The 56,326-nt window shown below is 68.4% G+C and carries 58 protein-coding genes (1 of these 58 cut by a window edge); 28 read left to right on the top strand and 30 right to left on the bottom strand.

All coding sequences use genetic code 11. The features are described 5' to 3' along the window. Positions 1-133, top strand: the final stretch of a protein-coding gene (locus ACT86A_RS00290; protein WP_445089915.1) for a cutinase family protein. 776 nt of this gene lie to the left of the window's left edge; only the last 133 of its 909 coding nucleotides appear in the window; the start codon falls outside the window, past its left edge; its stop codon occupies positions 131-133. Position 134: 1 nt separating this feature from the next. Here the strand turns inward: ACT86A_RS00290 and ACT86A_RS00285 are convergent, their stop codons facing one another. Continuing rightward, positions 135-584 carry a MarR family winged helix-turn-helix transcriptional regulator gene (locus ACT86A_RS00285; RefSeq protein ID WP_445089914.1) on the bottom strand — a complete coding sequence of 150 codons (450 nt, stop codon included), beginning with the start codon at positions 582-584 and terminating at the stop codon, positions 135-137. A gap of 94 nt (positions 585-678) precedes the next feature. Here ACT86A_RS00285 and ACT86A_RS00280 point away from each other — a divergent pair, with 94 nt between their 5' ends. Continuing rightward, on the top strand, positions 679-1,455 hold the full coding sequence (locus ACT86A_RS00280) for a dioxygenase family protein (protein ID WP_445089913.1): 777 nt from the start codon (positions 679-681) through the stop codon (positions 1,453-1,455). 7 nt (positions 1,456-1,462) lie between these two features. Here ACT86A_RS00280 and ACT86A_RS00275 read toward each other — a convergent pair whose 3' ends face one another. Beyond that, positions 1,463-1,951: an Rv3235 family protein gene (locus ACT86A_RS00275; RefSeq protein ID WP_445089912.1), complete on the bottom strand. Its 489-nt coding sequence runs from the start codon at positions 1,949-1,951 to the stop codon at positions 1,463-1,465. 230 nt (positions 1,952-2,181) lie between these two features. Here ACT86A_RS00275 and ACT86A_RS00270 point away from each other — a divergent pair, with 230 nt between their 5' ends. The 3 genes from ACT86A_RS00270 (at position 2,182) to ACT86A_RS00260 (ending at position 5,240) form a co-directional block, all read left to right on the top strand. Next, entirely contained in the window at positions 2,182-3,429 is a 1,248-nt protein-coding gene (locus ACT86A_RS00270) for an alpha/beta hydrolase (RefSeq protein WP_445089911.1), read from the top strand. 100 nt (positions 3,430-3,529) lie between these two features. Further along, entirely contained in the window at positions 3,530-4,624 is a 1,095-nt protein-coding gene (locus ACT86A_RS00265) for an LLM class flavin-dependent oxidoreductase (RefSeq protein WP_445089910.1), read from the top strand. A 67-nt stretch (positions 4,625-4,691) separates the two neighbouring features. Then, the gene (locus ACT86A_RS00260; protein ID WP_445089909.1) at positions 4,692-5,240 is read left to right on the top strand and encodes a YceI family protein; all 549 of its coding nucleotides are present in this window, start codon (positions 4,692-4,694) and stop codon (positions 5,238-5,240) included. A gap of 57 nt (positions 5,241-5,297) precedes the next feature. Here ACT86A_RS00260 and ACT86A_RS00255 read toward each other — a convergent pair whose 3' ends face one another. Continuing rightward, entirely contained in the window at positions 5,298-6,137 is an 840-nt protein-coding gene (locus tag ACT86A_RS00255) for a DUF72 domain-containing protein (protein WP_445089908.1), read from the bottom strand. Between the two features lie 469 nt (positions 6,138-6,606). Between ACT86A_RS00255 and ACT86A_RS00250 the strand changes: the two genes are divergently transcribed. After that, entirely contained in the window at positions 6,607-7,281 is a 675-nt protein-coding gene (locus tag ACT86A_RS00250; protein ID WP_445089907.1) for a class I SAM-dependent methyltransferase, read from the top strand. A 614-nt stretch (positions 7,282-7,895) separates the two neighbouring features. Further along, the gene (locus ACT86A_RS00245; RefSeq protein ID WP_445089906.1) at positions 7,896-9,311 is read left to right on the top strand and encodes an amidase; all 1,416 of its coding nucleotides are present in this window, start codon (positions 7,896-7,898) and stop codon (positions 9,309-9,311) included. Positions 9,312-9,335: 24 nt separating this feature from the next. On the opposite strand, the gene ACT86A_RS00240 is transcribed toward ACT86A_RS00245, so the two are convergent. From ACT86A_RS00240 to ACT86A_RS00230, 3 genes are all read right to left on the bottom strand, one after another. Then, the gene (locus tag ACT86A_RS00240; RefSeq protein ID WP_445089905.1) at positions 9,336-10,355 is read right to left on the bottom strand and encodes a cation diffusion facilitator family transporter; all 1,020 of its coding nucleotides are present in this window, start codon (positions 10,353-10,355) and stop codon (positions 9,336-9,338) included. Between the two features lie 252 nt (positions 10,356-10,607). After that, entirely contained in the window at positions 10,608-10,976 is a 369-nt protein-coding gene (crcB, locus tag ACT86A_RS00235; RefSeq protein ID WP_445089904.1) for a fluoride efflux transporter CrcB, read from the bottom strand. Next, positions 10,973-11,464 (bottom strand): fluoride efflux transporter FluC, encoded by a 492-nt coding sequence (locus ACT86A_RS00230; RefSeq protein WP_445089903.1) that lies wholly within the window; start codon positions 11,462-11,464, stop codon positions 10,973-10,975. The genes crcB and ACT86A_RS00230 overlap by 4 nt, the downstream gene beginning before the upstream one ends. A gap of 497 nt (positions 11,465-11,961) precedes the next feature. Between ACT86A_RS00230 and ACT86A_RS00225 the strand changes: the two genes are divergently transcribed. Beyond that, positions 11,962-13,200 carry a phthiocerol/phthiodiolone dimycocerosyl transferase family protein gene (locus tag ACT86A_RS00225; protein ID WP_445089902.1) on the top strand — a complete coding sequence of 413 codons (1,239 nt, stop codon included), beginning with the start codon at positions 11,962-11,964 and terminating at the stop codon, positions 13,198-13,200. Between the two features lie 57 nt (positions 13,201-13,257). Here the strand turns inward: ACT86A_RS00225 and ACT86A_RS00220 are convergent, their stop codons facing one another. Beyond that, complete coding sequence (locus ACT86A_RS00220; RefSeq protein ID WP_445089901.1) at positions 13,258-14,463, bottom strand: ROK family protein; 1,206 nt, start codon at positions 14,461-14,463, stop codon at positions 13,258-13,260. A gap of 607 nt (positions 14,464-15,070) precedes the next feature. Here ACT86A_RS00220 and ACT86A_RS00215 point away from each other — a divergent pair. From ACT86A_RS00215 to ACT86A_RS00195, 5 genes are all read left to right on the top strand, one after another. Beyond that, a complete protein-coding gene (locus tag ACT86A_RS00215) occupies positions 15,071-15,394 on the top strand; it encodes a hypothetical protein (RefSeq protein WP_445089900.1) in 324 nt (107 codons plus the stop codon). After that, positions 15,391-16,671: a hypothetical protein gene (locus ACT86A_RS00210; protein WP_445089899.1), complete on the top strand. Its 1,281-nt coding sequence runs from the start codon at positions 15,391-15,393 to the stop codon at positions 16,669-16,671. Before ACT86A_RS00215 ends, ACT86A_RS00210 begins: the two co-directional genes overlap by 4 nt. Then, positions 16,658-17,632 (top strand): DUF8176 domain-containing protein, encoded by a 975-nt coding sequence (locus ACT86A_RS00205; protein ID WP_445089898.1) that lies wholly within the window; start codon positions 16,658-16,660, stop codon positions 17,630-17,632. Before ACT86A_RS00210 ends, ACT86A_RS00205 begins: the two co-directional genes overlap by 14 nt. 238 nt (positions 17,633-17,870) lie before the next feature. Continuing rightward, positions 17,871-18,254 carry a hypothetical protein gene (locus ACT86A_RS00200; protein WP_445089897.1) on the top strand — a complete coding sequence of 128 codons (384 nt, stop codon included), beginning with the start codon at positions 17,871-17,873 and terminating at the stop codon, positions 18,252-18,254. 56 nt (positions 18,255-18,310) lie between these two features. After that, complete coding sequence (locus ACT86A_RS00195; RefSeq protein WP_445089896.1) at positions 18,311-19,039, top strand: VIT1/CCC1 transporter family protein; 729 nt, start codon at positions 18,311-18,313, stop codon at positions 19,037-19,039. 190 nt (positions 19,040-19,229) lie between these two features. On the opposite strand, the gene ACT86A_RS00190 is transcribed toward ACT86A_RS00195, so the two are convergent. The 3 genes from ACT86A_RS00190 to ACT86A_RS00180 form a co-directional block, all read right to left on the bottom strand. Next, entirely contained in the window at positions 19,230-19,385 is a 156-nt protein-coding gene (locus ACT86A_RS00190) for a DUF6131 family protein (protein ID WP_445089895.1), read from the bottom strand. Positions 19,386-20,075: 690 nt separating this feature from the next. Continuing rightward, on the bottom strand, positions 20,076-21,077 hold the full coding sequence (locus tag ACT86A_RS00185; RefSeq protein WP_445089894.1) for a DUF418 domain-containing protein: 1,002 nt from the start codon (positions 21,075-21,077) through the stop codon (positions 20,076-20,078). Between the two features lie 67 nt (positions 21,078-21,144). Further along, complete coding sequence (locus ACT86A_RS00180; protein WP_445089893.1) at positions 21,145-22,236, bottom strand: calcium:cation antiporter; 1,092 nt, start codon at positions 22,234-22,236, stop codon at positions 21,145-21,147. A 337-nt stretch (positions 22,237-22,573) separates the two neighbouring features. On the opposite strand from ACT86A_RS00180, the gene ACT86A_RS00175 reads away from it, so the two are divergent. The 3 genes from ACT86A_RS00175 to ACT86A_RS00165 all read left to right on the top strand — a co-directional run bounded on the left by ACT86A_RS00175 (position 22,574) and on the right by ACT86A_RS00165 (position 25,285). Continuing rightward, entirely contained in the window at positions 22,574-23,233 is a 660-nt protein-coding gene (locus tag ACT86A_RS00175) for a phosphate signaling complex PhoU family protein (RefSeq protein WP_445089892.1), read from the top strand. A gap of 22 nt (positions 23,234-23,255) precedes the next feature. Beyond that, entirely contained in the window at positions 23,256-24,188 is a 933-nt protein-coding gene (gene mmuM, locus ACT86A_RS00170) for a homocysteine S-methyltransferase (protein WP_445089891.1), read from the top strand. A 380-nt stretch (positions 24,189-24,568) separates the two neighbouring features. Continuing rightward, on the top strand, positions 24,569-25,285 hold the full coding sequence (locus ACT86A_RS00165) for an HNH endonuclease family protein (RefSeq protein ID WP_445089890.1): 717 nt from the start codon (positions 24,569-24,571) through the stop codon (positions 25,283-25,285). A gap of 303 nt (positions 25,286-25,588) precedes the next feature. Here the strand turns inward: ACT86A_RS00165 and ACT86A_RS00160 are convergent, their stop codons facing one another. After that, positions 25,589-25,864 carry a hypothetical protein gene (locus ACT86A_RS00160; RefSeq protein ID WP_445089889.1) on the bottom strand — a complete coding sequence of 92 codons (276 nt, stop codon included), beginning with the start codon at positions 25,862-25,864 and terminating at the stop codon, positions 25,589-25,591. Positions 25,865-25,941: 77 nt separating this feature from the next. Between ACT86A_RS00160 and ACT86A_RS00155 the strand changes: the two genes are divergently transcribed. The 3 genes from ACT86A_RS00155 to ACT86A_RS00145 all read left to right on the top strand — a co-directional run bounded on the left by ACT86A_RS00155 (position 25,942) and on the right by ACT86A_RS00145 (position 27,777). After that, a complete protein-coding gene (locus tag ACT86A_RS00155; protein WP_445089888.1) occupies positions 25,942-26,826 on the top strand; it encodes an oxidoreductase in 885 nt (294 codons plus the stop codon). A gap of 76 nt (positions 26,827-26,902) precedes the next feature. Beyond that, positions 26,903-27,385, top strand: coding sequence for a transcriptional regulator (locus ACT86A_RS00150; protein ID WP_445090299.1), 483 nt, complete (start codon positions 26,903-26,905; stop codon positions 27,383-27,385). A gap of 77 nt (positions 27,386-27,462) precedes the next feature. Then, positions 27,463-27,777 (top strand): DUF3817 domain-containing protein, encoded by a 315-nt coding sequence (locus ACT86A_RS00145; protein WP_445090298.1) that lies wholly within the window; start codon positions 27,463-27,465, stop codon positions 27,775-27,777. A 21-nt stretch (positions 27,778-27,798) separates the two neighbouring features. Here the strand turns inward: ACT86A_RS00145 and ACT86A_RS00140 are convergent, their stop codons facing one another. The 10 genes from ACT86A_RS00140 to clpS all read right to left on the bottom strand — a co-directional run bounded on the left by ACT86A_RS00140 (position 27,799) and on the right by clpS (position 35,066). Further along, entirely contained in the window at positions 27,799-28,407 is a 609-nt protein-coding gene (locus ACT86A_RS00140) for a non-canonical purine NTP pyrophosphatase (RefSeq protein WP_445089887.1), read from the bottom strand. After that, a complete protein-coding gene (gene rph / locus ACT86A_RS00135) occupies positions 28,407-29,177 on the bottom strand; it encodes a ribonuclease PH (RefSeq protein WP_445089886.1) in 771 nt (256 codons plus the stop codon). Before rph ends, ACT86A_RS00140 begins: the two co-directional genes overlap by 1 nt. A 312-nt stretch (positions 29,178-29,489) precedes the next feature. Then, on the bottom strand, positions 29,490-30,254 hold the full coding sequence (locus ACT86A_RS00130) for a cyclic nucleotide-degrading phosphodiesterase (protein WP_445089885.1): 765 nt from the start codon (positions 30,252-30,254) through the stop codon (positions 29,490-29,492). Between the two features lie 69 nt (positions 30,255-30,323). Further along, positions 30,324-31,058, bottom strand: coding sequence for a rhomboid family intramembrane serine protease (locus ACT86A_RS00125; protein WP_445089884.1), 735 nt, complete (start codon positions 31,056-31,058; stop codon positions 30,324-30,326). Between the two features lie 67 nt (positions 31,059-31,125). After that, on the bottom strand, positions 31,126-32,088 hold the full coding sequence (locus ACT86A_RS00120; protein WP_445089883.1) for a PLP-dependent cysteine synthase family protein: 963 nt from the start codon (positions 32,086-32,088) through the stop codon (positions 31,126-31,128). A gap of 8 nt (positions 32,089-32,096) precedes the next feature. After that, positions 32,097-32,369 carry a MoaD/ThiS family protein gene (locus tag ACT86A_RS00115; RefSeq protein WP_445089882.1) on the bottom strand — a complete coding sequence of 91 codons (273 nt, stop codon included), beginning with the start codon at positions 32,367-32,369 and terminating at the stop codon, positions 32,097-32,099. Between the two features lie 54 nt (positions 32,370-32,423). After that, complete coding sequence (locus ACT86A_RS00110) at positions 32,424-32,843, bottom strand: M67 family metallopeptidase (RefSeq protein ID WP_445089881.1); 420 nt, start codon at positions 32,841-32,843, stop codon at positions 32,424-32,426. Between the two features lie 140 nt (positions 32,844-32,983). Beyond that, positions 32,984-34,066 (bottom strand): P1 family peptidase, encoded by a 1,083-nt coding sequence (locus tag ACT86A_RS00105; RefSeq protein ID WP_445089880.1) that lies wholly within the window; start codon positions 34,064-34,066, stop codon positions 32,984-32,986. Positions 34,067-34,124: 58 nt separating this feature from the next. Further along, the gene (gene aosR, locus ACT86A_RS00100) at positions 34,125-34,694 is read right to left on the bottom strand and encodes an oxidative stress transcriptional regulator AosR (protein ID WP_445089879.1); all 570 of its coding nucleotides are present in this window, start codon (positions 34,692-34,694) and stop codon (positions 34,125-34,127) included. 21 nt (positions 34,695-34,715) lie between these two features. Next, entirely contained in the window at positions 34,716-35,066 is a 351-nt protein-coding gene (gene clpS, locus ACT86A_RS00095; RefSeq protein WP_445089878.1) for an ATP-dependent Clp protease adapter ClpS, read from the bottom strand. Positions 35,067-35,188: 122 nt separating this feature from the next. Here clpS and ACT86A_RS00090 point away from each other — a divergent pair, with 122 nt between their 5' ends. Next, a complete protein-coding gene (locus tag ACT86A_RS00090) occupies positions 35,189-36,499 on the top strand; it encodes a nicotinate phosphoribosyltransferase (protein ID WP_445089877.1) in 1,311 nt (436 codons plus the stop codon). Between the two features lie 2 nt (positions 36,500-36,501). Here the strand turns inward: ACT86A_RS00090 and ACT86A_RS00085 are convergent, their stop codons facing one another. Further along, positions 36,502-36,693 carry a hypothetical protein gene (locus tag ACT86A_RS00085; RefSeq protein WP_445089876.1) on the bottom strand — a complete coding sequence of 64 codons (192 nt, stop codon included), beginning with the start codon at positions 36,691-36,693 and terminating at the stop codon, positions 36,502-36,504. Positions 36,694-36,874: 181 nt separating this feature from the next. Here ACT86A_RS00085 and ACT86A_RS00080 point away from each other — a divergent pair, with 181 nt between their 5' ends. Together ACT86A_RS00080 and ACT86A_RS00075 are read left to right on the top strand one after the other, a co-directional pair. Then, on the top strand, positions 36,875-37,441 hold the full coding sequence (locus ACT86A_RS00080) for an isochorismatase family protein (protein WP_445089875.1): 567 nt from the start codon (positions 36,875-36,877) through the stop codon (positions 37,439-37,441). A gap of 57 nt (positions 37,442-37,498) precedes the next feature. Then, positions 37,499-39,547, top strand: a complete 2,049-nt coding sequence (locus tag ACT86A_RS00075) for an ATP-dependent DNA helicase (RefSeq protein ID WP_445089874.1) — start codon at positions 37,499-37,501, stop codon at positions 39,545-39,547. Between the two features lie 90 nt (positions 39,548-39,637). On the opposite strand, the gene ACT86A_RS00070 is transcribed toward ACT86A_RS00075, so the two are convergent. Together ACT86A_RS00070 and glgP are read right to left on the bottom strand one after the other, a co-directional pair. After that, the gene (locus ACT86A_RS00070; RefSeq protein WP_445089873.1) at positions 39,638-40,177 is read right to left on the bottom strand and encodes a DoxX family protein; all 540 of its coding nucleotides are present in this window, start codon (positions 40,175-40,177) and stop codon (positions 39,638-39,640) included. Between the two features lie 491 nt (positions 40,178-40,668). Continuing rightward, on the bottom strand, positions 40,669-43,239 hold the full coding sequence (gene glgP / locus ACT86A_RS00065; RefSeq protein ID WP_445089872.1) for an alpha-glucan family phosphorylase: 2,571 nt from the start codon (positions 43,237-43,239) through the stop codon (positions 40,669-40,671). A 372-nt stretch (positions 43,240-43,611) separates the two neighbouring features. On the opposite strand from glgP, the gene ACT86A_RS00060 reads away from it, so the two are divergent. From ACT86A_RS00060 to glgB, 3 genes are all read left to right on the top strand, one after another. Then, entirely contained in the window at positions 43,612-44,115 is a 504-nt protein-coding gene (locus tag ACT86A_RS00060; RefSeq protein WP_445089871.1) for a hypothetical protein, read from the top strand. A gap of 464 nt (positions 44,116-44,579) precedes the next feature. Beyond that, positions 44,580-46,583, top strand: a complete 2,004-nt coding sequence (locus ACT86A_RS00055; protein WP_445089870.1) for an alpha-1,4-glucan--maltose-1-phosphate maltosyltransferase — start codon at positions 44,580-44,582, stop codon at positions 46,581-46,583. After that, complete coding sequence (gene glgB, locus ACT86A_RS00050) at positions 46,580-48,733, top strand: 1,4-alpha-glucan branching protein GlgB (protein WP_445089869.1); 2,154 nt, start codon at positions 46,580-46,582, stop codon at positions 48,731-48,733. Before ACT86A_RS00055 ends, glgB begins: the two co-directional genes overlap by 4 nt. 211 nt (positions 48,734-48,944) lie before the next feature. Here glgB and ACT86A_RS00045 read toward each other — a convergent pair whose 3' ends face one another. From ACT86A_RS00045 to ACT86A_RS00035, 3 genes are all read right to left on the bottom strand, one after another. Then, positions 48,945-49,793: a tetratricopeptide repeat protein gene (locus ACT86A_RS00045; RefSeq protein WP_445090297.1), complete on the bottom strand. Its 849-nt coding sequence runs from the start codon at positions 49,791-49,793 to the stop codon at positions 48,945-48,947. 61 nt (positions 49,794-49,854) lie between these two features. Continuing rightward, positions 49,855-50,223, bottom strand: a complete 369-nt coding sequence (locus tag ACT86A_RS00040) for a DUF3817 domain-containing protein (protein ID WP_445089868.1) — start codon at positions 50,221-50,223, stop codon at positions 49,855-49,857. Between the two features lie 190 nt (positions 50,224-50,413). Further along, positions 50,414-51,592, bottom strand: a complete 1,179-nt coding sequence (locus ACT86A_RS00035; RefSeq protein ID WP_445089867.1) for an acetyl-CoA C-acetyltransferase — start codon at positions 51,590-51,592, stop codon at positions 50,414-50,416. Between the two features lie 119 nt (positions 51,593-51,711). On the opposite strand from ACT86A_RS00035, the gene mce reads away from it, so the two are divergent. From mce to ACT86A_RS00020, 3 genes are all read left to right on the top strand, one after another. After that, positions 51,712-52,185: a methylmalonyl-CoA epimerase gene (mce, locus tag ACT86A_RS00030; RefSeq protein WP_445089866.1), complete on the top strand. Its 474-nt coding sequence runs from the start codon at positions 51,712-51,714 to the stop codon at positions 52,183-52,185. Positions 52,186-52,271: 86 nt separating this feature from the next. Next, on the top strand, positions 52,272-53,264 hold the full coding sequence (locus tag ACT86A_RS00025; protein WP_445089865.1) for a coiled-coil domain-containing protein: 993 nt from the start codon (positions 52,272-52,274) through the stop codon (positions 53,262-53,264). 230 nt (positions 53,265-53,494) lie between these two features. Then, positions 53,495-54,319, top strand: a complete 825-nt coding sequence (locus ACT86A_RS00020) for an alpha/beta fold hydrolase (RefSeq protein WP_445089864.1) — start codon at positions 53,495-53,497, stop codon at positions 54,317-54,319. 65 nt (positions 54,320-54,384) lie between these two features. Here the strand turns inward: ACT86A_RS00020 and ACT86A_RS00015 are convergent, their stop codons facing one another. The 3 genes from ACT86A_RS00015 to ACT86A_RS00005 are packed head-to-tail and all read right to left on the bottom strand — an operon-like array spanning position 54,385 to position 56,191. Then, entirely contained in the window at positions 54,385-54,690 is a 306-nt protein-coding gene (locus ACT86A_RS00015; RefSeq protein WP_445089863.1) for an Rv1322 family protein, read from the bottom strand. 48 nt (positions 54,691-54,738) lie between these two features. Beyond that, positions 54,739-55,428: an endonuclease NucS gene (gene nucS / locus ACT86A_RS00010; RefSeq protein WP_445089862.1), complete on the bottom strand. Its 690-nt coding sequence runs from the start codon at positions 55,426-55,428 to the stop codon at positions 54,739-54,741. A 37-nt stretch (positions 55,429-55,465) separates the two neighbouring features. Next, complete coding sequence (locus tag ACT86A_RS00005) at positions 55,466-56,191, bottom strand: rhomboid-like protein (RefSeq protein WP_445089861.1); 726 nt, start codon at positions 56,189-56,191, stop codon at positions 55,466-55,468. Positions 56,192-56,326 lie beyond the last annotated feature (135 nt).

Below are 56,326 nucleotides of genomic sequence, written 5' to 3'. Positions count from 1 at the left end.
GAACCAGGAACGGGCCCGCTTGCTGGACGAGTTCTACCGCTCCCAGGCGCACACCGTCTACGGCAGCTATCGCGTCGACAGCGGAGCGACCGCGCTGTCCTGGATGCACGACTGGCTGGCCTCGCTGGCCTGAGTCACGGGGCGAGCCGCCGCGCGACCTCGCCCAGACCTTCCGCTACGGCGCTCTGCTGGGCGGCGCTGAGCACGTCGACGAGGACGCGGCGAACGGTCGCGACGTGGCCCGGCGCGATCTGCGCCAACCTTTCCCGGCCCGCGGCGGTGAGTACGGCGATGACCCCGCGCACGTCGGTCGGGCAGGTCTCGCGTACCAGCAGCCCGGCCTTCTCCAGCTGCGTCACCTGGTAGGTCAGACCGCTCTTGGAGGCGTAGAGCGCGTCGGCGAGTTCGGTCATCCGCAGGCGGCCCTCGGGCGCGTCCGCGAGCCGCACCAGCACCTCGTACTGCGTGTGCGACAGCCCTTCGCGCTTGAGCTGCCGTTCCACCTCCCGGCCCACCAGGGCGCCCGCCGCGAGGAAGCTGTGCCACACCCGCATCTCGCGCACATTCAGCCAGGTGGTCTCCACGACTCCACCCTAAGCCTCTTGTTCAAATTTGAACAAGAGGCTACAGTTGAGTTCAAATTTGAACTACTTGGCTGATCCAGCGAAAAGGAGCGCCATGACCGACGAACGAATGCCGGTGCTGTATCTCTCGCACGGCGCCCCGCCGCTGGCCGATCACGTGAGCTGGCCCGCCGAGCTGGCGTCGTGGTCGCGCGCGTTACCGCGCCCCCGCGCGGTCCTGATCGTCTCCGCGCACTGGGAGGCCGCGCCGATCGCGCTCGGCGCCACCGAGACGGTGCCGCTGGTCTACGACTTCTGGGGCTTCCCCGACCGGTACTACCAGGTGCGGTATCCCGCGCCGGGCGCGCCCGAGCTGGCCGAGAAGGTGCGAAACCTGCTGCGCGGACCCGGCGTCGGCGTGGCAGACGTCCCGGACCGCGGGCTCGACCACGGCGCCTACGTGCCGCTGAAGGAGATGTACCCGGACGCCGACGTCCCGGTGTTGCAACTGTCCATGCCGACGCTGGACCCGCAGGTGCTGCTGGGGATCGGCCGCAAGCTCGCACCGCTGCGCGAGGAGGGCGTGCTGATCGTCGGCAGCGGTTTCTTCACCCACAACCTGCGCGGCATGACGGCCGACGACGAGCAGGTACCCTCCTTCAGCGCCGAATTCGACGCGTGGGGCCGCGAGGCGCTGGCCGCCCACGACCTGGACGCGCTCCTCGATTTCGAACGCAAAGCGCCCGCGGCGCACCTGGCCCATCCCCGCGCCGAGCACTTCGCGCCGCTGTTCGTGACACTCGGCGCGGGCGAGGACGACCTCGGTGCGCTGCGCACCGTCGTCGACGGCTACTGGTTCGGCATGGCTCGGCGATCGGTCCAGCTGGGCTGACCACGCGTCATCGGATGCGCAACGCGGTCAGCCGCCAGCCGGCCGAGCGGGTCCGGACGATGCGTGCCGCCAAGGCGAAACAGCGGCCGCCGCGGGCATAAGCGGCGAACACCTCGGCGGTTCTGGTGTCCACGAGGGCCACACTCACCCGGATGGGCACCGCGCCACCGAGACCGCGTCCCGGCACGAGACGGGCGTCGAGCAACGTGCGCACCGCGGCGACAACGGTGGCGTCGGCGACCACGGCCAGCTGCGGCACGGGTCTCCTGCGATCGAGCACCTCCAGGACGATGCGCACCGCCAACTCGGCGAATCGGCGTGCCGCCGAACGGGTTTCGTCCTCCCTCGGCGCCGCATGACTGCGCCGCACCGCGCTGCGCACCCCGGCACTCGACCGGCCGGACACGGCGTGCGGCCGCGTGCGGCAAGGCAGCGCCCGCGTGGATGCCGGTTCGCGCGCCGCACCCTGCGCGTCGGCGCGTCGGCGACTGTCCAAGGGCGGCTCCGGATTTGGAGCAGACGCCAACCAATCCTGATAACCGGCCATGCAAATCCCTTCGAAACCTGGTGTCGAAACCCTGTGGCGACCGATTCTGCGGACGAGCCACGGAAAATCGCGCGTAGTCGGCTACCTATTTCGCCCCGACGCGCCGCCACCCGGATTCGGCGCGCCCGAAGACCGACCTAAGTTGGGAGGAAACCCCGACCCGAAAGCGGTGACCCTGGATGACCGACGAGCAGGCAGCGGATGCGACCGTGCCGGACAAGGCCGCGACCCCGCGCCGCCTGGCCCGCCTCGCGCTCCTGGCGTTCGCCGGAGTGGTCGCCGGTTATCTCGTGCTCGGCCAAGCGATCGCGCTCGTGCCGGTCTCCTGGGAGATGCCGCTGCTGCACAACGCGATCGTCCAATCGGCCGTGCTCTTACTCGGCGCGGTCCGTGACGCGCTGGGCTCGTGGAACATGGTGCTGGCAGTGGTGGCGATCGGGCTCGGGCTGGCGGCGTTTCGCTCGGACGGACGGGGACGGCGGCCGGCGGGCGCGGTGACCGGCATCGCCGTCGTCGGCCTGGTGCTGTCCAGTGTGACCAGCGCCATGCTGGCGCTCGCGGCGCACGACGAGGCGGGCGTCTGGATTCCGTTCGCCCCGGCCGTCCCGTTCAGCACCGTGGGCGACGCGCCCGAGGAGACCGTCACCTACGCGACCGTCGACGGGCAGCCGATTCAGGCGGATCTGTACCTGCCCGAACCGGGACCGGCGCCGGCTGCGCTGGTCGTGAGTATCCACGGCGGCGCGTTCGTCGGGGGCAGCCGTGGCACCGACGCCTACACGAGCTGGCTGGCCGACAACGGATACGCCGTCCTCGACGTGGACTACCGCCTCTCCGGCGCCGCCGACCACCGCTGGGACACCGCGGACGCCGACGTCGCCTGCGCGCTGACCTGGGCCGCCGCGAACGCGCAGCGCTACCACTGGGACATGCGACGGGTCGCCACCTTCGGCGAGTCCGCGGGTGGCAACCTCGCCCTCAATGTCGCGAACAAGATCAACGCGAGCACCCTGCGGCCCAGTTGCGGCAGCGCCGCGGACCTGCCGAAAGTGCGCGCGGCGATCGCGCTGTACCCGGTGGTCGACCTCGCCGCGTCGGGCACCGAGACCGCGGTGGGCGTCGACACGGCCCGCCAATATCTCGGCGGAACGCCCGAGCAGTATCCCGACCGCTACGCCGCGACGAGTTCCGCTCCGCACGTCACCGCCGACTCCCCACCCACCTTGCTGATCCAGGGAGCCGACGACCACCTGGTGCTCGCCGAGCACACCGCGGCCTATGCCGCCACCCTCGAGTCCGCGGGCATCGCGCACCGCTACGTCGAGCTCCCGTTCCTGGACCACGCCTTCGGCACCACCGAACTCGACACGGGCGCGCAGGTCACCCGCCATCTCACGCGCACCTGGCTGGAGGAATACCTGACCTGAACGCGGCCACGCCGGCCGCGGGAATAGCCGCACGCATCCTGCCGTTCCATTGGTTGCCATATCTACCAAATTCGGCAGGATGCAGAACCAAGGAGGCGTCGTGCAGTTCGGAATTTTCACGGTCGGCGATGTGACGGCCGACCCGACCACCGGGCGGACGCCGAGTGAACACGAGCGCATCATGGCGATGGTGACGATCGCGCAGAAAGCCGAAGAGGTCGGGCTGGACGTCTTCGCCACCGGCGAGCACCACAATCGGCCATTCGTGCCGTCATCGCCGACGACGATGCTCGGCTACATCGCGGCGCGGACCGAGCGGCTCGTGCTCTCCACCGCGACGACGTTGATCACCACCAACGATCCGGTGAAGATCGCCGAGGACTTCGCCATGCTGCAGCACCTGGCCGGTGGCCGCGTCGACCTGATGCTCGGCCGCGGCAACACCGGACCGGTCTATCCCTGGTTCGGCAAGGACATTCGCGACGGCATCCCGCTGGCGATCGAGAATTACCACCTGCTGCACCGGCTGTGGCGCGAGGACGTGGTCGACTGGGAAGGCAAGTTCCGCACGCCGCTGCAGTCGTTCACCTCGACGCCGCGCCCGCTGGACGACGTGCCGCCATTCGTCTGGCACGGCTCGATCCGCAGCCCCGAAATCGCCGAGCAGGCAGCCTATTACGGTGACGGATTCTTCGCCAACAACATCTTCTGGCCGAAAGCGCACTTCCAGCGCCTGATCTCGCTGTATCGCCAGCGCTACGAGCACTACGGGCACGGCTCGGCGGACCAGGCGATCGTCGGGCTGGGCGGGCAGGTGTTCATGCGCAGGAACTCCCAGGACGCGGTGCGCGAGTTCCGGCCCTACTTCGACAACGCGCCGGTCTACGGACACGGCCCGTCGCTCGAGGAGTTCACCGAACAGACCCCGCTCACGGTGGGCAGCCCGCAAGAAGTCATCGACAAGACACTCACCTTCCGCGAATCGTTCGGCGACTACCAGCGCCAGCTGTTCCTGATGGACCATGCGGGCCTTCCGCTGAAAACCGTACTGGAGCAATTGGACCTGCTGGGCGAAGAAGTCGTGCCGGTGCTGCGCAAGGAATTCGACGCCATGCGCCCCGCACACGTGCCCGACGCTCCGACGCACGCGGGCCGGGTCGCTGCCCGCGACGGCGCAGTGGAGCAGACCCGATGACCCGCAGCGCCTCCCCGATTGTCGCCGCGTCCACCGAGTTCGAAGCTCAATCGATGAGGAGAAGACCATGACGTCCGGCGCCACCGAAGCCCTGACCGCCGGTACCTGGATCATCGATCCCGCCCACTCCACCCTCGACTTCTCCGTGCGCCACCTGATGGTCAGCAAGGTGCGCGGGCGGTTCACCGACTTCACCGGCAAGCTGGTCATCGGCGAGGACGGCAGCGCAGCGGCCGAGGCCGAAATCCGGGTCGACTCGGTCACCACCGACAACGCACAGCGTGACGCGCACCTGCGCGCCGCCGACTTCCTCCGGGCCGAGCAGTTCCCGGTGGCCACCTTCACGTCCACCGGGTTCCGCATCGCCGGAGCGGATTTCGTGGTGGACGGCGACTTCACCATTCGCGGCGTCACCAAGCCGGTGTCGCTCGACGTCGATTTCCTCGGCGTGCACCCCGGCATGGGTCCCCGGCCCGTCGCGGGCTTCGAAGCCAAAACCGTGCTCAATCGCCGCGATTTCGGCATCACCATCGACATGCCACTGCCCGGCGGCGGCGCGGTGATCGGCGACAAGATCACGCTCACGCTCACGCTCGAAGTCGGGCTGCGGTCCTGAATGATCGGGCGTTCCCGCAGCACCACGCGGGGACGCCCCCGCGGTCAGAACAGCATCTCAGAACAGCATCATCGGCTCGGTCGGCTCGGGCTCGGGCAGCGGGTCGAGCTCCGGCAGACGCGCACGGACCTCGCGGTGAAACCGGCGAGCCAGCTCCAGCGCGCCGGCGTTGTCCGGCGTGTGCAGGAATACCGTCGGCGACCTGCCTTCGCGCAACCATTCGGCGACCGTGTCGACCCACGGTTGCCAGCCCGCGACGGTCCGCTCGACGTCGTCGCGGCCGTGATAACGCACGATCGGATTCTCCGTCAGCGCGCGCATCCGGCGCGGCACCCGTGGCTTCTTCGCGGCGGCCTCCTGCTCCGCCGCGCTGGTGGCCGTATCCTCGAAAAGCACTGTGGTGTCGAACGGTATCCATTCGGCGCCGACGCGCGACAGCACATATTCCAGCCCGGCGGCAGCCTGCTCGTCGGCGAAGAACGCGGGATGCCGGACTTCGACGGCGACCCGGTGAGCGCGCGGTAGCAGACGCAGGAATCCGGCGAGCGCACCGAGGTCGGTCGGACCGAACGAGCCGGGCAGTTGCACCCACAGCGCATGGATACGTTCTCCCAAGGGTGCCATCGCGGTGAGAAACGACCCGAGTTCCGCCTCGACGCCGGTCAGCCTGCGCTCATGTGTGATCGGTTTGGGCAGCTTGAGCACGAACCGGAAATCCGGATCGCACTGACCCGCCCACGATTCCACGGTGCGCCGCGAGGGGGTGGCGTAGAACGTCGTATTGCCCTCGACCGCGTTGCACCACCTGGCGTACCAGCGCAACCGCTCCCCCGGCGCGAGCTGCCGTTCCTGCCATGCCGCGTGCGTCCACATCGCACATCCCACGTGAAGCCGCATGCCTGCGACGCTAACCCAGGCGCCCGACACGAGCACCGTCGCGGTGCCGCGCCCACGGTTTCGACGGCACCCGCGCCGAAGGTCGGCGTGACCGCGCCCCACCGATGGGTGCGTCTGGGGCGCGTCCTGCACCGAACACGCGGTCGCGGAGTACTCCTACCGCTACGAGCGGGCCCACGCGAATCACGCCCACAACACAACGCCGAGCACAGCCGGGTCGACTACGCCCCCGATCGCGGCTGTGGAACGCAGCCGCATCGCCACCGAGGTCGTCCCACGTATCTTCGGTGAGCGATACGCCCCCATCTCATCGACTCCGCCGCGTGGGATCGACAGTCGGGGTGCGCATAGCAGCGGCGTACCCGTGATGGGCTGCCGACGCAGGGACGGCCGTGGTCAGCGAACCCGGTGCCTGCGGCCCGATTTCCGATCTTGACCTCGAGCGGGGTTGAGGATGAACCATGGAGTCATGACTCGTCCCGCTGATTTCTGGAACTCTGTCTACGACCATGACACCGCCCCGTGGGTGATCGGCGAGCCGCAGCCCGCCGTCGTCGAGCTCGAACGCGAGGGCTGGATCACCGGACGTGTGCTCGATCCCGGCTGCGGTGCCGGCGAGCACACGATTCTGCTGACCGAACTCGGATACGACGTGCGCGGGATCGACATGTCGCCCAGCGCCGTGCAATATGCCCGCGCCAATGCGGCCGCACAGGGCGTGCCGAGCGCCGCGTTCGAGGTCGCCGACGCGCTCGCGCTCGGCGACCGGCCGGAATTCGCCGGCGACCCGCCCGGCTCCGCTCCCGCGTTCGACACCATCGTCGACAGCGCATTGTTCCATGTTTTCGGGACCGAGGACGCGGAGCGCGCCGCGTACGTCCGCAGCCTGCACGCCGTCTGCAAACCCGGCGGCATCCTGCATGTTCTCGCGCTCTCGGACACAGAGCCCGGGTTCGGGCCCCGGATCAGCGACACGCTGATCCGGGAGTCCTTCCGGGATGGCTGGACGGTGGCGGACCTGCGTCCGGCACGGTACCGGGGACGGGTGACCGAACTGGTGGCCCGGGACGCGGTGGGCCTGGAAATCTCCGAGTCCGGGAAGGTCGACGTCGCCGCGTGGCTTGCCAGGATCCGCCGCCAGTAGCGAGCGCGCCCGGGGCCTGGCGATACGCAACCGGTCTTGCCGAAATACGCTGCCCGCACTAACATCCTGCTCTCGCGAGACCGATCGGTCTCCAATCCCGGTACGACGTGCCAGCGGCACGGCGGGAGACCCGCGTTCATGATCGGAGCCGACCCTTTGGCGATGCTGCTGTATTACGTCCTGCTGCCGCTCTATCTGACCGAAGCGATATTCCGCCTGCTGGACTGACGGTATCGCCGCTGACACACTCGCTCCTCGGCGTCGTGGACATCCACCGCGGCCATCCGAAGCAGCCGCCGCGACCGACCTCCACGGCGTCGCATCCAGTGGAAGGTGCGCCGCTGCCGATGCTGCGCGACGCCGTACCCCGTCCGGTGCGACGAGCCGCGCGGGCGCGTTGCCGTCGGGTTGCCGAGGCGGCGATGGGGGTCGGCGACCGGGCAGGCGGGCCCCGGGCCGACGCGACACCGATCACGGGCTCCACCAGCCGATCCCGGATCAGCGGCCCGATCGGCCCGCCCGCGCGCGACGCCACCCGCGATCAGAGCGAACTAGGTGCGACGCCGGCCGGCGGATCTGGACGGATGGCCTGGTGCACCCACTAGATTCGAGGGATGACCACCGACGCTCACGTTCCGCTACCCACGCGCGTCCACGCGTTCGGGGACGACGCCCTCGGTGACCACGACGCGGTCGCCCTCGCCGCGTTGGTGCGCGACGGCGCGGTTTCGCCTCGTGAACTCGCCGCCGCCGCGGTGGCGCGAGCCGGCCAGGTCGAACAGCTGTCCGCCGTCGCCTACCCGAGCTACACGAAACCGCTGATCCCCGCCGAGCGGACCGGCATCTTCTACGGCGTGCCCACGTTCGTGAAAGACAACACGGACGTCGCGGGCATGCCTACCAACCAGGGCACGGCGGCCTTCCGCGCCACACCCGCCCGCGCGCACAGCGGCTACACCCGGCAGTTCCTCAGCACGGGCCTGACCGTCCTCGGTAAGAGCGCCATGCCCGAGTTCGGTTTCAACGCGAGCAACGAGCCGCCGCACGCCCCGCCCACGCGCAATCCGTGGCACACCGGGTTTTCCGTGGGCGGGTCGTCCGGCGGGGCGGCCGCACTGGTGGCGGCCGGGGTCGTTCCGATCGCCCACGGCAATGACGGCGGCGGGTCGATCCGCATTCCGGCCGCCTGTGCCGGATTGGTCGGTTTGAAGCCGAGCCGCGGACGGCATGTCGTATCGGGGCTGGCTCGCCGGTTGCCGATCAACATTGTCAGCGAGGGCGTGCTGACCAGAACGGTGCGCGACACGGCGGCGTATGCCGCGGCAGCCGAACGCTATTGGCGAAACCCCGCGCTGCGGCCCATCGGCCATGTCGAAGGGCCCGCGACCGGGCGGATGCGGATCGCACTCATGCTGGACAACATCGCGGGTCCGCTCGCGGCAGGTCCGACCCGGGATGCCGTCGAAAAGGTGGCCCGCATTCTCGAATCCAGCGGTCATTCGGTCGAGCCGGTGCCGCTGCCGTTCGACGCGGCGATCGAAAACGCCTTCCTGCACTACTGGGGAATGCTCGCCGCGGCAATCACCACGACCGGAAAGTTTCTCGCTCGAACGTTCGACGCGCGGCGCGTGGACGACCTGACCATCGGCCTGCGCGGCCTCTTCCTGCGCCGGGCGCTGCACGCGCCGCTGACGCTCTACCGGCTCCGCGCGGCGGCCGCGACGTACGAGCAGGCGCTCGGACCCTACGACGCGGTTCTGCTCCCAGCGCTCGGCCACGCCACTCCGAAACTCGGGTACCTCAGTCCGACCGTGCCATTCGACGAACTGATCGACCGGCTACGCGCCTACGTCTGTTTCACCCCGATCAACAACATCACCGGAACCCCCGCCATCGCGGTTCCGGCGGGCCTGACCGACGGGCTCCCCCTCGGCGTCCAGTTCGCCACCACCCGCGGCAACGAACGCACCTTGCTGGAATTGGCCTACCTGGTCGAATCCGAGCTGCCGTTCCCTCGCCCGGATCGCTGAACAGGCCGAATCAGGTGCCGTGCGTCACGGCGCGACGGCACTCGCCACGGACGGCGGGCTGTCGCGGTGCACCGGGCCGTGGGCACCATCGCAATGACCATCCAGCACCGGAAGCAGACGCCGCGCGTCCGCGGCCACGGACGCGGCGACACCGCGACTGTGGTCGACCTGCAGCGTGGTGTGGGTGATGCCGTAGTCGTAGTCGAGCAGCCGCTCGATCCGCTGACGCAGCCCGTGGCAGTCGGCACCCGGTCGCACCAGCACGTGCGCCGACAACGCGATGTCGCCGGAGGTGATCTGCCACACGTGCAGGTCGTGCACCTCGTCGACGCCGTCGATGGCGACGAGCCGGCGCCCGAGCACGTCCGGATCGACGCCCGCAGGCGCAGCCTCGAGGAAGATCCGGCTGGATTCGCGCACCAAACCGAGCCCCGCCTTGACCATCAGCGCGACAACGACCAGCGTGGCGATCGCATCCGCCCGAGCGAACCCGGTGATCAGCACGACGAGGCCGGCCACGGCGGTGGCGATGAATCCGTAGAGGTCGTTGAGCACATGCTGGAAGGCTCCCTCGACATTGAGACTGGACCGGTTGGCCTTGCTGATCGCCCAAGTGGCCGCGATATTCACCGCGACACCCGCCAACGCGGTCGCCAGCACGAGCCCGCCGGTCACTTCCGGCGGCTCCAGCAGACGCCGCACCGCCTCGTAGCTGAGCCAGCCCGCCAGCACGAGCAGCGTGACACCGTTGGCCTGCGCCGAGAGGATCTCGGCCCGCTTGTAGCCATAGGTGTACTTGCCGTTCGCGGGACGGGCGGCGAGCCGGATCGCGGCCAGCGCGAGCACGATGGCTGCCGCGTCGGTGAGCATGTGCGCCGCGTCCGACAGCAGTGCCAGTGAGTTCGCCAGCACACCGATCACGACCTCGATCGCCATGAACCCGGCGATCAGGGCGAGCGCGACGGTCAGCCATCTGCGGTCGGCGTCACGCGTCACCCCGTGTGCGTGCGCGTGGCCCTGCTCGTGCTCATGCTCGTGCCCCATCGACTCGACCCCTTCCCATCGCCGAAATCCTCGCCGAAATCCTCGCCGAAATCCCATCGCCGAAATGTATGCGCATATCTGCATTATTTTGGTCAGCATAACGCACGATGACCGGCTAGCGATAGAAGTACCCAGTGATGTGGATCACGGCACAGCCATCTTCATCGGCACGGCCGTCTTCATCGGCACACCTGGCCTGCGCGAGCACCCAACCGACCACAGCCGACCGAATGTCCGCGCGGTCGCTGCGCGTCAGCCGAGCACGGCGTGGATCAGGGCATAGGAGGAAATCACGGCGGCCAGCCCAGCGACCACGCTGACCACGACGTTCAGCGCCGCGTAGAAATAGGCGCCGGCCTCGGCCAGCCGCACGGTTTCGTAACTGAAAGTGCTGTAGGTGGTCAACGCTCCGCAGAATCCGGTGCCCAGCAAGACAAAAAACGGCGTCGCCAATGCCGTGCCCGCGCCGCTGAGCCCACCGAGCACGAAGCAGCCGATCACGTTGACCAGGAAGGTGCCCCACGGGAACAGGCTGTCGCGACGATCCTGCACGGCCCGGTCGATCAGGTACCGCAGCGGAGCCCCGATCGCGCCGCCCACGACAACGAGCAGCACATTCATGCCGACCGCACGCGCGCGCGGCGCAGCCGCTCATACCCGGCCCGGGTCAGCCACAACGCCGTCGCCGTTGCGACCAGAGCGCAGAGCAACGTGCCCGCCGCGTAGGCGAAGGCGAGCAGAACCGTCTCGGGCCGCAGCAGACCGCGAATCTCGTTGGTGTAGGTGGAGAACGTGGTGAATCCGCCGAGAATCCCCACGCCGAGGAAGGGGCGCAGCAATCGATGCGCCGCCCAGATCTCGAGGACCGCGACCATCAGCACCCCGATCAGAAAGCAACCGCCGACATTGGTGACGAACGTGGCCAACGGGAACCGGCCCGGCTGGACCGGCAACCACCGGGCGAGTCCATAACGAGCCAGCGCGCCGATTGCTCCGCCCGCTGCCACGACCAGCAGAACATCGCCGTGCGAGCGCCAGAGGTCTCGCCAGCGGGCGCGGGAACGCGCAAGGATATGAGCGTCGATGGGCTCTTCGGTCAGTTCGGGCATGTATGTCTCCTACACGAACGGTGCGGTGCTGTCCGGGCAGGGACTGTCGGCGGCGGCATGCCGCGGTTGTTCCGGGTGACCGGAGCGGCGAGCCCCACCGCCGCGCTGGCGCCAGGATAGTCACTCGGCGGCTCGACCCGCGCGACGGCACAGGTCACGACGCTGCGACAGCCGCACTCCGCAGCGCAGCGAGCGCGACGCGCAGATACCGAAGCCCTCCCGCGGCTCCGCGCCCGGCCGGGGATTCGGCGCCAACGAAGTCCCGAACAGGCCGCGCCGGATCGATTCCACCGGGCAGGCCTCTGCCGATTGCGAACACACCAGCTATTCGCGGGCGCCTGCATCGACGCATGGTCGCAAGCGGGTGTCGTTGTGGCAACGATACGAAACGGCGGCGCTGAATTCTTCGATAGTGGACACAGGCTATGGGGCCGAAAGAGCCTGGCGCATCCGGGCTTCGGGCGAGCCCCGGGACAGGTTCAGGTAGAGGAAGCGACATGACCACAGCAACCGTCATCCGTCCGCTAGCGCCGAGCGAGGAGATCTTCGCCAATAGCGAAGTCCTCGTCGGCTATTCGATCCGGGTGGCCGGTCGGTTGGATCTCACGGCGCTGTCGGCCGCGTTCGAGGCCGTGGTCCGTGCCCGACCGATCCTGGGCGCCCGCCTGGAATCGGACGGGCACGGCCGGCACCTACTGCTCGAATCAACCGGCGCGCCACCGGAAATCTCGGTCGCCGACGGCGACCCCGAGGAATTGCTCACCGGCGCGCGCTTGGATCAGCGCAGAGCACTCGCCGCGCTGTGCGTGGTGCGCGACGGCATCAACGCGGGCGTCACCTTGGTGACCCACCACAGCATCGCGGATGCCTATCATTCGCTGGCGGTATTCGCCGAGCTGTGGTCCTGCTATACCGAACTCACCCGAGGTCACCTACCCGACCTGCCCCAGCATGGATTCCCCAAGCCGGTGGAAGACCTGCTGCGCGAGCGCTGCGTCGAGAAGATCGACGCGCCGGCGCTGCCGCCCCGCCCGGTCGATGTCGCACAGATCAATTCCGGCCCGGACGATCCCGACTATCTGCTGCCCCACACCGCCCGCTGCAGGCTGACCCGGGATCAGACCGCGGCGCTGGTCGAGCTCGGACACCGCGAGAAGACCACGATCAACGGGCTCGTCTCCGCCGCGATCCTGCTCACCGAGGCCGAATTGCGCGGGCTACCACTGGCCGAACTGAGCTACACCTACTCGGTCGACCTGCGCAACCGGGTGCGGCCGCCGATCGGCATGACCGAGGGCACGAACGTCCTCGGCTTCGCGAATTTCGTTCCGTCGCCCGGCGCGACGATGATCGGACTGGCCCGCGGGATCAGTGATGCGTTGCGCGGCGGGCTCGACGCGGGCATCGTGCAACAGACCCCGCTGCACATCCCCGAGATCGCCGCGGGTCCGCCGCCACGCGCACTGGGAATCGTGCTCGCCACCAACTGGGGCCGGGTGCGCAGGCCCGAGGTGCCGGACGCGTTGCGGATCATCGACTTCCGCTCGATCATGCTCGGCAAGCCGGACAAGACCGGACGCCGGCTCCAGCAGCCGAGCGGCACCATCATCATCAGTACCTTCGACAACCGGTTGAGCATCGAGATCCACCATCCCGACGAGACCACCGCCGAACAGCGGTCGCGGGTGCGACTGCTCGCGGCACACCTGTCGGGGTCCGGCACAGGCGCCGCGTGAAACCATGATCGCGCGCCGGAGGCCGGAACGCGAGCCGGCTACGGTTCGTCAGGGACATCAGGCCCGAGTGGCGGTGCGGGCCAGCGTGTGCAACGGATCGGTCAGCACGTCGGTGAAAGCTAGTTCCGCGGCGCCGATCAAGGTCGCGTCGCCGCCCAGGGCACCGGTGCGCAACCGGACCCGTTCGCGGACGGCCCGCAGACTGTTCACCGCCACCCGCCTGCGCACCTGCGCCGCGGACGAGAGATAGATTTCGCGCAGTACACCGCCGAAGACCACCATCGACGGATTGAAGATGTTGACCAGGCTGGCGACACCGTAGCCGAGCCATTCACCGACCTGGTGTAGCGCGTCCCTGGCGGCCGAGTCACCGCGGGCGGCCGCCTCGACGATCGCGTCGACCGCCGCCTGTCCCGGCGGGTCGGTGCGTCCCGCCGCCGCGATCAGGCCGAGCTCGCCGGCCTCGGCCTCGAAACACCCCTGGGAACCGCAGGCGCAGGTCCGCCCGTGCGGGTTCAGGATCATGTGCCCGACCTCGCCGCCGTAGCCGCCTTCGCCGCCGAGCAGCTCGCCGTTCATGATGATGCCGCCGCCGATGCCGATGTCGCCGTGCAGGTAGATCAGGTTCGCCAAGCCCTCGCCCACCCCGCGTTCGCGTTCGGCCAGCGCGCCGAGATTGGCGTTGTTACCGACCGCGACGCGCAGCCCGAGGTCGAGTTCCGCGGTCATCTCAGCACCGAACGCGACGTCCATCCAGCCGACGTTGGGCCCGTATCGGACGACGCCGTCCTTCTCGCGGACCATGCCGCAGAACGCGACGCCGACGCCGACACAGACCGAACCCGACGCGGCCACACCGATCATCGAGCGAGCCATTGCGACCAGTGCGGCGATCACGTCCTCCGGGTCGAAGGCGCCGCTGGGCCAGGGGGTTTCGCTGCGATCGAGCACCGCACCGCCCAACCCGACCCGTGCGGCGGCGAGCCGGTCCCCGCCGACGTCGAGCGCGACGACGTAGACGTGTCGTTCCTGCGGCCGCACCATCAGCGACGGCCTGCCCGCCCGGCCGGTCTGACCGGGTAGCTCCTCGCTCACCAGACCGGCGGCGGCCAAGTCGGCGGTCAGAGCGCGGATGGTGCTGCGGTTCAACCCCATTCGCTCGGCGAGCGTCGCACGCGACACCGGGCCGTCGCGGTGGACATGCCGCAGCAGCGTGGCGAGATTGCGTGTGCGGATCTCCTCGAGGGAAGGTACTGCTCGCATTGACCGGGCCTTCGTCGCGGGACGGGATTCATCGATGCGGGGCTGTTCTCCACTTCCTGTCATTCGACGACCGGCGGTTCGAACATAGCTAGTGCCTCGAAAAGGTGGCGCCCTTTCCGCAGTCCCCTCATCGAACCGCGGAAGGGCGTTCGGTATCAGATCCCGTTATCTCAGCTGTTGCGCTTCTGTTTCTTCAGCACCGCAGAGTGAGCCTTTCCGCACCGGCCCGGAGGTGCGGCCGGCTCGACGTGGAGCGAATGTTGTTCACGGCAACATATCCGACTGTGACGCAGCGCACAACAGTCGATTCGTTCTTCGCCATAACGATCCCGGCACAGGCGCTTTCGCTGAGGTGGATACCGTTGTGTGTGCGCAGGCAGCGTGCAGCACCGTGATCCCGGAGCCCGTGAACAGCGGCCTCGGCCGACCACACCCGGTGCCGCCACAAGGTCGCATCGCGCTCGGCGATCGCGCCCTCGACATCCGGCCCGCGACCGCCGCGTCGAACCCGGCCACGCGGGATCGGGCGCGTAGTGGGGAGTCGGCGCAGTACGCTGGAGGCGAATCATGGCGCGGCAGCGACAGGCTGGGATCCGGGAGGGGAACAGTGAACACGCTCGAGCTCGATCCGGCGGCGGTGGCCGCCTACACCGCGATCGCGGACGCGGTGTCCGAACAATTGGCGTCGGCGGCCGCGGTCGCCTCCGGCGCGGTGAATCCGGCGCAGTTGGCCGCCGATCTCGGACTCGTGGGCGCCGAATTCGCCGCGCGGTTCTCCGCGGCAGTGTCCGAACACGCCGAGGCGTTGTCGACCGCCGGGCAACTGGTCGGCGCCTACGGCCGGGTCCTGCGCGATTATCGGGAGCAGGCACAGAGTGTCGACGCGGCCACGGCGGGCGCCATCACTCAGGCCGGGGAGGAACTGGCATGAGAAGCCTTATGGGACTGCGGAAACGGTCGCACGTCACCGAGCCGGCCCGGACACTGAGCACCGAACCAGGCGTCGACCCGCCCATCATCGCCGCGCTGGTAGGTCCGCTGCTGACCTTGCGTTCCTCGCTCGGCACCGGTGTCGGCGTTCCGAATGCGGCTGCGACCAGCGCGCTTTCGGCCGCCACCACGCAGGCGGCCGACACCGAGGGCCCGCACCGCGAAGGCCTGTACGCCCTGGAGTCCTCGTGGACCGCACGCAGCGCCGACGCCGCGGTGCCCGCGCTGCGCACGACGCAGACCCAGATCGGTGACATCTCCGATCGAGGTCCCGCTTACCTGTCCGTCCTCGCCGACGCGCACGCGACGTCGGGGCGTGCGGCCCAGCGCGTCGACCAGATCATCGCGGAGTTCCGGCGCGATGCGCGCGAGATCCTGGACAACGCGAGCTCCGCGCCGGAGACCGACGCCGTCATCGCGCGTGCCACCCAGGCGCTGCGGGACGCCATCACGACGGTGACCGCGGCACGCACCGAAATGAGCGACCACACCAGAAGACTCGATGACATGGGACCGCTCACGGTGACCGCGCCGGCCGGCATCGCCCAGGGCGGGACCGTCCAGCCCGGCGCCACCGGGAACGTCATCCCGGGCACCACTACACCGGCCACCACGCAACCGATGGACCCGGCCATGGCCGCACAGCTGCAGTTGCAGCAGCAGCTCATCGCCGCGGGGGTGCAGCTCGGTAGCACCGCCATCAACGCGGGCGTCGATATCGGCACGCACATCATCGACAAAATCGCCGAGGTCGGCATGCATACCATCGATACCGTCGCGGCGTCGGCGGATAAAGCGATTCCCGAGCTCATCCACCCCGGCTCCACCACAAATTCCGGCACGAACGGCGACGAGTCGAGGAATTCCTCGAAGCTGTTCGACTTCGGCGGGTCGCCGGACAAACCATCGTCCAGCGGGACCAATTCAGTGATTCCGCCCAATAATTCCGCACCCACCGCTCGCTCGGCCGATCCGAAACCGGAAAGCAAGCCCGCGCCCGCCGCCGCACCATCCGCCCCCGATTCAACGCCCCCCGCGAGCCGCCCGGACCCGCCCGCCCATCCGCCAACTGGCGGCATGGTGCTGCCACCGGCACCGCCTCCAGCCGGCGGCGACCAGGAACACAAGCCGCGCGACGGCCAGCTCGGCGTGACCATCCCGTCCGCCGTGACGGCGGTTGTGCCGGTGCTGGGCGAATTCGACGATGACGCGCCCTGACCGGGAACATCCCAGTCAAGGCGCGGGCCAAGGCAATCCGTTCGATACGGGTCTGCCGATGCTGCGCATACCCCCGAGCAAGTCGTCGAAGCGTCGTCCGCACACCCGCCGCGCGGCGGTCCGCCGTCGCCACGCAGAGTCCGAGGCCGCGCAGCCGCCGGACGAGCAGAGCCCGCGGCCGCGATTCGGCGAGTGGGAACAATGGCTCGATCCGGCACCGCCCGCCGAGCAGCTGCCCGAAACGCCTGTCGCGCAGCAGCACAGCGCACAGGCGCAGCCGCCCGCCGCCGAGCAGGGCGATGGCACGGTGCCCGCGGTCATCAATCGGTCCGGCATTCATCCCGGCATACCCGTGCGCCATCCCCGACGGCACGCGGATCAGCCACGCGGTGGCCGATCGCTGACCGTGCTGATCGTGTTGGGTATCGCGGTCGCCACCGTCTCGATCGGCCTGACCGTCATCTATGGTTCCGAGACGAAGACGCGCCCAGCGGCGACGTCCGCGGCCCATGCGGCCGGCGCCGCTCAGGTCACCTCGACGTCCACTACTCGGGCGAAGCCGCCGTGGGCGATCGCGACGCCGGGATGCGAGCAACGGCGCACACCTGACGTCGTCTCCGGCACCGACCCGGGCGGCACCGGAAACGGCCCCGACGCCATCCTCGCCTTCGAGTATGCCTACTACGCTGAGCGTTCCGGGTACCGAGCCCGGGCGGTGGTCGCACCGGACGCGGCGGTGTCACCCGCCGAGCAGATCCAGCGCGGCATCAACCAGGTGCCGGCCGGCACCCGCTACTGCGTGCTGATCACCCGTGCCGGGGATCGTCCCGCCGGACAGGAGCGGTGGGAAGTCCGGCTGGCCCAGCAGTTCCCCGGCGAGGAGCCGAACACCTTCACACAGTTCATCACCACTCGGACCGGCGCCGACCAAACCCTGATCACCGGGATCACGGCGGGCTGACCGGTAGGTTCGCCCGAGACATGGGGTGTTCCAGTGGTCCGCCATGCCGGTTTCTCCTCGGGTCGATTGCCGATCATGCGGGAACCCACGCGAAGCTATCTTGCCGAACCTCGGTCCAGCACTCGCCCAACCGCCGCTGGAACGATCGCGGGGCACCTGTTGTGGCGGAGTTCGAATCGCCTGCGGGAAAGCGTGATTCGGCCGCTAAACTCTGCGGATCGACAGGGAAGGGGGCCGCATGGACGCGGTTGTCAAGGAGGTCGCCGAGGAGGGCAAGCGCCTGATCGACCGCGCCTGGCTCGGCGAACTGAGCCGCGACCAAGCGGTGCACATGTTCGTCCAGGTCGGCGACGGCATGGTGCGTCACGAGACCGCGCTCACCATCATCGACGACGGTGTGCGGCGGCTCACCGCCAACGCCAGGCGAATACGCATCCTGCGCCGGTGCACGCTGCTGGAGATTCCGGTGTTCGGCGCGTTCGCTGGGCTGGCCGCACTGTGCGGCGATTACACCACCGCGGGGCTTTCGGCGTTGTTTCTGCTGATCCTGCAGGTCATCCACCGTACGATGCTCCGTCCGCCAGCTGCCCCCACCAACCCAAAAGCCAGCCGGGCCAACTGAGCCCGCGCCCAATCGCAGGCCTCGCGGATCGGCGGCTATGGCATAGTCTGCGTCTCATGGACGGCACGATCGGCATACCCGGCCCTCATCCGCACGAGCCACACGGTGTCGGCTTCGCGTCCAAGCTGAACTGGCTGCGTGCGGGAGTACTCGGCGCCAATGACGGCATCGTGTCCACCGCGGGCCTCGTCGTGGGAGTCGCCGCGACCACGACCGACACGGCCACGCTGTTCACCGCGGGTATCGCGGGCCTGTCGGCCGGAGCGATCTCGATGGCGGTGGGCGAATACGTGTCGGTCAGCACCCAGCGCGATTCCGAGCGCGCCCTGCTGGCGCGAGAACGCTGGGAGCTGCACGAGGAGCCGGACTACGAATTGGCCGAGCTCGCCGGGATCTACCAGGCCAAGGGCCTGACGGCGGAGACTGCGCGCAGAGTCGCCGAGGAACTCACCGCGCACGACGCGTTCACTGCACACGCCGAAGCCGAACTGGGCCTGAATCCGGCCGAGTTGACCAATCCCTGGCAAGCGGCGTTCTCCTCGGCGGTGGCCTTCGTCCTCGGCGCGTTGCTTCCGCTGCTGGCGATCCTGTTGCCACCGGTGAGCGCCCGCATCCCGGTCACCTTCGCGGCCGTTCTGGCGGCGCTCGCGATCACGGGCTCGGTCAGCGCCGGGCTGGGCGGGAGCCCGCGCGGGCGGGCGATGATCCGGGTGGTGCTGGGCGGCGCGCTGGCCATGGCCGTCACCTACGGCATCGGGCAGCTCACCGATATCGCCGGACTCTGATCTTCCGCGCAGACGGTGCCGTGCGAGTCGCGCCGCCGATGGGGCACTCCGGATTGCCACGGGTCTGCCCGCGACGCCGCCGGAAGTTTCCGGTTGCTCGCCGAGGAATTCCTGCACACTGCTCCGCCTCGCCCGCGCTCGAGCGGTACGCGCTTCGAACGTCATGACGAATCCCGCGGAACCGAGACCGCTAGTAATACCAGCGGCGGCCACCGACCGGACGGCCCACCGAGCCTGCGATCAGCAGCACGAGACCGATGATCAGCACGATGATTCCCGCGGTGGTGAGCAGGGAAATTCCGAGCAGCCAGCCGAGGACCAACAGGATGATGCCGAGAATAATCATTGCCGTATTTCCTTTTCTTGATAACTATTTCGCGGTCAACGGATTCGAGGTGCGCGCCACCGCGCGCGCCGGGCACCGTTCAGCACCGGCGCAGGTCCGATCACCGCGATGGCGCGCAGCACGATCCCGTAACCGAACAGCGCCCCGGTCGGGCCGTGGGACTGGTAGTCGAACGCGAAATTGCCGGGCGTCGCCGGTGTTGCCGACCACTGCGGCAGCTCCGGGAGTCACCGTCGCGACCGAGACGACGAGCCCGGTGATGCTGATCATGACAATCCCTATTACGTCGAGCGTAGGACAACTGGGCTATTCCCGGCGTCGGGATGATCAAACCGAGTAAAACGGAAGTTTGTGTCCGGGCGAATCGGTGCATCCGAAATGGAGGACGTGCACGATTACCTTGTCACCCGGGAGTCCGCGTTGGCGATCGAACCGACGCTGCGCGGCGTCAGTGGCATCGACTCGGTCGACATCGATGTGCCGGTCAGGCCACGCCCTCACCCAGTGCCCGGATTCGGTGCTGCGGGCGAGAGGTCGCCTGGCGCTCCGGTTTCCGGCATCGCAGGCCCTCGGCGCAGCGGATGCCACTCCGTTGAGATGGTGCGAGCGACGATGATCGCCGCACCGGCCGCCGCTCGCGGGACCCGGGCATCGCATGGCCGGCTGGGCTGGAGACCGGTGCGCCTGAGCTCAGTACGGGCGACTGGGCACCCGCGTACGACGGAACGGCACCACCGTCCACCAGGTGATACACCACCACACCCATTCGAGCGGACCGTACTCGAAAAACCGCAGCCACACGGCGCTGATCAGCATCTGGCCCACGATGACCGCGGCCGCCGAACCCAGCAGCGCCGCATAGTCGGCGGAGCCGGACAGCCCGAGCCGCGGTTCGGCGAGCAGGATCAGCGCCGTGGCGCCGACGTAGTTGGTCAATGCCATCCGTCCCAGCGGCTGAAGTACCTCGGACAGCACCTGCCCCGGTTCGATGCGCAGCAGCAGCAGAAATCCGGTCAGGTAGGCAAGCGCACCGAACAGGCCGGCCACCGCCGCGGCCGGCGTGGACCACAAATCCAGGTACGGAGTGCGGTACTCCCATCGCCCTGCCACCACCGCGGCGGGCAGCGCGAGCGCGAAAACGGCACCGATCTGCCAACTCCGCTCGCCCACTGTCCGGACGATCCCGGCACGAGCGGCGGCCATACCGAGCAGGAACAACCCCGGCACCAGCGCCAGTTCGCCACCGAGAGCCACAGCCGCGGCGACGGTGCCGACCAGCCCGGCGACCAGAATGACCCCATTCGGCAGCGCCGCCGCAGGCAGCAGGATTGCCAACCCGACCAGCGCGTACGGCAGCAGCGCCGCCCCCTCCTGGAACTGCTGATGGATCAGGCCGAGGACCCCGAGCGCGACCAGGTGGCGGACCAGCACGAGTCGCGGACGCTCGCCGCGCTCGTCCGCGTGGTCCAGTAACCGGGCGAAGCCGAGCCCGAACACAAAGGAGAAGATCGGCAAGAACCGTCCGTCGAACAGCACCGTCAGCGCATGCCGGACCGGAATCACCATGCCCGTCTCGTCCGTCGAGGCCATGCCCGCGATCTGGCGGATAGTCACCACCAGCATCCCGCACAGCGCGAAGCCCCGTACCGCGTCCCATTCGGGGCTGCGTAACGGACCCGCGTCGTTGTGCATGGATCTCACGGTATCCAGCCCGCGCGCTTCGACCGGGATCCGGCGCGGAAATGTCGTCTCTGGCCGGTCAAGGGCTGACCGCGAGGAAGGCGAAGGCCGCGAACAGGGCGATGTGCACGCCGCCCTGCAAGAGGGTTGCCCGTCCTGGCACGACCGTGAGCCCGCCCACCACAACGGTCAGGGCCAGCAGAACCATTTGGGTGGCGCCGAGGCCGAGCACCAGCGGTCCGTCCAGCCAGATACTCGCCACGACGATCGCCGGAATGGTCAGACCGATACTCGCCATGGCCGAACCCAGCGCGAGGTTGAGGCCGATCTGTACCTGGTCGCGGCGAGCAGCGCGGGCCGCGGCGAGCGTTTCCGGCAGCAGCACCAGCAGCGCGATCACCACACCGACCGCCGATTGCGGCAGCCCCGCCGACGCGACCGCCGATTCGACGGCTGGTGAGACCACTTTGGCCAGCCCGACCACGCAGATCAGGGCGACGAACAGCAGCGCGAGGCTGGTCACCGCGGCGCGCGCACTCGGCGCCTCGGTGTGCTCGTCCTCCTCGGCGACGACGCCGTCCGCTTCGACCGGCAGGAAGTCATCGGGATGACGCACCGTCTGCACCATGACGAACAAGCCGTAGAGCGCGAGGGAGGCGACCGCGGCGAAGGCCAGCTGCGCCGGGGAGAATTCCGGGCCGGGCTTGCTCGTGGTGAAGGTCGGCAGCACGAGACTGAGCGTGGCCAGAGTCGCGACGGTGGCCAGGGCCGCGCCGGCGCCCTCCGGGTTGAACACCGCTATCCGCCTGCGTACCGCACCGACCAGCAGGGCGAGACCGAAGATGCCGTTGCACGTGATCATCACCGCCGCGAAGACCGTGTCGCGGGCCAGTGTGGAAGTCTTGTCGCCGCCTGAGCTCATCAGCGTGAGAATGAGCGCGACCTCGATCACAGTGACCGCGATCGCGAGCACCAGCGAACCGAACGGCTCACCGACCCGCCTCGCGACCACCTCCGCGTGGTGCACCGCCGCGAGCACCGCCCCGATCAGCGCGGCCACCACGATCGCCACGGCGACACCGGGCAGACTTCGCCCCCAGGTGGCTGCGAGAGCGAGCAGAGCGAGCAGTGGTACGAGTACGGTCCAGCGGGTGGTCAACACACGGATCATGCACCCATCGTCCCAGCAAATTACCCGCACCCCGGCCGGGTGACCAATCTCGAGGTCGCTCACCGACGAGTCCGGGTCGTGGCGTACCGGTCCAATTGGCCGGCAGGCCGCCCTGCTCGGCAGGACGTATTGCCATATTCCACTTTCCGGGTGATCACCGCCGATGCGGTTGTCCGCCTTGGTATTCGGACCAGCAGACAGACCCGTATTCGCTTCGGCGGAAGCAAAGCGCAGCGCCGACTTATGAAAGTGGACCAGGCGCGGCGAGGCGACGTCGTTTCGGAGAACATCCGGCAAGGAATCGACCCCGCGCCGGTCGATAGGCGAGAATCTGGCGGTGCGGACCCAGTTCACTGCCGAGCTCATCGCGTTGACCAAGGACTTGACGCAGATGTGCACGCTCGCCCACGACGCCGTCGAGCGTGTCACCGACGCCCTCGTCGACGCCGACCTCACCGCGACCTACGAGGTCTTCGCGCGCGACGAGCAGCTGCAGAAGATGTACGGCGCGTGCGAGGCGCGAACCGTGGTGCTGCTGGCGTTGCAGGCGCCGGTCGCTCGCGACCTACGGCACGTGGTGACCGCGATCCAGATCGCCGGTGAACTATCCCAGATCAGCCGGCTGGCAAGCCGGATCGCCGACCAGGTGTATCGGCGTCATCCGGAACACGTTGCGCAGCAACCGATTCTGGGCATCTTCGCGGCGATGGGGAAGCTCGCGGCCGAGCGTACCGCCTTGGCAGGGCGCGCGGTCGCCGATCACCAACCGCCATCGGAGGACACACTCGATGGCCTGACGATGGAATCATTGCACCAGCGATTGCATTCAGCCCTGCGCGATCCCGCGTCCGCGCCCCCGACCGATATCGCGATCGACAATGCGCTGCTGGGGCACCACCTCGAGCGCTGCGTCGATCACACCGCACGCATCGATCGGCTGATCCGCTTCGTCGACACCGGCGTACCCCCCACAGCACAGCCCAGCGACGACGACTGAGTCCGCGTCCTAGAGTGGAATGGTGCTGTTCGACCCTGCGGGAGTCCTGATCTCGGACGGCGGGTTGGCCACCGAACTGGAAGCGCGCGGCCACGACCTGTCCGACCCCCTGTGGTCGGCTCGACTTCTGGTGGACGATCCAGCTGCCATCGAGGCCGTACACACGGCCTACTTCGCGGCGGGCGCCGATATCGCGACCACCGCGAGCTACCAGGCGTCGTTCGACGGTTTCGCCGCGCGCGGGCTGGACCGGGCGGAGTCGATCCGGCTGTTGCGCCGCAGCGTGGCATTGGCCCGCGCGGCGCGGGACGCCTGCACGGACGAGCGGAGTCGATGGGTCGCGGCCGCTATCGGCCCGTACGGCGCGGCCCGCGCCGATGGCTCGGAATACCGCGGGCGTTACGGACGAACTGTGGCCGAACTCCGCGCCTGGCACCGTCCGAGGATGGAGGTGCTCGCCGACGCCGGCGCCGATCTGTTGGCCCTGGAGACCGTTCCCGACCTCGACGAAGCCGAGGCGTTGGTGGATCTGGTGAGCGACATCGGTGTTCCCGCGTGGCTCAGCTATACCATCGAGGGCACCCGCACCCGTGCGGGCCAACCGCTGGTGGACGCTTTCGCGGTCGCCGCCGCGGCGGACTCGATCATCGCGATCGGCGTCAACTGCTGCGCACCCGCCGATGTCGACACCGCGATCGAATTCGCCGCCCGCACCGGCAAACCCGTGATCGCCTACCCGAACAGTGGCGAGAGTTGGGACAGCACCCGCCGCGCCTGGACCGGAACCGCCCAGTTCGCCCCCGACGTGGCACCTGCCTGGGTCGCCCAGGGCGCCCGCATCATCGGCGGATGTTGCCGCGTCGGCCCGGACCGAATCGCCCGCCTCGCAGCAGAACTACGACCCACACACGGCCGCGGTGCCGCCGATCAGCCCTCCGACGGCGTGTTCGGCTGAGCATCCAGGTGCGGTCTTGCGCGGCGCGACGGGTCCGAAGGCCGGCGCCTCGTCGACCCGGTGCACAGCCGAGCCCGGGACTTCCCCCTCATCAGCCCCGTGGTGTCGGCCAAGTGCGGTCTTCGGCGTGGACAACCATCCGCGCAACCGCGCGGCTCCCCTGCACTCCTCGTGATCGAACCGCCCTCGAGTCGGCGCCGGCACGGCGATTCGGAGGCGGGTCCACACTGCGGTCCAGCTACCGTGGCGTACTGGCCGATCCGCCGCAAAGGCCGGGCAGCATCGAGCTGTGCCGAAACTCATACACGCCGTTTCGATTCTGGCAATCCGGGCCCTGGATACTTTGACGCCGGTTACCGTTTTCGGAGTTAGGAAGTTCGATGAAATCCACGGCACAGCGGCTGGCTCTGATCGGCGTCATCGTCGCGACTTCCCTTGGCCTGGCCTCCTGCTCGCACCTCGGAGCCAGCGAGTCGAACGCGGCGACGGGTTGCGGTTCCGGCGGCCGGGGCTGCGCCGCTGCCATACCGAGCCGCGACGCCCTCGCCCTGCTGAATTCGCTGCGCGTCGCCGACCGCGCACCCAGAACTGGTTACAGCCGTGAGGAATTCGGCCCGCCCTGGTCCGACAACGTGTCGGTGCCCGGCGGCAACAACGGCTGCGACACCCGCAACGACATTCTGCAGCGCGACATGACCGACGTGACGTTCAAGTCGGGCAAGTGCATCGTCGCCACCGGCACGCTCAGCGACCTTTACACCGGCAAGATCATCGACTTCAAGCGCGGTACGAAGACGTCCGACGAGGTGCAGATCGACCATGTGGTCGCGCTCTCGGACGCGTGGCAGACCGGCGCGCAGAAGCTTTCCGCCGACCGCCGCCGCGACCTGGCGAACGATCCGCTGAACCTGGAGGCCGCGGACGGCCCCACCAACCAGGCCAAGAGCGATTCCGACGCGGCCGACTGGCTGCCGCCGAACAAGAGCTTCCACTGCGCCTACGTGACCAGACAGATTCAGGTGAAGGCGGCTTACCAGCTCTGGGTGACCCCGCCCGAGAAAGACGCCATGGTCCGGGTACTGACCACCTGCCCCTGAGCAATAATCTACCGGCCCGCCTTGCCGATCGGTTCCGAAAACACCGAAAGCGCTTGCACCGCGATCAATTCGGAGGGACCGGTCGGCCGCGCTCCGGTGGGTACCCGCGCGAGGGGTGTCCGACGACGGTGTCGCTCTTGGGGCGCAACCGTTTCCCGCCGCGCTGACGGTGCGTTCCCTGCGCGGTGCGCCTGAGCGTCGCGCGTTCACCGCGTTGGCCGCGGCGCCTACCAGGGAGCGCCCTCAGCGGTGCCGACCAGCGGCGAGTTCCTGCCGGTCCAGTGAACCGGCAGGAATTCTCTGCTAAGCCGCCGCGAGTTCGCTGCCTGCGGGCGCGTCCCAGTCGATCCGGTAACGCTGCTCCGGTCCCATGGTCTTCTCCGGATTCATCACCGTCTTGATCATGATCGGCGCGAGCAGCGGCATCACCGTGCGCGCCGCCGGTCCCGGCGTCTTGCTGTGCTTGATCTTCGCCGCCCGCGTACCGGTCAGCCAGCAGGACCGGGACAGGCCTCGGGTGACCACTGGACAGCCGACCAGCCCCATCGATGCCCGTGTCGTGACGGAGAAAACGGACATGAGGCCGGTGCGTCTGAGAGGATCTGGGCCGAATATCGGACGCACCTTCCTCCGACACTTACTCCTAAGGTTGGCGCATGGCGTGGAAACCCACTGAGATCCCGGATCAGACCGGACGCACCTTTGTCATCACCGGCGCCAACGGCGGGCTCGGCGCCGTAACCACCAAGGTCCTCGCGGCCAAAGGCGCGACCGTGATCATGGCCTGCCGAAACACGGCCAAGGCGAAGGAGGTCGCCGACCGCATCGACGGTGATGTACGGGTGGCCGAACTCGACCTGGCCGACCTGGCCTCGGTGCGCAAGTTCGCCCAGTTCGCCCAGGACAATGCCGAATTAGATGTCCTGATCAACAACGCCGGGCTGATGAACCTCCCCTTCTCCCGGACCAAGGACGGTTTCGAAACCCAATGGGGAGTCAACCACCTCGGGCACTTCGCGCTCACCGGGCTGCTGCTGAACCAGATCACCGATCGCGTGGTGACGCTGGCCAGCATCGCGCACAGGCAGACCCCGAAGCTCTGGATCGACGACCTCGACTACAACAACCGCCGCTACCAGCGCAATCTCGCCTATGCGCAAGCCAAGCTGTGCAACCTGATGTTCGCGCGGGAACTGCAACGCAGACTGATGGAGTCCGGGTCCGCCAAGCGCTCCTACGCGGTCCACCCCGGTGTCTGCGCCACCGACCTCTTCACGCACACCGAGACGCCGCTCGACCACATCGCCAAGCCTTTCATCCGCCTGATCGGACATCCCCCCGCAAAGGCGTCACAGTCGACGCTGTTCGCCGCGACCATGCCCGACGCCGACCCCACGGTGTACTGGGGGCCGACCAGACTCTTCGGCACCCGAGGCCCGGTGCGCGCCTCCCCGTCCACCCGCCTGTCGAAGAACACAGACCTCTGGCAGCGGTTGTGGACGGAATCCGAACGACTGACCGGCGTCACCTACTCGTTCTGAACGCCACCGGCGGCGACCGCGTCGCCGAACAACACAAACCCAGCTCTACGGGCTGCGTAGTAGAGCGGGTACCGTGGTGGTCGTGTCCGCCTCACCACACCGCCCGGCACACGATCGCCCGGCACACAACCGCCCGGCCCTCATCGCGCTGGTGGTCGTCGCCGCGCTGGGCTGCCTGGCGCTGGCGTGGTGGCAGTGGGAGCGGTATGAGTCCGTCGGCGGCACCGGCCAGAATCTCGGGTACGCGCTGCAGTGGCCACTGTTCGCGGCGTTCGCCGTCTTCGCCTACTTCCGGTTCGTCCGGCTCGAGCGCGAGGCCGAGGAGGACAACGCCCCCGCCGACACGCGGCGCTCCACCGCCGCGTCCAAACGCGCCGCGACACCGGTTGCGCCCAGAGAGATCCCGGCGGGCCTGCTGCCCGAGCGTCCGAAGGCCGTCCAGGACGAGGACCCGGTGCTCACCGAGTACAACCGATACCTCGCCGAGCTGTACGCCAATGACACCGACACGCAGGTCCGCACAACGGGCCTGCACACCCGCGAGAGGAGCGCCGGTTGAGCACCAGCGAGAATTCCATCGAGACCGCAGTCGCCCCCGCACCGACGGCGAACGCCGCCAAGACCGCCGCCGCCGAGATCGCCTCCGCCAAGATCGCCTCCGCGTTGGTCCGCTACCGCACGCTGGCCTGGATCACCGGTCTCTGGCTGCTGCTGCTCACGGGTGAGATGATCGCCAAGTACGGCTTCGGCGTGCACACTCCGAGCTGGATCGCCGTCGTGCACGGTTGGGTGTATTTCGTCTACCTGGTAGTCACGGCCGATCTCGCGGTCAAGGTGCGCTGGCCGGCCCTGCGCACCATCGGCACGCTGCTCGCCGGCACCATCCCGCTGCTGTCGTTCTTCGTCGAGCACATCAATGCGAAGCAGGTCAAGCAGGCCCTCGCCGGCTGACCGCGATCGGCGGGACCCCGGTCAGCCGGCAAGTCCCGCCAGCGCGGGCACCAACTGGGCCAATGCCCGCCCCCGATGCGAGACCGCGTCTTTCTGGGCGGGCGTCAGCTGAGCGGCGGTGACGGCACCGCCCGCCGGAATGAACAGCGGGTCGTAGCCGAAACCGCCGTCCCCTACCGGCGTCCGCGCGATCGAGCCCGGCCATTCGCCGCGCACCACGATCTCCTCGCCCCCCGGCACCACCAGCGCGCAGGTCGACACGAACCGCCCGCCGCGCCGCTCGTCCGGGACATCGGCGATTTGCGCCAGCAGCAACGCATTGTTGGCGGCGTCGTCCCCGTGACCGCCCGACCAGCGCGCCGACAGCACGCCGGGCATCCCGTTCAACGCGTCCACCTCGAGGCCGGAATCGTCGGCGACGCACGCCAAACCGGTGGCCACGGCACCGTCGCGGGCCTTGGCCAGCGCGTTCTCCGCAAATGTCGCGCCGGTCTCGGGAGCTTCGGCGTAGGGCGGTACGTCATCGAGCCCAACGATCTCGATTCCGGCGACACCCGCCTCGTCGAGGATACGGCGCAGCTCATTCAGTTTCTTGACATTGCGGCTGGCGACCAGCAAACGGCAGGCCATCACTTCTTCTTCGACTCGACCGGCGCCGGAAGCACGCCGGGATACGGCAGCGCCAGCGCCTCCTTCTGCACGACGAACAACTTCTCGCAGCCCGCGAGCGCGGAGTCGAGCAGCTTGTCCAGCGTGGAGCGCGGGAAGGTGGCCCCCTCGCCGGTGCCCTGGATCTCCACCAGCGTGCCGGTATCGGTAGCCACGACATTCATGTCGACCTCGGCGCGCGAATCCTCTTCGTACGGCAGGTCGACGCGCACCCGGCCGTCGACCACCCCGACGCTGACCGCGGCGATCGCGCACGAGAGTGGCTGCGGGTCGGCCAAGGCGCCGGCCGCGCCGAGGTAGGTCACCGCGTCGGCCAGTGCGACGTAGGCGCCGGTGATGGCGGCGGTCCTGGTTCCACCGTCGGCCTGGAGCACATCGCAGTCGATCGCGATGGTGTTCTCGCCGATGGCGGCGAGATCGATACAGGCACGCAGCGAGCGCCCGACCAGCCGGCTGATCTCCTGGGTCCGTCCGCCGATCCTGCCTTTCACCGATTCGCGGCTGCTGCGCGTGTGCGTCGCGGCGGGCAGCATCGCGTATTCGGCGGTGAGCCAGCCCAACCCGGAGTCGCGGCGCCACGACGGCACGCCCTCGGTGACACTCGCGGTGCACATCACCCGCGTCTGCCCGAACTCCACCAGCACTGAACCAGCTGGATGGTTGGTGAATCCGCGGGTGATCCGGACCTCGCGGAGCTCATCGTCCGCCCTGCCATCGGCTCGTCTCGACACGGGCCACAGCCTACTGGGTTCGTTTTGCCGTACCTGCGGCGCGGCGTGTTCGCGGTTCCTTGTAGCTCGCGTCCGAGCGACCGCCGCTGGCGATTTCGTCGCGGACGCGTCGGCCGCTCGGACGCAATCCGGGCCACGAACAGGGGATGCTCGGTCCCGCTACGCTCGAAATCGGACCTGGGCCGAGTGGTTGTGTCGGCGACAACCGCCGGTGGTGAGGCTGTCGCGACTTGTCAGCTACTTCGTCCGCGCCGGACACGAAGTGCGCTCGGGGGTTTGCTGGTGTCCGTGGTGGAAACGCCGATGTGGCGATCAGAGATCGAATGTCTCGCCCGGTGCCACCGCGTGCACCGGTCCGGAGAACTGCGCTTTGGCCTCGGCGATCACGTCCTCGCGGGAAGTCCACGGGGGGATGTGCGTGAGCAGCAGTTCCTTTGCCCCGGCCTCGGCGGCGATCTGACCCGCCTCGGTACCCGAAAGGTGTATGCCGGGCGGGCGATTCGCCGGATCGTGCGTCCAGGACGCTTCGGCCATCAGGATATCGGCGCCCTGGGCGAGTTCGTGGACCTGCGGGCACAGTGCGGTGTCGCCGGTGTAGACGAAGGTGCGCCCGCTCGTGGTATCGATCCGCAGGCCGTAGGACTCCGGCGGGTGATTCATCCGACGCGGGGTGACGGTGTGGCCCGGCCCGAATTCCACCGACTGTCCCTCGGCCCACGGCCGCATGTCGATCACATCGGACCAGTCGTCGCATTCGCCGCCGACCTCGGCAGAGGCGTTGCCGATGCGCAGCGAGGTATCCGAGGGACCCCGCACGATCGCCTTTCCCTCCGGTGGCATGGGATGGTAACGCCGCCATACCAGCAGGCCCGGCAAATCCAGGCAGTGATCGGCGTGCAGATGGGTCAGGAAGATGTCGACCTCACCCGGGTCGGCGTAACGCTGCAGCGCGCCGAGGACTCCCGGACCGAAATCGATGACCGTCGGCGACATGTCCCGGCCGGTCAGCAGGTAGCCCGACGCAGGAGAGTCCGGGCCGGACACACTGCCCGAGCACCCGAGGACGGTAAGGCGCATTCCCTCATGCTGCCACGCGGAATTCCGGCTCACGAAACGATCCCCCACCTCTCACGACGGACCGCGCGTTCACCGCGGCGACGTATTGACTCCGGCTCGATCCCCGCCACGGCGTCGACGTTCATCTCCGGAGAGTACCCAGCCGGCGAGCAGTCCGCCCAACGCCCCGAAAAGATGCCCCTGCCAAGAGATTTCCGGCCGACTGGGCAGAATGCCCCACAGCAGCGAGCCGTAGAGGGCGAGCACCACCAGACCGAGCACGATCTGTCCGGCATTGCGCGCGAACCAGCCGCGCGAGATGAGCAATGTCAGCCAGCCGAATACCAGCGAGGACGCACCGATATGCACGCTGCCCGTCGCTGCGGTGAGCCAGGTGCCGAACCCCGCCACGAGCCAGATGATCGCGGTCGCGGCCAACCCGCGGCCGATGCCGGCCAGCAGGACGAGGAAACCGAGTACGAGCAGCGGGAGCGTATTGCCGATCAGGTGACCCCAGCCATCATGCAGCACCGGCGCGACCAGGATGCCGGTCAGCCCGTCGGCCCGGCGCGGCTCGATACCCGCGTGGTCGAGCCGACCGCCGACCGCGGTATCGACTCCTTCGATGCCGTAGAGCAGCCCGACGAATCCGAGGATCAGCAGCCCGCAGCGCAGCCACAGCCGCTTCAGCGCGGCGAATCCGCCGGCCGGCGTCGGCGCGGGTCGCGTCGGCGACCCCGGCACGCCGTTGGGCTTCGCCCACCGCGCACGGATCGCCGCGATCCGATCGGGGTCGAACGACGGCCCGAGTCCCGCGCCGGTCATGGCCACCTCCTCGCCGCGCGGGGTTTGCGGCCCCGCCTCACCGAGGGTACCGGCGCGGAAGGTGAAATCAGGCCCAGAGCTGGCCGTCGAGCCGCTCCTCCGCCTCCTCGAGCGTGCCGTCGTAGGCACCGGTGGACAGATACTTCCATCCGCCGTCGGCGACCACGAACGCGATGTCGGCACGCGTGCCCGCCCGCACCGCCTTGCGGGCGACGCCGAGCGCGGCGTGCAGGATGGCGCCGGTGGAGATGCCGGCGAAGATCCCTTCTTCCAGGACCAGCTCGCGGGTGCGTTTGACCGCGTCGTACGGACCGACCGAGAAACGGGTCGTCAGGACGGTCTCGTCGTACAGCTCCGGGATGAACCCCTCATCGATATTGCGCAGACCGTAGACCAGCTCGCCGTAACGCGGCTCGGCGGCGACGATCTCGACGCCGGGCACCTTCTCGCGCAGGAAACGGCCGGTGCCCATCAGCGTGCCCGTCGTGCCGAGTCCCGCGACGAAATGCGTGATCTCCGGCAGATCGGCCAGCAGCTCCGGGCCGGTCGTCTCGTAGTGCACCAGCGCGTTCGCCGGGTTGCCGTACTGGTAGAGCATCACCCAGTCCGGGTTCTCCGCCGCGATCTGCTTGGCCAGCGCGACAGCCTGATTGGAGCCGCCCGCCGCGGGGGAATCGATGATCTGCGCACCGAACATGGTGAGCAGCTGCCGCCGCTCCACCGAGGTGTTCTCCGGCATCACGCAGATCAGCCGGTACCCCTTGAGCTTTGCCGCCATGGCCAAGGAGATGCCGGTGTTTCCGCTGGTCGGTTCCAGGATGGTGCATCCGGGGCGCAGCAACCCGTCGGCCTCCGCCTGCTCGATCATGCGCAGCGCCGGCCGATCCTTGATCGAGCCGGTGGGGTTGCGATCCTCCAGCTTCGCCCACAGCCGGACATGGTTCTCGCCGTCCCATTGCGGCGACAGCGTGCGCAGGCCGACCAGCGGGGTGTTGCCGAGGGTCGCGATCAGCGATTCGTAACGCGCCACGGGACCGGTCAGCCTCCGGCGACGGCGGGCAGGATGGTCACGCTCGCCTCCTGGGGCACCTCGGCCTCGAGACCGCCGGCGAAACGCACATCCTCGTCATCGACGTAGATGTTGACGTAGCGGTTGAGCTTGCCGTCCTTGAGCAGACGCTCGGCAATACCGGGATGGTTGGCCTCGAGGTCGTCGATCAGCGCGGACAGCGTGGCGCCCTCGGCCTGCACCCGCTTCTCACCTCCGGTGAGGCCACGCATGATGGTCGGAATGGACACGGTTACCGGCATGGGTACTACTCCTCGATTTCAGGATCAGGCATCGGTCGGGTTGTCATAGGCTCGTCACTCGTCATAGGCATGGACGATCCGCACCGGCTCCTCGGCGACCTCGCCGTCGACGATCCGGTAGCTGCGAAGTTCGTGCTGCTCCGGATCGCGGGTGGAGATCAGCACATAGTGTGCGAACGGCTCGGAGGCATACGACACGTCGGTTCGGCTGGGGTAGGCATCGGTGGCGGTATGGGAGTGGTAGATCACCACCGGTGTCTCGTCCGCCTCATCCATCTCGCGCCACACTTTCAACTGCTCGCCGGAATCGAAGCGGTAGAAAGTGGGCGAGCGCTCAGCGTTGACCATGGCGATGAAGCGCTCCGGCCGGTCGGAGCCCTCCGGCCCCGCGATTACACCGCATGCCTCATCGGGGTGATCGGCGCGCGCGTGCGCCACCATCGCCTCCACAAGGTCGGCCCTGATCACCAGCACGAGTCGCACACCTTTCCAACAACGCCGACCCATCGCAGTCGACAACGAGCCAGGATATTCGGCTATTCCCCGGACCCCATCGGCCGGGTCACACCCACGGGCAGCGGCACGTGGCGTGGGAGCCGCGGCACAGCGGCCGATCAAACAGGGAATATGTCGTGGTACGCCGGGATGCCGGCGACCGCGCGCGCCGAGCGGATCGCGTCGACGACGGCGCGTTCGACGCACACCGCGGCGGCCGTGCAGATCTCGTCCAGGACAAGCAGATCGGCGGGGAAGGCGGGCGGCAGGGGAAGGTCGGCGCCCGCAGCGCCCGCAGCGCCCTCCTCGGCGGTGCCGGTGGCGAGGGCGAAGAGCGTGTCCCCGTCGAGCGGGGAATGCGCGGGACGGATCGCCCTGGCCAGGCCATCGTGCGCGGTGACCGCCACCCGCCGGCAACCGGCCGGGTCGAGCGGGGCGTCCGTCGCCACTACTCCGATCGTGGTGTTGAGCACCGTGCCTTTCACCGGCGGCGCATTGGCGGTCGCCAACTGCTCAGCGGTCGGCATGCGCAGGCCGAAGTAGCCCGGTCCGTCGGTGCCACACCCCCACGGCAAGCCGGTGCGCGGATCGAACACCGAGCCAACGGGATTGGCCACGATCAACGCGGCGACGGTGATCCCGGCCGCGGCGCCGGCACCCAGCACGACGCTCGCGGTGCCCACCCCGCCCTTGAGCGATCCGGCACGCGCGCCGACTCCGGCGCCGACCGACCCGCGGGCGAAGTCGACCGCTGCCGCCTCCGCCGCCCGGTAGCCGAACTCGGCGGTCGGCCGGATGTCCCATGCCCCGACCGGAAGATCGAAGATCACCGCGCCGGGGACGATCGGCACCACCCGGCTCGCGTCGGTGGGGTCCATGACGATGCCGGCGCCGTTCTCCTCCAGCCAGCGCATCACCCCGTCGGCCGCGGCGAGACCGTAGGCACTGCCACCGGTCAGCAGGACCGCGTCGACCTGGCGGACGGTGTTCATCGGATCGAGCAGGTCGGTCTCGCGCGTGCCCGGCCCGCCGCCGCGCACGTCGACCGAGGCCACCGCGCCGCCCGGCACGCGCACGACCGTGCATCCGGTGGCCGCCCCGGCGCCCAGTGTGGCGCCGGGGTCGAGGACGTGGTGGTGACCGACCAATACGCCGGGCACATCGGTGAGCGAATTGTTTTCCCCTGGCTCGGCATTCACCATCTCCACTCCTCACGGCACCAGCGCTGACCGACCGCGCCGATCTTCGCACCGGAGTCGGTCAGGGAGCCAGTGCCTGCAGCAGCGAGTCCTGCATCCAGGTCAGCCAGTGGTACACGTCCAAGTGCGGAGCGCGCGGATCGTCGGAATCGAGATGGTCGGGGGTGTCGGCGTCGATGTTCAGCACTGTGCCGAGCGCGAGCCGCACGTCGGTGAGCGCGGTCAGCCATGCGTCGGCCTGTTCGGGCGTGAGCACGATCTTTCCGCCCGCGTTCGGGACGGTGTCCAGCACCACCGAGCCCGCCGTCAGCTTGGCGTCGATGATGTCGGGCTCGTGCAGGCCGCGCAGCGCGCTGTTGAGGTCGGCGCGCTCGGCGTCCGGTGAGCCCGGCTCGCTGCGATGGAAGTCCGGGAGCAGCCGGCGCAGCCGCGGGTCCTCCGGCGCAACAGTGTTGCCGGACCGCAGACCGGTCAGCGCGGCCAGATCGTCATCGGGCGCGGATGCGGCGCGGTCGGTGAGCAGCCCGGAGACCGCGCCCACCAGCGACCGCAGGACGTTGGCCTCGCGTGCGTCCATTTCGGAACGCAGTTTGAGACCGCTCAGCGAGTTCTTCCTGCTCCACTTACGCACGGCGTCAGAGTATCGCCCGGGTCAGTTGTCCCGTTGCATGGTGGCCCAGAGGCCCGCGGCGTGTAACCGCTGGACATCATGTTCCATCTTGTCCCGGGAACCGGACGAGACCACGGCCTTGCCCTCGTTGTGGACCTTCAGCATCAGCTCGGTCGCCTTCGCTTTGCTGTAGCCGAAGAGCTTCTGGAAAATGTAGGCGACGTAGTGCATGAGATTGACCGGGTCATCCCACACCACGGTCACCCAGGGGCGATCCTCGGCCTCGAGGATCTCGGTGTATTCGACCGCCTCTGGCGTCGCCTGTGCCGCCGACAATGTCGCGTTCGCGGCGCCCATGACGACGTCACCCCGGACTATGTTGCGCAAGGCCATAACGTCAAGAGTACGACTCGACTCCGGATAAACAACACCCACGCAGCCCGGATTCGCGCATGCCCGGTTCACCGGGATGATGCCCGCCGCGGCGGCGTGGCCGTCGTGTCTACAGTGACTGCGTGGACCTGCGAGACCGTGTCGCCAGTACGGCGCTGCTGACCGACCAGTACGAACTGACCATGCTGGCCGCGGCGCTCGCCGACGGTTCGGCGCAGCGGCAGTGCACCTTCGAAGTGTTTGCTAGAAGGTTGCCAAATGGGCGGCGGTACGGCGTGGTCGGCGGCACCGGCAGGGTACTCGACGCGCTGCGGGAGTTCCGTTTCACCGAATCGGAACTCGCCGTCGCCGCGCCGTTCTCCGATCGGCGGACCCTCGATTGGCTGCGTGACTACCGCTTCACCGGCGATATCGACGGCTACGCCGAAGGCGAGCTCTATTTCGCCGGCTCCCCGATCCTCTCCGTGCGTGGCAGCTTCGCCGAATGCGTGGTGCTGGAGACGCTGATCCTGTCGATTCTCAACCACGACAGCGCGATCGCGTCGGCGGCCGCGCGGATGGTGAGCGCCGCCGGAGGCCGCCGGATGATCGAGATGGGCGGTCGGCGCGCCCATGAACTCGCCGCCCCCGACAGTGCCCGTGCCGCCTACCTGGCCGGTTTCGACGCCACCTCGAATCTGGAGGCGGTGCGCCGCTACGCCATTCCGGGCGCGGGTACCAGCGCACACGCGTTCGTTCTGCTGCACAGCGGCCCCGACGGCGCGCACGAGGCCGAGGCGTTCCGCAGCCAGGTGCGCGCGCTCGGCACCGGGACGACATTGCTGGTGGACACCTTCGACATCACCCAGGGCGTGGCGACCGCCATCGAGGTGGCCGGTACCGGGTTGGGCGGCGTCCGGATCGACTCCGGCGATCTCGGCGTGCTGGCCCGCCAGGTGCGCGAACAGCTCGACGCGCTCGGCGCCACCAAGACCCGCATCGTGGTCTCCGGCGATCTCGACGAGTACGCCATCGCCGCGCTGCGCGCCGAACCGGTCGATGCCTACGGCGTCGGCACCGCGCTGGTCACCGGGTCGGGCGCACCGACCGCGGGAATGGTCTACAAACTGGTCGAAGTCGACGGGTTGCCGGTAGCCAAACGCAGCAGTCACAAACAATCGCGTGGGGGGACGAAAAAGGCGATCCGCTTGGCCCGCGATACCGGCACGATCGTCGAGGAGATCATCTATCCCGCGGCCGGGCCCGTGCCGCCGTCGAACGGCTTCCACGCCCGCGAGCTGCTCATCCCGCTGATCCGCGGTGGCGAGCCGGCCGCGGACCTGCCCACGCTGGCCGAGAGCCGTGACCTGGTCGCCCACGGACTGATCAGCCTGCCCTGGGAAGGTCTCAAGCTGTCCGCGGGCGATCCGGCCATCGTGACCACCTTCGTGTGAGCTCAGCGCCGGCGCTCGGCGACGCGGCGCACCAGCAGCAAGCCGGCCCCGAACAGCAGCGCGAACACCACGCCCACGAGCGCGAACCGCACCCACGCGGCAGGTTCGACCGGCCGGTTACCGAGGACGAACGACACCGCGAGATACACGGTGGTGGCGATGATCACACTGACGAACAGCTTTGCGTGACTCATGACGGCCTCCATACTGGGCCCGGCGGACCGGGGGCGGACGAAACAGGCATCCAGTAATCACCGCGCGAAGTAGTGACGTTTACATCGCGGCCACCGGAATTTCCCGCGCGTCGGGTGAACCGGCTGTCGGACCTAGCGGCAGAATCTCGATAGGTAACCAGTCACACCGCGGGAGGTCACCATGACCCGGGCACTGATCATCGTCGACGTCCAGAACGATTTCTGTGAGGGCGGATCGCTCGCGGTCACCGGCGGTGCCGCGGTCGCCGCCAGGATCACCGAGCACCTCGCGGCGACGAATTACAGCATTGTGGTCGCCACCCGCGACCACCACATCGACCCCGGCGCGCACTTCGCCGACCAGCCCGACTACGTGGACAGCTGGCCGCCGCACTGCCGGGTGGGTACCCCCGGCGCCGATTTCCATCCGGCGCTGACCACCGGCCCGATCCAGGAGATCTTCTCGAAGGGCGCGTACACCGCGGCCTATTCCGGTTTCGAGGGCACGTCCGGGGACGGCACCGGCCTGGCCGACTGGCTGCACGACCGCGGTGTGGACGCGGTAGACGTGGTCGGCATCGCCACCGATCACTGCGTGCGCGCCACCGCACTGGACGCGCGGATCGAAGGTTTCGACACCCGCGTCCTGCTCGATCTCACCGCCGGGGTCGCACCCGACACCGTTGCCGCCGCGCTGGACCGCATGCGCGGGGCGGGAGTCGATCTCGAAGGATCCATCAACCGGTAGACCGTCCGGTTCCGCTGACACGCCTGGCCTGTCGGAGGCACCGAGTAGGCTGCTCGCGTGCCCGAACTGCCGCCCGTTTCCGACCTTTTGGCCACCGCCGTGCAGGCGCTCGGCGGGAAGGAGCGGGCCGGGCAGGCGACGATGGCCGCGGCGGTCGACCAGGCGATCGACACCAAGGAGCATCTCGCGGTGCAGGCGGGCACAGGTACCGGCAAGTCGCTGGCGTATCTGGTGCCGAGCGTGCGCCACGCGGTGCGGACCGGTCGCACGGTGGTCGTCTCCACCGCGACGATCGCGTTGCAGCGCCAGCTGGTCGATCGCGATCTGCCCCGGCTGGCCGAGGCGCTGCGCGCGCCGCTGGGCCGGGCCCCGAAGTTCGCGATCCTCAAGGGACGCAACAACTACCTGTGCTTGAACAAGATCAACAGTGCTATTCCGGACGAGCCCGCCGAAGCCGAGCTGTTCGACGCGTTCGCGATCTCCCGGCTGGGACGTGAGGTGCAGCGGCTCAACGATTGGGCCTGCGACACCGAGGCCGGCGACCGCGACGAACTGGCCCCGGGGGTGAGCGACCGCGCCTGGCGACAGGTCAGCGTGTCGTCGCGGGAATGCCTGGGCAAGTCGCGCTGCCCGTTCGGCCAGGACTGCTTCGCCGAGCGCGCCAGGACGGAATCGGCACAGGCCGACGTGGTGGTGACCAATCACGCGCTGCTCGCGATCGACGCGATCAGCGGCATCCAGGTGCTGCCCGAGCACGACGTGGTGGTCATCGACGAGGCGCACGAACTGGTCGACCGGGTGACCGGCGTCGCCACCGCCGAGCTCGCCCCTGCCGCGATCAGCGCGGCCGCACGGCGCTGCGCCAAGCTCATCGACGAGCAGGAGATCGACCGCCTGGAAGGCGCCGCCGAGGCCTGGCACACCGTATTGGACGAGCTGCCCGCCGCGCGCTGGGACAGCCTGCCCGACGGTGTCGCCCCCGCGCTGGCCCTGGTCCGGGATGCGGCGTGGAACGCGCGCACAGCCCTCGCGCCGCCGGGCGCCACCACCGCGCAGGGCGATCCGGAGAGCGCCGCGGCCCGCAATCTGGCGGTGGCGGCGATCGATGAGGTGCACGACAGCGCGGTCCGTGCGCTGACCGCGTTCGACGAACCCGATCCGGCCGCCCGGCGCGACGTCATCTGGTTGGCGGCCGACGACGTTCGCGGCGTCACGCGCCGGGCGTTGCGGATGGCCCCGCTTTCCGTCGGCGGCCTGTTGCGCAGCAGGCTCTTCGGCACCGCGACCGTCGTGCTGACCTCGGCCACGTTGCAGATCGGCGGCTCGTTCGACGGGCTCGCGACCACCTGGGGTCTGCCCGCGCAATCGGGTAACCGCACCGACCCGGCCACCGCGAACGGAGCCGAAGCGCCGTCGGACGCGGGTACCGTCCGCTGGAACTCGCTCGATGTCGGCTCGCCGTTCGACCACGCCAAGTCCGGCATCCTCTACGTCGCAAAACACCTGCCCGCCCCCGGCCGCGATGGTCTGGCGCCCGCGTACCTGGATGAGATCGAGCGGCTGATCACGGCAGCGGGCGGACGCACCCTCGGCCTGTTCTCCTCGATGCGCGCGGCCCGCGCCGCCGCGGACGCGTTGCGCGATCGGTTGCCGACGCCCGTGCTGTGCCAGGGCGAGGATGCTACGGGCGCGCTGGTCGGTAAGTTCGCCGACGATCCGGAAACCTCGCTGTTCGGCACGCTATCGCTGTGGCAAGGTGTCGACGTGCCGGGACCTTCGTTGAGCCTGGTGATCCTCGACCGCATCCCGTTCCCGCGCCCGGACGACCCGCTACTGGCGGCCAGGCAGCGCGCGGTGGAATCGCGCGGTGGAAACGGATTCATGACGGTAGCCGCCAGCCATGCCGCGCTCCTGCTGGCCCAGGGCACCGGACGCCTGCTGCGTAGCGTCGATGATCGCGGCGTGGTCGCCATCCTCGATTCCCGCCTGGCCACCGCCCGCTACGGCGGATACCTGCGCGCGTCGCTGCCGCCCTACTGGGAGACCGCCGATCCCGATGTCGTGGTCAACGCGTTGCGCCGACTGGCCGCTGCCGCGACGGTGTGATGCCGAGCACCTTCGCCGGGCACCTGACGTGGCCACAAACGCACGCGGCGCGGTGATCCGAGATCACCGCGCCGCGCTATAACCGGTAGCTCAGAGCACCGACTTCAGGATCAGGACGAAGACGCCGGATACGACCCCGAGGATCACTGCCGCGACGCCCCACACGAATCCCTGACGCCCCCACGGACGCCCGGCGTCCAACGAGATCTTGCCGGGACCGGTGAAGGCCAGTCCCACAGCGGCCGTCGCGAACAGCAAGCCCACCTCGTATCCCTTGCCGGTCAGCAACCCGCCGCTCCAGGTGAGGTTGATCGCGTTGATCATGGTGCCGAGCACCGCAGCGGCGGCCAGCGGCGTCAGCAGACCGAGCAGCAGCAGCAGGCCACCGCCGAGTTCGGTCAGGCCGGCCAGCGTCCCGAAGAGCTTGCCCGGGTTGTAGCCCATCTGGTCGAAGGCGGCGGCATTGGCCGACCAGCCAGGGCCGCCCCACCAGCCGAAGAGTTTCTGTGCGCCGTGTGCGGCGAGCAAGCCGCCGAAGACGACTCGCACGATCAGCAAGCCGATGTCGGAGGAGATTTCATCCAACCGAGTGTTCTCGTCGGTGCCTGTGAGTACGGATTTGATGGTCATGCTGGTCCTCATCCCTGCAATGTTGTTCCCGGACAGGTTTCCCACAATAACCGGACTGCGGTCCGATTGCTGCTCGAAGGGCTCAACAGTCCAACCCCTCGGACTATTCCACGGTCCGGTCGGTGGGATGGTTCAGCACGAAAGCGAGCAGGACGTTACTCCGCGAGGAAGAAGAAGTAGCCGAGGCGCACCACCGTCAGCGCCGGATGGCCGAGTGCACTTCCTCGAGCCGGCACCCGCCACCATGACCACCGGGCACAGCAACATGCCCATCGCGAGGCCATTGGCAATCGAGCAGGTCAGCGGCATCATCACGATGGTGACGAACACGGGAACCGAGTACTCGACCCGGTTCCCGTCGATCCGGCCGAGCGCGGGCCATCAGGATGCCGGCCACGGTCAGCGCGAGCGCGGCGACCTCCGCGAAACCCGCCACCACGGCGCAGATCGGATGGCGCGACATTCGGACAACGTGACCACCGCCACGCGATCTACGCGCTGGGCGCGGACACCAGACCGAATTCGGCGTCGGAGGCCAGCAGGTCGCTGTGCGGCAGGACGCGCACCGTGTAGCCGACGGCGCCGGACAGTGGGAGCGGGGTTTCGACGGCGAATAGTTCGGCGCCGGCATCCGACCCGCTGTGCGTCATCGGGACCGTCGTGACATCGGAGAGGTCGTCGGTGGCCGAGACCCGTCCGAGCACCGCCTGCACCACCACGTCCGAAACGCTCAACCCGCCGAGCTCGACCCGCGCGGTCAACGACAGCCGCGCTCCGATGATCGGCGTGTCCGGCAGTCCCGCACTGTCCACCTGGATCACCTTGACCGACGGCCACGCCGACTCCACCCGGTGTCGATACTCGGCGATGGCGCGGGCGACCGCGAAGTCGTCGGCCACCGCGCGCTGGTAGGCCGCGGCGGCGGGGGCGTAGTACTGCACCGCGTAGTCCCGGACCATCCGCGAGGCCAGCACCTTGGGCCCCAAGGTTTGCAGGGTGTGCCGGACCATCTCGACCCATCGCACCGGCATCCCCGACGCGTCGCGATCGTAGAAGCGGGGCGCGACGGTGCGCTCGAAAAGGTCGTAGAGCGCGGCGGCCTCCAGGTCGTCGCGGCGTTGCTCGTCGCGGACGCCGTCCGCGGTGGGAATGGCCCAACCGTTCTCGCCGTCGTACATCTCGTCCCACCAGCCGTCTCGGATGGACAGGTTGAGTCCGCCGTTCAGCGCGGACTTCATGCCGGAGGTACCGCACGCCTCCAACGGACGCAACGGGTTGTTCAGCCAGACGTCGCAACCCCAGTACAGGAAGCGAGCCATCGACATGTCGTAGTCCGGCAAGAAGACGATCCGGTGCCGCACCTCGGGATCGTCGGCGAAGCGGACCACCTGCTGAATGAGCGCCTTGCCGCCGTCGTCGGCCGGGTGGCTCTTGCCCGCCACCACCATCTGCATCGGCCGGCGCGGGTCCAGCAGCAGGGCGCGCAATCGCTGCGGGTCGCGCAGCATCAGGGTGAGGCGTTTGTAGGTCGGCACCCGGCGGGCGAACCCCACGGTCAGCACGTTCGGGTCGAAAACCCCGTTGATCCAGCCCAGTTCGGCCTCCGCCGCGCCGCGCTCCAGCCAGGACGCGCGCAATCGGCGGCGCACCTCGTCGACCAGGATGCCGCGCAGGGTGTTCCGCGTCGACCACAACTCACCGAGATCGACGTCGCGCAACCGTTCCCAGCCGCGCGCCTCCTCGACCAGCTTCGCGCCGATGTGCTCGCGCGCCTTGTCCACCCATTCCCGCGCGGCCCAGGTGGTGGCGTGCACTCCGTTGGTGACCGACCCGATCGGCACCTCAGCGGGGTCGAAGCCGGGCCACAGCGAGGCGAACATAGACCGGCTGACCTCGCCGTGCAGCCGCGAGACGCCATTGGCGTGCTGCGCGAGCCGAAGACCCATATGCGCCATATTGAAGACAGAAGGATCGGCTTCCCGGCCCAGCGCCACGATCCGGTCCACGGAAAGTCCGGGCAGCAGAGCGGACTCGGATTCGCCGTGCGCACCGCCGAAGTAGCGGCGAACCATCGGCATCGGGAACCGATCGATGCCCGCCGGCACCGGGGTGTGCGTGGTGAACACCGTGCCCGCCCGCACCGCGCCCAGCGCGGCATCGAAATCCTTTCCCGCCGCGACGAACTCCCGGATTCGCTCGACCCCGAGGAAGCCCGCGTGGCCTTCGTTCATGTGGAACACGTCGGGATCGGGCAACCCTTCCGCCGTCGTGTAAGCGCGTACCGCGCGCACGCCGCCGACGCCGGCCAGGATCTCCTGCCGGATCCGGTGTTCCTGGTCGCCGCCGTAGAGGCGGTCGGTGACCGCGCGCAGTTCCGGATCGTTCTCGGCGATGTCCGAGTCGAGCAGTAGCAGCGGAACCCGGCCGACCTGTGCGATCCATACCCGCGCGCGCAGCACCCGGCCCTCCGGCATGGCCACGTGAATGAGCACCGGCGAACCACCGGAGGTGAGCGCGCGTAGCGGAAGGCCCTGCGGGTCCAGCGCGGGATAGTGCTCGGCTTGCCAGCCGTCCGCGGACAACGACTGCCGGAAGTACCCGGAGCGGTACAGCAGCCCCACACCGATCAGCGGCAATCCCAGATCCGACGCCGCCTTCAGGTGATCACCGGCCAGAATTCCCAGCCCACCGGAGTAGTTGGGCAGCACCTCGGTAACCCCGAACTCCATCGAGAAGTAGGCGATGCCGCGCACCTCCTCCCCCGCGCGCCGCTGGAACCAGCCCGGCGCCGCCAGGTAATCGCGCAGGTCCGCCGCAGCGGCGTCCACACGAGCGAGGTAATCCGGGTCGGCGGCAAGTTCGTCCAACCGCGCGGCGGGCACCTCGCCCAGCATCCGGACCGGATCATGCCCGATCTCCTGCCACCGCCGCGGCTCCAACGCGGCGAACAGATCCTGCGTCGGCGGATGCCACGACCAGCGCAAGTTGGTGGCGAGCTCACCCAGGGCCGTCAAACGCTCGGGCAAATGGGCACGGACGGTGAAACGACGCAATGCCTTCATTGGGTAGAACCTACACGGGACCGGGGCGATCCACCGTGTCGGCATCCTGACCAAATGAAGCTCCGACCTGCGCGTTTCGCTGGATATCCGGCGGTAGCGCAGCCCGCGGCGAAGCCGGATGACCGCCGCTACCGGCACGGAGCGTGCCGTGTGATGCCCATCGACGGGTTCGCCGCGGACTGCGCCCACCTGCCATCCGGGCATCGTCGAATTCGGGCGCCGTCAATTCGGGCATCGCTAGTTCGGGGGCGTCGCCACGGCCAACATCCCGCTATCCGATCGAGACCTGCCAGCGGTTGTGAACTCGGGACCGCTGGGCAAACCCAGAAGCTGTGCGGACCATCCGGCCGCAGCAACCGAATCAGTCCGGGAGTGATCAAGATGTGGACAACAGCACACCCGATTCGCGCCCGCAAACCTTTCCTGTCGCGGGCCGGTATAGGCATCACGGGAATCGGAGCCCTCGCGACCGCACTCGTACTTGCGGCGCCCAACGCCGGAGCAGCAGTCACATCGGTCAGCGCGGCCCAGGGAATGACCTTTGGCGTCGCGAACTACGGCACCAATTGCGAGTATCGCGTGACGGCCATGATGGACAGCAGTCAGTCCTCCGACCCGGTCATGTTCACCGACAGCGCCGCCGGAACTTTCTCGCCGAACCCCGCGCAGGTAACCGGCAACCAGGCCACCACAGTCTGGACGCCGACCGCAAACGGACAGCACACCATCTCCGCGACGCAAGGAATGACGACGACGCAAGGTATGTCGGCGACGCAGGGAATGACGTCCACAACAACGGCTGTCCCGGTCAGCACGCCGATGATGACGGTCGGCAACGGGATCAACCTGGGCGTCGCGTGCCTGGTGCTGCCGTAAGCGCCGAGCAGCGGTGCCGCCGCGAGCGAGCCGAATGCGGCCATTCCGATGGCCGCTCAGGCTGAGCAACCGGGACCAACGCTCGCCCTGAACGGCTCACTCACCCGCACCCGTCGGCGGTGCGGCGGCAGCGCCTCGTGCCCCGGGACGGGCACCTGGCCGCGCCGGAGGCGGATCAGGCGAGTCGAACGTGCGCTCGCCTCGATTCCCGGCGCTCTGGGTCTCGGCCTCGCCACGGCCGTACGCCGAACTGAGCAACCTCACCTCGGCCTGTTCCAGCCGCCGACCGCCGACGGACCGGGATACCTGGAGCCCGAACGCGCCCTCGCCGCGATCCGGCTCGCCAATCCACCGCACCGCCCGCACACCGCCCCGGCAGCACAGGTGTCGCGACCACGTCCCGAATCCGCTCCGGAATGACGCTGATCCGGTCCGGACCGCGGCCTACCGGTAGGTTGGTCCCCGTGACCGGCCGCATCGCTATCGATGACACCGCCCCGTTCATCGCAGGCGGTCGTCCTGCCAAAGCTGTGGTCGGCGAGGTCTTCCCGGTCCGCACCGTGGTGTGGCGCGAGGGCCATGAGGCAGTCGCAGCGACGCTGGTCGTGAAAGCGCCGGGTGCGGCGCGGCCGACCCGCGTCCGCATGACGCCCGATCCCGAGCACGATGTATTCAACGCCACGTTCACGCCGAACGCGCCGGGCATGTGGACCTACCGCATCGAGGGATGGAGCGACCCCGTCGCCACCTGGCGCTCGGCGATCGAGGCGAAGCTGGCCGTCGGTCAGAGCGCCGCCGACCTGGCCAACGACTTGGAGCTGGGTGCCCGGCTGTTCGAGCGCGCGGCGCAGGCTGTCCCGAAGAAGCAGTTCGAGCGTTTGCGCGCGGTCGCGGCGGCGCTGCGCGGCAATGAGCAACTACCCGCGCGGGTGGCCCCCGCGTTCACCGACGAGGTCGCCGAAATCCTGCGCACGACGCCCTTGCGCGACCTGGTTACCCGCGGCCCGCAGCACGCCGTGCTGGTCGAGCGGCGCCGCGCGCTCTACGGCGCGTGGTACGAGTTCTTCCCACGCTCGACCGGCGGCCGCGACGGCACCGGCAAGCCGATCCACGGCACCTTCGCGACCGCGAGCGAGCAGCTGCCGCGTATCGCGGCGATGGGCTTCGACGTGGTATACCTACCGCCGATCCACCCGATCGGCGAGGTGAACCGCAAAGGCCGCAACAATGCGCTCACCACGGAGCCGGGCGATGTCGGCTCGCCGTGGGCGATCGGTTCGGCGCACGGCGGCCATGATGCCGTGCACCCCGAGCTCGGCACAGAACACGATTTCGCCGAGTTCGTCGCGTCGGCGCACCGGCTCGGCCTCGAGGTCGCGCTCGATCTGGCACTGCAATGCGCGCCCGACCACCCCTGGGTCCAGGCCCATCCGGAATGGTTCACCACCCTGCCCGACGGCAGCGTCGCCTACGCCGAGAACCCGCCGAAGAAGTACCAGGACATCTACCCGGTCAACTTCGACGACGACCCCGACGGTCTGTACGCCGAGGTGCTGCGCGTAGTGCGGCACTGGATCGACTCGGGCGTCAAGATCTTCCGCGTCGACAACCCGCACACCAAACCCGCCGACTTCTGGGAATGGCTGATCGCGAACGTCCGCCGCACCGACCCGGACGTGATCTTCCTGTCCGAGGCGTTCACCCGCCCGGCCCGGCTCTACGGGCTGGCCCGGCGCGGATTCAGCCAGTCCTACACCTACTTCACCTGGCGGGTGGCGAAGGGGGAACTCACCGAGTTCGGGAACGAACTGGCCGCGAAGGCCGACGAGGCCCGCCCGAACCTCTTCGTGAACACCCCCGACATCCTGCACGAAAGCCTGCAGCACGGCGGTCCGGGCATGTTCGCCATCCGGGCGGTGCTGGCCGCGACCCTCGCACCCAGCTGGGGCGTCTATTCGGGTTTCGAGCTGTTCGAACATCAGGCGGTGCGTCCCGGCAGCGAGGAGTACCTGGACTCGGAAAAGTATGAGCTGCGTCCGCGCGCGTTCGCCGAGGCGCTGGCGCGCGGGGAGTCGTTGGAGCCCTGGCTCACCCGGCTCAACGAGATCCGGCGCGCTCACCCGGCCCTGCAACAGTTGCGCTGCCTGCACTTCCATCACGTGGACAACGACGCGCTGCTCGCCTACTCCAAGATCGACCCGGTCGGCGGCGATGCCGTACTGGTCGTGGTGAACCTGAACCCGTTCGGCGCCGAGTGGGGCATGCTGTCTCTCGACCTGCCCGCGATCGGACGGGAGTGGCACGACCACCCGGTGGTCTACGACGAGGTCAGCGGCGAGGAATACCACTGGGCCCAGACCAATTACGTGCGATTGGATCCCGCCCACGCGGTCGCGCACATCATCACATTGCCGCCCATCTCCCAGCAGGCCCGCACCGAACTGGCCTATCGCAGGACGCTGCGATGAGGCGACGCGACCTGATGCTGCTCGCGGCGGGAACGCACGCCGACCCGCACACCGTGCTCGGCGCGCATCCCCATCCCGACGGCACGGCCGTGCGAGTGCTGCGCCCGCACGCGGAAATGGTGTCGGTGCGGGTAGGCGGCGTCGATCATGCGCTCGATTCGTTGGGCCACGGCGTGTTCGCCGCGGTGGTGCCGTACCCCGACCTGATGGACTATCGCGTCGTGACCACCTATCCCGGCGGTTCGACGATCATCAGCGCCGACGGCTACCGCTTCTTGCCCACCCTCGGCGAACTCGACCTGCATCTCATCGGCGAGGGCCGTCATGAGCGCCTATGGGACGTGCTCGGCGCGCATCCGCGCCGCTACCACACCCTCGACGGCGAAGTCGAGGGCACATCGTTCGCGGTGTGGGCGCCGAACGCGCGCGGCGTCACCGTCATCGGCGATTTCGACGGCTGGAGCGGCAACACCGCACCGATGCGCTCGCTCGGGTCATCCGGTGTCTGGGAGGTCTTCCTCCCCGGCATCGGACCGGGCGCCAAATACAAATACCGCGTACACGGCGCCGATGGACGCACCGTCGATCACGCCGACCCGCTGGCCTTCGCCACCGAAAAACCCCCGGCCACGGCTTCGGTGGTCACCGAAAGTCACTACGCGTGGAACGACCACGCCTGGCTGGCGCGCCGCGCGGCCGCCGATCCGAGCCGAGCGCCGATGAGCGTCTACGAGGTGCATCTCGGCTCATGGCGTCCTGATCTCGGCTACCGCGAAATGGCCGACCAGCTCGCCGAATACGTGCAAGCGGCCGGATACACACACATCGAATTGCTCCCCATCGCCGAGCATCCATTCGGCGGCTCGTGGGGATATCAGGTCACCTCTTACTACGCGCCGACCGCGCGCTTCGGATCCCCCGACGACTTCCGCGCGTTCGTCGACCGCCTGCACACCGCCGGCATCGGCGTACTGCTCGACTGGGTCCCCGCGCACTTCCCCCGCGACGAATGGGCGCTGGCCCGCTTCGACGGCACGCCGCTCTACGAACACGCCGACCCGCGCCGCGGCGAGCAACTCGACTGGGGCACTTATATTTTCGACTTCGGTAGACGCGAAGTGCGCAACTTCCTGATCGCCAACGCGCACTACTGGATCGAGGAATTCCACATCGACGGCCTGCGCGTCGACGCGGTCGCCTCCATGCTCTACCTGGATTACTCGCGCGCGGAAGGCGAATGGGAACCCAACGTGCAGGGTGGCCGGGAGAACCTGGAGGCCGTCGACTTCCTCCAAGACCTCAACGACACCGTGCACCGCAGCCACCCCGGCGTGGTCACCATCGCCGAGGAATCCACCACTTGGCCCGGCGTCACGCGCAGCACCGACGTCGGTGGGCTCGGCTTCAGCATGAAGTGGAACATGGGCTGGATGCACGACACCCTCGGGTTCCTCGGTCGCGACCCCGTGCACCGCACCTGGCACCACAACGAGATGACTTTCTCGCTGATGTACGCCTGGAGCGAGAACTACCTGCTCCCGATCAGCCACGACGAAGTGGTGCACGGCAAGGGCACGCTCTGGACCAGAATGCCGGGCGACGATTTCGCCAAAGCCTGCGGCGTTCGGGCGCTGCTGGCCTACATGTGGGCGCATCCCGGCAAGCAACTGCTGTTCATGGGGCAGGACTTCGGCCAGTTCCGCGAGTGGTCGCACGACCGCGGCCTGGACTGGCACGAACTGGACAACCCCCTGCACCAGGGCGTAGCGATGCTGGTGCGGGACCTGAACATGGTGTACCGCGCCCACCCCGCCCTGTGGAGTCAGGACACCACGCCCGGCGGCTACGCGTGGATCGAGGCGAACGACCGCATCAACAACGTACTGGCGTTCCTGCGTTACGGCTCGGACGGATCGGTCGTCGCATGCGTGCACAACTTCTCCGGGTCGGTGCACGACGCCTACCGTGTCGGTCTCCCGCATGCGGGCCGCTGGCTGGAAATCCTCAACACCGACGCGGTCCACTACGGCGGCTGCGGCCTCGGCAACCTCGGCGAAGTGACGGCCACCGACGAGCCATGGCACGATCGGCCGGCCTCGGCCACGGTAACCCTCGCACCGAACAGCGCGGTATGGCTGCGGCCCGCCTAGCGACGCGTTTCGGTGCGCCGAGCGCGACAGCCGCCGAGCCCGGAAGGTGTAGCACCAAGCTATGGACCGCTCCAGGTTGTCGACATCGGCTCACTCGGCGCGGGCCGACCCCGATACCGACAATCTGAAGCGAGCTGGTGGTCACCGGCGCACGACGCCACCCCGTCCGGCGCGGCCACGCTGACAGCCTCGGATGCGCGGCCCTGCCGGCTCAGTAGAGCGCGGCGGCCAGTTTGCGGCGCGCGGCCACGACGAAGGGCTCCGCTCGATCGAACAGCTCGAACAGCTCCAGCAGACGGGTACGGGCCTTGCTGCGATCGTCGCCCGATGTGCGTTTGACGACCTCGATCAGCCGGTCGAACGCCGCCTCGGGTCGCTGCTGGAACAGTTCCAGGTCAGCGGCGTCGATCGCGGCATCGACATCGGACGGGTCGGCGTCCGATGTCGAGATGGCCGACTCCGGCAGCTCCTGAGCCCGGGCGAGGAACCGGAGCTGGCGCAACGCGCCGCTGGCCTCCTCGTTCGTCGGCTCAGCGGCGAGGATGGCCGTATAGGCGGCTTCCGCGCCGGCCAGGTCGCCCCGCTCCAAGGCCGCCTCGGCCGCCGCGAAACGCGGGTCCTCGGCAGGCTGCTGCTGCGCCTCTCCGCCGCCCTCCAGCTTGCCCGCCACCGCATCGATCACCGCGTCGAGCCACTGCCGCACCTGGGGCTCCGGCTGGGCGCCCTCGAAGTCGGCCAGCGGCTGCCCGCCGGCGATCGCGATCACCGTCGGGATGCCCTGCACGCGCAGCGCCTGGGCGATGCGCATGTTGGCCTCGGCCTCGACGGTCGCCAGGTCCCAGCTTCCGCCGTCGGCGGCCACCAGACGCTCCAGCGTCCGGACCAGTTCGACACTGCCCGGGCTGCGCTGCGAGTACAGCACCACGACTACGGGCACCTGCATCGAGCGACGCAGGACCTTGGTCTCGAAATCGGCCTCGGACACCGCGTAGTCGCCGACCGGAGCCCCCGCGCCACTCGCGGGCTGCTTCAAACTGGACAAATCAACCGCGCCGGACATGGCGGCGGCGACAGCGGGCGAAGGACGGCGTGCAGCTGGTCGATTCACGGTTTCCAGTTTGTCACGGCGTGGCCGATACGGGAGCCTTGGAGTCGGCCGAAATGACATTGCTCAGCTCACCCAGCCGACCGGTACGCACCGCCCAGACTTCGAACAGCACCGTGCAGAACGGCGGAATGCTCGATACCAGCGCGAGAACAGTGGTCGCGACGTTCCAGCCCAGCTCACGCGCCGCCATGATCGCGGTGATCACGAACAGGACGAAGACGATGCCGTGCGTCATGCCGAACACCTTGACCGGCCACATCACCGGCTCGGGAATCCGCTTGAACACCATGCCGATGATCAACAGGCCCCAGGAGATCGCCTCGAGCACCGCAATGAAACGGAATCGCTTGGCCACCGTGGTCAGGTCGAAGAGATTGCCCATGCGCCCCATTCTGCCGGACGCAACCGAATGCACTACAGGCCGTCGTAGTTGAACTGATCACACTCGATCACTCCGCCCAGGCTTCGACCTGCTCGCGGCCGCGCACCGCATCGGCCCGAGACAACCGATGGCCGCCCTCGAGGGGACGGCCATCGCGTGATAATCCAGCGCGGGACATCCCCGCGCGTACTCAGACGCGGACGATCAGCGCGTCGCCCTGACCGCCGCCACCGCAGAGCGCCGCCGCGCCGACACCACCCCCGCGACGCTTCAGCTCCAGCACCAGGTGCAGCAGGATGCGCGCGCCGGACATCCCCAGCGGGTGGCCGATGGCGATCGCGCCACCATTGACGTTCACCTTCGCCGGGTCGATGCCCAGTTTGCGGGTGGAAGAGATGCCCACCGCCGCGAACGCTTCGTTGATCTCCACAAGGTCCAAGTCGGCCGGCGCGATGCCCTCGCGGGCGCAGGCTTTGGCGATCGCGTTGGCCGGCTGGTCCTGCAGGGTCGAGTCCGGGCCCGCGACCACGCCCGCGGCGCCGATCTCGGCGATCCAGCTCAGGCCGAGCGACTGCGCCTTCTCCTTGCTCATCACCACGACCGCGGCGGCGCCATCGGAGATCTGCGAGGCGGTGCCCGCGGTAATGGTGCCGTCCTTGCGGAACGCGGGGCGCAGCTTGGCCAGCGACTCGACCGTGGTGTCGGCGCGAACCCCCTCATCGGTGGTCACCAGCACCGGATCGCCCTTGCGCTGCGGAACCGCGACCGGGACCACCTCGTCGTCGAACACGCCGTTCTTCCACGCCGCCGCCGCTCGCTGGTGCGAGGCCGCGGCGAACGCGTCCTGGTCTTCGCGGCTGATCCGGTCGGCGTCGTTGCGCTGCTCGGTGAGGGCGCCCATCGCCTGGTCGGTGAAAATGTCGTGCAGGCCGTCGTAGGCCATGTGATCACGCAGCGTCACATCGCCGTATTTGAAGCCTTCCCGGCTCTTTTCGAGCAGGTGCGGGGCCTGGCTCATCGACTCCTGTCCACCGGCGACGACGATCTGGTACTCGCCGGCCCGGATCAGCTGGTCGGCGAGGGCGATCGCGTTGATCCCGGACAGGCAGACCTTGTTCAACGTCAGCGCGGGCACGTCCATCGGGATGCCCGCGGCCGCCGCGGCTTGGCGGGCCGGAATCTGCCCCGCGCCGGCGGTGAGCACCTGGCCCATGATCACGTAGTCGACCTGCTCGGGCGCCACGCCACCCTTCTCCAGCGCCGCCGCGATCGCGAAACCGCCCAGATCGGAGCCGCTGAAATCCTTCAGACCCCCGAGCAGCCGGCCGACCGGGGTACGTGCACCGGAGACGATCACAGAAGTGGTCACGACGAGCCTCGCATTCGTAGATCCGCCCGCACCGTCCAGTGGCGCGAGAGCAAGCTTTCGCCTCAACGGTAGCGGGTCCGGCCTACCCGATCCGGGCCAGGTCGCGCTACGTTCGACTGGTGAGCGCCGTTACAGATCAGTCATCCTTCATCCCCGCGGACTATGTGACCGCAGTCGACCACGTCGGCATCGCGGTGCCCGACCTGGACGCCGCCGTCGCCTGGTACACCGAGAACCTGGGCATGATCGAAACCCATCGCGAAGTGAACCAGGCGCAGGGCGTACACGAGGCGATGCTGTCGCTGCCCGGCGCACCGGATCGCGCGACCGCCCTGCAATTGCTGGCCCCGCTCAACGCGGAGTCCACCATCGCGAAGTTCATCGACCGCAGCGGCCCGGGATTGCAGCAACTGGCCTACCGCGTGACCGATATCGAGGCCGTATCCGCGCACCTCCGCGCCAAGGGGCTGCGTTTGCTCTACGACGCTCCGCGACACGGAACCGCCGATTCCCGCATCAATTTCATCCACCCGAAGGATGCTGGCGGTGTGCTGATCGAGTTGGTCGAACCGAACGCGAATGTTACACACTAGTATCGACATAAGACCGGGAAAAGTCGCGGGAATGACATTCGCAGTCGAGTCACCATCAGCTGACTTCAGGCTGTAGTTTGTGTGCCATGTCGTCACCCGAGTCCGATCGCAATCGCTTCGTTGCACTGCCCTTCACCGTTGTGCGCAAGGGTTATGCGCAAGACGAGGTGCGTAATTACTTCGACCGCTTCGATGCGGAGCTGAGAGTCACCGCCACCGACCGCGATGCCGCTGCAGCCCAAGCACGCAACCTCGCAAGCCAGCTGGAAGACGCGCGCGACGAGATCGACGAGCTCCGTAAGGAGGTCGACCGACTCTCGGTGCCGCCGACCACCGCCGAAGGCATGTCCGACCGCATTTCCCGCATGCTGCGTCTGGCCTCCGACGAGGCATCCGAAGTCCGCGCCCTGGCCCAGGCCGAGGCAGCGGAAATGGTGTCGATCGCCGAGCAGCAGGCCACCGAGATGCGTGGTAAGTACGAGTCGCTGCTCGCCGAGACCAAGGAGAAGCGCGAGGCGCTCGAAATCGAATTCGAGCAGACCCTCGCGAATGCGCGCACCGAGTCCGCCAAGATCATCGAGGCCGCCCAGGCCGAAGCCGACCGCATCGCGAAGGAAGCCGACGCCAAGCGCAAGGCAAGCCAGCAGGACTTCGAGGCCACCATGGCCGAGCGTCGCACCAAGCTCACCCGCGCCATGGAGGAGCTGGAGGCGACCAGCCGCGCCGAGGCCGCGCAGCGGATCAAGGACGCCACCGACGAGGCCAACCGCCTGATCACCTCCGCCACCCAGACCTCGGAGCGCAAGATCGCTCACGCCAAGGAACTGGCCGAGGAGATGCGCGTGCTGCGCGGGCGGGTGCTCGCCCAGCTGCTCGGTATCCGCGGTCAGCTCGACTCGGTGCCCGCGATGCTCGCCGCCGTCAACCGGGAAAGCGAACTGCTGGACGGCGTTCCGGATCAGCGCAAGTCGATCGGCGGCAACACCAAGTCGGTCACCGGCTCGCGCCAGAAGGCGATTCCGGCCACCGACGACGAGATCGACTCGGACGAGCGCGAGAGCGCGGACATCAGCAACTGACGTCTGGCTCACGGCGACTGAAGCAGTACCCAGCCGAACCACCGAAGGCCGCTCCACAGGGGCGGCCTTCGCTCATTCTCGGGCCGAACGGATCGCCACACCCGCAACGACATTCACAAAGGGCCGAACCGATAGCCCTCGGCGGTGGATCTTGTTTGGCTGCGTGACCGATGGCAATCCCGGTGAATGGCTGCGCGTCGTCACTGCACCCGCCTGATACGGAGGCTTCGATGATCGAACACGACTTCGTAAGCACCAGCCTCGGCCGACTCAGCATCGGACAGACCGGCTCAGGACCACCGGCTCTCCTGTGGCACAGCGTGTTCATTGATTCGCGGTCCTGGGGACCGATCGTCGATGTCCTCGCGGGGCACCGGCGAGTGATAACGATCGACGCGCCCGGACACGGCGAGAGCGCGAAGTTCGACCGCGACTACACCCTAGAGGACTGTGCGGCCGCGGCCGGCGAAGCGCTGGATCGGCTCGGTATCACTGAACCTGTCGACTGGGTCGGCAACGCGTGGGGAGGGCACGTCGGCATTGTCTTGGCCGCGAGCCAACCAGCTCGACTGCGCAGCCTTACGACGATCGGTACCCCAGTACACGCCCTGAGCACACGCGAACGATGGTTGCAGGTCATTCCGATAGCTCTGATGTACCGCGTTGTCGGGCCCAACGGTTTCATCTCCAAAGCCGTGTCCGACGCTCTGCTGGGACCTGAAGCCGTCGCCGCAGAGCCCGATCGGGCGACGATGATCATGGAATCTTTCCGCCGGACACCCCAGGCGGTCATAGTGCGCGAGATACGGTCGGTGATGCTGGGCCGACCAGATCTCAGCGACCGGTTACCCGGCATCGCCACGCCCACGCTGATGCTTGCCGCGAGCGACGACGTCGCCGGCTGGACACCGGCCGTGGCCGAGGCCGTCGTGGCGAAGATGCCGAATGCCCAGGTCGGCGCGGTCAGCGGCACCGGGCACGTATCACCCTTGCTGCTCGATCACGACATCCTCGAAAAGAGGATCATCAAGTTCTGGGACTCCGTCGGCCATTGAGACTTGTATCGGTCTGCCATCCCGGAGTCCTGCTATTGCGCGGGGCTGACGGCGCGGAACGCCGGTCAGGACCAGCGCCGGGTGATTCGCCGGGTGCGGCGCCCGTTCCAGCATCCGCGATGCCAATGCCTTCGGTCGTCTTCGCCGCCGTGGGCGGGCCAGGCGACGATGTGGGCGACACCGGGTGGGATTTCGTGGTCGCAGCCGGGGCAACGGTAAGTCTTGATCGCACGAGTGCCCGGGATCGTGCGGACGACATACGTCTCATCACCGTTCGGTCCTGACTCGGTCCGACCGAATACGTCCCCGAGCGGCGCACCTGCCCGCGAGCGATCATCGTGGCGATCGGAACGCGGTCGGCGGCGAGGCATGCGACAAGCGTATTACCCGGCCGTAGCCGACCCATCCGCCCCCCGGCTTCAGAACAAGCGGAATTCGCTGCTCTCCGTGCCACGCAGAGCGTCGTAATCGAGTGTGAGGCAGCGGATACCGCGGTCCTCGGCGAGCGTGCGGGCCTGTGGTTTGATCTGCTGGGCCGCGAAGACACCGGTGACGGGGGCCAGCAGTGGATCGCGGTTGAGCAGTTCCAGATAGCGGGTGAGCTGTTCGACGCCGTCGATCTCGCCGCGGCGCTTGATCTCGACCGCGACCGTGCTGCCATCGGCGTCCCGGCACAGCAGGTCCACCGGGCCGATCGCGGTCATGTACTCCCGACGGATGAGTGTGTAGCCCGCCCCGAGCGTCTGCACGTGTTCGGCCAGCAATTCCTGAAGGTGGGCCTCCACCCCGTCCTTGACCAGGCCCGGATCGACGCCCAGCTCATGCGATGAGTCGTGCTCGATGTCCTCGATGGTGATCCGGAGTTCTTCCCCGGCCTTGTTCGCGACGACCCACAGCGCCTTCGCCCCTTCTGGGAGCTGCGCGTCGCCGTTGCGCTCCTCCAGCCGGCATGGCGGGCTCATCCAGTTCAGCGGCTTGTACGAGCCGCCGTCGGAGTGCACGAGCACCGAGCCGTCCGCTTTCATCAGCAGTAGCCTGCGGGCCATCGGCAGGTGGGCGGTGAGTCGCCCTACGTAGTCGACCTGACAGCGAGCAATCACTAGGCGCACCCAAGCACTGTAGGCGAGCGCCCGATCGTGGTCGCGGTCAGCCCATGAGGAGTATCGCCGCGAGAAGCGCGGTCACGGCGAGCAGCGCCGCTTCGACCCGGGTGAGCGTGCGCCCGCTGACCGTCCTGGCTCGAATCATGACGAACCCGGCGGCCGTCCCGATGGTGAACGCCACCAGATGACCGACATGGGTGAAGGTTTGCGCGGTCAAGACGCCCCCGATCGCGACGGCCAGCCACGCCGTAGCCCACGCACCTCGCCACCGACTCGGCAAGGCCGCGACGAGCGCACCGACCAGCGCCATGGCCCCGTAGCTGACGCCGACGTCCTCGGACCAACGGATGCTCGCGGGCACCCACCCGGCTTCGACGCCCACCCACAAACCGGCCGCGACGAACAACGTCGTGCCGACATGACCGGCCAGGAAGACGCGGATCAAACGCAGTGCGCCGAAACGCAGCTCGGCGAGGGCGAGCAGACCGGCGAGCAGCGGAATGATGACCCAGGCGCCGACGACATCGCCGATCACGAACGCGCTCGACAGCAGCGTCGCGACCCTACCGCTCAGAAGATTGTGCAGATTGGTGCTCGCGTGCAACACCATCCGTGTCTGCGCGGAGTCGCTCAGTACCGAGAAGACCACCGAGACGATGATCAGTCCCGCCAGATAACCGGCTGTCGCTGGCAACTTCGGCCACCACCAACGCGCCTGCGCCGTTGTGCGGGCATCGAGCGGGGCCGGGGCTGTCGAAGCGACAACCATGCATACCTCCATCATTTGCGCGGGGACAGCGTGCTCGGCCGTCTTCGACCCTGATAACCAGTATGCGCTCTGGAGACTCTCGATTTCCTACGAATTTGCTGGGAATAGCTGCGTGAGCCGCTAAACGACGAAAGG

The sequence above is a fragment of the Nocardia glycosmidis genome (genome assembly GCF_052545115.1).
The sequence above is the reverse complement of the archived record's forward strand: the minus strand, read 5'-3'. Positions and strand labels throughout refer to the sequence as shown.

Bases quoted from the DNA above. Each gene is read 5' to 3' on its own strand.
- ACT86A_RS00040 (WP_445089868.1), bottom strand. From the start codon at position 50,223: ATGGGCAATCTCTTCGACCTGACCACGGTGGCCAAGCGATTCCGTTTC.
- ACT86A_RS00210 (WP_445089899.1), top strand. From the start codon at position 15,391: ATGAGAAGCCTTATGGGACTGCGGAAACGGTCGCACGTCACCGAGCCG.
- ACT86A_RS00160 (WP_445089889.1), bottom strand. From the start codon at position 25,864: ATGTCCGTTTTCTCCGTCACGACACGGGCATCGATGGGGCTGGTCGGC.
- crcB (WP_445089904.1), bottom strand. From the start codon at position 10,976: ATGAATGTGCTGCTCGTTGTCGTGGGCGGCGCGATCGGGGCTCCGCTG.
- ACT86A_RS00270 (WP_445089911.1), top strand. From the start codon at position 2,182: ATGACCGACGAGCAGGCAGCGGATGCGACCGTGCCGGACAAGGCCGCG.
- ACT86A_RS00070 (WP_445089873.1), bottom strand. From the start codon at position 40,177: ATGACCATCAAATCCGTACTCACAGGCACCGACGAGAACACTCGGTTG.
- ACT86A_RS00105 (WP_445089880.1), bottom strand. From the start codon at position 34,066: ATGGTGAATGCCGAGCCAGGGGAAAACAATTCGCTCACCGATGTGCCC.
- ACT86A_RS00045 (WP_445090297.1), bottom strand. From the start codon at position 49,793: ATGTCCGGCGCGGTTGATTTGTCCAGTTTGAAGCAGCCCGCGAGTGGC.
- ACT86A_RS00020 (WP_445089864.1), top strand. From the start codon at position 53,495: ATGATCGAACACGACTTCGTAAGCACCAGCCTCGGCCGACTCAGCATC.
- ACT86A_RS00260 (WP_445089909.1), top strand. From the start codon at position 4,692: ATGACGTCCGGCGCCACCGAAGCCCTGACCGCCGGTACCTGGATCATC.
- ACT86A_RS00185 (WP_445089894.1), bottom strand. From the start codon at position 21,077: ATGCACAACGACGCGGGTCCGTTACGCAGCCCCGAATGGGACGCGGTA.
- ACT86A_RS00245 (WP_445089906.1), top strand. From the start codon at position 7,896: ATGACCACCGACGCTCACGTTCCGCTACCCACGCGCGTCCACGCGTTC.
- clpS (WP_445089878.1), bottom strand. From the start codon at position 35,066: ATGGCCTTGCGCAACATAGTCCGGGGTGACGTCGTCATGGGCGCCGCG.
- ACT86A_RS00195 (WP_445089896.1), top strand. From the start codon at position 18,311: ATGGACGGCACGATCGGCATACCCGGCCCTCATCCGCACGAGCCACAC.
- ACT86A_RS00015 (WP_445089863.1), bottom strand. From the start codon at position 54,690: ATGCCTCGCCGCCGACCGCGTTCCGATCGCCACGATGATCGCTCGCGG.
- ACT86A_RS00230 (WP_445089903.1), bottom strand. From the start codon at position 11,464: ATGCCCGAACTGACCGAAGAGCCCATCGACGCTCATATCCTTGCGCGT.
- ACT86A_RS00225 (WP_445089902.1), top strand. From the start codon at position 11,962: ATGACCACAGCAACCGTCATCCGTCCGCTAGCGCCGAGCGAGGAGATC.
- ACT86A_RS00025 (WP_445089865.1), top strand. From the start codon at position 52,272: ATGTCGTCACCCGAGTCCGATCGCAATCGCTTCGTTGCACTGCCCTTC.
- ACT86A_RS00115 (WP_445089882.1), bottom strand. From the start codon at position 32,369: ATGCCGGTAACCGTGTCCATTCCGACCATCATGCGTGGCCTCACCGGA.
- ACT86A_RS00220 (WP_445089901.1), bottom strand. From the start codon at position 14,463: ATGCGAGCAGTACCTTCCCTCGAGGAGATCCGCACACGCAATCTCGCC.
- ACT86A_RS00140 (WP_445089887.1), bottom strand. From the start codon at position 28,407: ATGGCCTGCCGTTTGCTGGTCGCCAGCCGCAATGTCAAGAAACTGAAT.
- ACT86A_RS00200 (WP_445089897.1), top strand. From the start codon at position 17,871: ATGGACGCGGTTGTCAAGGAGGTCGCCGAGGAGGGCAAGCGCCTGATC.
- glgB (WP_445089869.1), top strand. From the start codon at position 46,580: ATGAGGCGACGCGACCTGATGCTGCTCGCGGCGGGAACGCACGCCGAC.
- ACT86A_RS00205 (WP_445089898.1), top strand. From the start codon at position 16,658: ATGACGCGCCCTGACCGGGAACATCCCAGTCAAGGCGCGGGCCAAGGC.
- ACT86A_RS00165 (WP_445089890.1), top strand. From the start codon at position 24,569: ATGAAATCCACGGCACAGCGGCTGGCTCTGATCGGCGTCATCGTCGCG.
- ACT86A_RS00190 (WP_445089895.1), bottom strand. From the start codon at position 19,385: ATGATTATTCTCGGCATCATCCTGTTGGTCCTCGGCTGGCTGCTCGGA.
- ACT86A_RS00085 (WP_445089876.1), bottom strand. From the start codon at position 36,693: ATGAGTCACGCAAAGCTGTTCGTCAGTGTGATCATCGCCACCACCGTG.
- ACT86A_RS00180 (WP_445089893.1), bottom strand. From the start codon at position 22,236: ATGATCCGTGTGTTGACCACCCGCTGGACCGTACTCGTACCACTGCTC.
- ACT86A_RS00250 (WP_445089907.1), top strand. From the start codon at position 6,607: ATGACTCGTCCCGCTGATTTCTGGAACTCTGTCTACGACCATGACACC.
- ACT86A_RS00240 (WP_445089905.1), bottom strand. From the start codon at position 10,355: ATGGGGCACGAGCATGAGCACGAGCAGGGCCACGCGCACGCACACGGG.
- ACT86A_RS00080 (WP_445089875.1), top strand. From the start codon at position 36,875: ATGACCCGGGCACTGATCATCGTCGACGTCCAGAACGATTTCTGTGAG.
- ACT86A_RS00125 (WP_445089884.1), bottom strand. From the start codon at position 31,058: ATGACCGGCGCGGGACTCGGGCCGTCGTTCGACCCCGATCGGATCGCG.
- ACT86A_RS00255 (WP_445089908.1), bottom strand. From the start codon at position 6,137: ATGCGGCTTCACGTGGGATGTGCGATGTGGACGCACGCGGCATGGCAG.
- ACT86A_RS00280 (WP_445089913.1), top strand. From the start codon at position 679: ATGACCGACGAACGAATGCCGGTGCTGTATCTCTCGCACGGCGCCCCG.
- ACT86A_RS00130 (WP_445089885.1), bottom strand. From the start codon at position 30,254: ATGCGCCTTACCGTCCTCGGGTGCTCGGGCAGTGTGTCCGGCCCGGAC.
- glgP (WP_445089872.1), bottom strand. From the start codon at position 43,239: ATGAAGGCATTGCGTCGTTTCACCGTCCGTGCCCATTTGCCCGAGCGT.
- ACT86A_RS00005 (WP_445089861.1), bottom strand. From the start codon at position 56,191: ATGGTTGTCGCTTCGACAGCCCCGGCCCCGCTCGATGCCCGCACAACG.
- ACT86A_RS00155 (WP_445089888.1), top strand. From the start codon at position 25,942: ATGGCGTGGAAACCCACTGAGATCCCGGATCAGACCGGACGCACCTTT.